We start from the raw sequence: 56961 nt of genomic DNA, 5'->3' as shown, positions 1-56961 counted from the left end.
GCCATGGGCAGCAGCTGCATGCCAGCCTCCAAAAGAAGGATGCGCTCTCCCTGTAACTGAGGCATGATCCTCTGCAGCTGCTGTGCCTGCGACAGAAGCTCCTCACTGGTGAAATAGCTTATGCCGCCTTCCACTGCCTGACCGAGCCGCTGCCGCGCCAGCCCGTTACCCGTACTGGCCACGATGACCTGCATGCCCGACAGGCCCTGCGCCCTCAGCGAGATCAGCGTCGCAATATCAAGCAGATAATTGCCCTGTGAGAACAGGACGACACTCAGCCGGACCGAAGAAGATGCAACAGGATCAAAACGCAGAGGCCGCCGGAAAAGAGACGGCAGCCCGGCTTCAACCTTCCTCAGGGCCAGCGTGTTGGCTGCGGTGACAGACGACTCAGGAACAGTGACGGCCACTCTTCCTTCCTGCTGCATGGTCCAGAGCAGAAAAGGATTATCCACGTGGGCCTGCTTCAGGGCTTCAGGAAGATCAAGCGTCCCGATGAAGGCCTTCATGTCCAGAGCAGTGGACGGGTTGCGCTGCTCGGCAATCCCTGCCCGGATGAAATGGGCATAGCCATTGCGGAACAGGCCCTTTTCCACCGCCTCGGCAATGTCCGGATAATATGTCCGGTAATGCTCCTCATCAAAATACGGGCTGGGGCTGTAACGGGTAGGCTCATCACAGCCCAGATAATGATGCAGTGGACTGGTGAACTGTCCCGCTTCCATCAGTTCAGCGACTTCAGGATACTGTTCAAGATACCAGACGGGATCGAAATACCATGACGTCCGCACCGTCCTCATGTCCGGATTTTCAAGAGACAGATACTGGGAGAAAGCTCCCCGGGACGGATCAAAAGGAATGTCCCGCCTCAGGCACTCACGGATGAACAGCTCGGCATCAAAGAAAAGGTGCGGAGACCTGAAATCAAAATCGCCGACACATAGAAAGTGGTCGTACGCATTGACATGACCGGCATTCCGTATGGCTCTCAGTCCGTAATCGGAATTTTCCTTCAGGTAATATTCCGCAGAGAAAAGCCAGTGTCCTGCACAGCTCTGGCACCCGACATCCACATAATGCTGGAACCCGCTGCGGAAAATGCCCTTGTCCTGCACACTCCGCCGGACATCGGGATATGTCTTCAGGTACCATTCTTCATCAAAATACCGGTTGGGAGACGTACCATCGCCCCCCTCATCCGCCTCCCAGCTTTCAGTCAGCCGGGCATCATCCAGTCCTGATTCTGCCAACTGACGGGCATAGCGACGACGGTACCAAGCAACATCAAACCCGTACCAGAGAGGAGTCTTCGCCCGGTCATTCGTAATCGCCCCGAAAAAAGTCCTGTCTGTACCCATACCGCCCCCACCAGTCCATCAACTATCAAGAAGATATGGTCCCGTTCAATATCAGAAAACGGCTCCCTTAGGGAGCGTAGCAGCTACACTATATTCATTCACTTCACGAAAAGAGGGACACCTCAAGATGACAGGAAGGAACAGTTCTTTTAAAATCCACCAGCACCGGGCAGACGCTCCGTGTTCCTTCGTCCATCTTGTCCCCTGCTACGAGGCAGGATAGGAATAGCCTCATGATACGACTTCTGATTATTGTTCTTTTTCTGGCCTTCGCGGCCATTTTTGCCATGAGCAATCTGGATGACACCACCATCTGGCTGGCCTCATTTGGCTTCTCCATCAAGATGGGCAAGTTCATTGCACTTCTGTCGGTGCCCTCCCTCGTACTGGGCCTGCTTCTGGGCCTGACGGGCGAGTTCCGCCAGCGGCGTCGTGCCCGCAAGGCTGAATCACAACTTCGTGCGTCCCAGAAACAGCTGATCGAACTCCATCAGCGTCTGGACCAGCTCAAGGCGGGCAGCACGGCACCGGCAGCAGAACCGGCTCCAGCCGCCCCGCAGAAGTAAGATGTCCACCATGCCATCCCATCGCACCCGTCTCATCGCTGCGCTGGATACCTCCTCCTACGAGCAGGCGTCCCGCTGGGCCACGGAGCTGGAAGGCCGGGTAGACGCCATCAAGCTCGGGCTTGAATTCACCTATGCCTGTGGACTGGACGCCGTAAAGAAACTGTCTGCCCGGCAGGAGCTGTTCCTTGACCTGAAGCTGCACGACATTCCCAATACGGTCGCTTCCGGCCTGAAGGCCCTGGCTCCCATTCATCCTGCGCTGATGACCATTCATGCCCTTGGTGGCCCTAAGATGATCGCCCGCTCCCGGGCCATGCTGGAGGAAGCCTTCGAGGGGAACGACAGTCGCTCCAGGCTGCTGGCCGTTACCATCCTGACCAGCATGAACGAGCAGAGTCTTGCCGAAGTCGGCATCAATGCCACGCCTCTGGATGAAGTGGTCCGTCTGGGGCGCATGGCCGTCCGTTCCGGCGCAGACGGGCTTGTCTGTTCCGCCCATGAGATCACCGCCCTGCGGGATGCCCTGGGCGATGCACCGGAACTGGTCGTGCCCGGCATCCGTCCTGCGGGCAGCAGCACTGATGACCAGAAACGCATCATGACGCCAGCGCAGGCCGCACGGGCCGGAGCTGACTGGATCGTGGTGGGACGCCCCATCACCCGGGCTGACGATCCTGCGGCTGCGGCACAGGCCATCCAGGATGAATTGCGGACGGCTGTTCCGTGACAGTCAGCGTCAAGATCTGCGGCCTGACCCGCACCGAGGACATGCAGGCCTGCGCTGCGCTGGGCGTACGATGGGTGGGACTGGTCTTCCACCTCGCCTCTCCCCGCTTCGTGAAGCTGGAACAGGCCGCAGACCTCCATGCAGCCATTCCAGTGCCCAATGAGGGGGGACCGCTTCGTGTAGGCCTGTTCGTGAAACCGACTCATGAGCAGATCGCAGAAACATTGCGCCATGTCCCTCTCGACATCCTCCAGCTCTATACAGATGAGGCCACAGCTCTCACATTACAGGCACGGACCGGCCGTCCTGTCTGGCTTGCCCGTGGAATCTCACGGACACATGATCTCCCTGTTTCTGATGCACTGGATGGTTACGTCATTGAAGCTCCAGCCCAGGAGGGCGACACCCGCCCTGGTGGTCTGGGACGTATCTTTGACTGGACTCTGACCAGCGGATGGCAGGCCCCTGCCCCCTGGCTGCTTGCTGGTGGGCTGACACCCGAGAATGTGGCAGATGCCGTACGGACCAGCCAGACCCGTGCCGTTGATGTTTCATCTGGTGTCGAAGAGCGGCCCGGCATCAAATCGGCTCTTCTCATTGAAAAATTTGTAAAAAATTCTCAGAAAGGGGCTTGCACCCATTAGAAATGATGGTATCGTCTCCTCAACGCCCGACGGAGAGATGGCCGAGCGGCTTAAGGCGCACGCTTGGAAAGCGTGTGTACGTTAATAGCGTACCGAGGGTTCGAATCCCTCTCTCTCCGCCAGAATTTATTTTTCTTAGAAAACTGCGATTTTTGGGCATCTAGAATTCCCTCGTATCACGCGTTTGTGTTACACGTTGATCATGGGAAAAGATTCAGTGCCCAATTTTATTATTAAGCGTCGTAATAGATATTATTTTCGGTTGCGAGTTCCTGCCGATGCAATTGATCCGCTTGGCAAGGAAGTTGTTGTCTCTTTACAAACAACGGACAAAAGTCTCGCGCGCGATAGAATGCCCAATGTGCTAGATACATTCCGTAATTGCGTTAAGAATGCCAATCTCATTGATCAAGCAGAATTTATTAATCGCTTACGTGATTCTGTAATGGGAGAGGTTCAGCCAATCCCTGAATATGATGGGCTTAGGAAAAGCATCCAATTCCTTGTATTATTCAGTCTTCCAGAGTTTCGAAACTTATGGGAAGCAAATGCAAAGCAAGCCAGAATGCTCTGCAAGGTACGTTCAATGTTAAATGCGGGCCAGCCAGGGGCATCCGCAAGCCCTTTTACTCTTAAAGATCCCGACGCTATTGCGAGGCTTGTTCAAGAAGGCGATTTACGGGCAAGGCAAGCTTTTGCTGATCACGGGTATGATTTTGACGACTTCCCTCCTACCTCATCACACGAGAAACCTTGGCAGGATTATCTTGAAGAATTCTGGAAAGATAATCCGGGGTATGCAGCCAAAAGTATTACAGGAATGAAAACGACTTTTTCATATCTTGAACGTGTTTGGAAAAAGAAGCCTCTCAATAGGATCAATAAAGGAGATCTTGTTGATGTTGCCAACTTCCTTCGGGATTTTGTCAGCGAAAGATCTAATCAACCATTAAGTTACAAGACCATCCAACGTCAGCTTGGCGAGGTTAAAACATTTTTGCGTTGGGCGATTAGTAAAGCCTATCTTCATGATGATGGATTTGAGCTTGTGAAGCCCCGTAAGCAAACGCTTGATGAGAAAAGATCACGAGATAAACGGCGTTCTTTCACTCTTGAGGAGCTAAAGTATTTCTTTAATTCCAGTACATTTCCAGATCGAGAGACAGGTCCACGTTGGTGGCTTGCTATTGTATTGGCAATGACTGGGGCGCGTGGTGGTGAGATCATAAAAGCACCCATCTGAGCTTGTTATGGTTGGCTCTGTTCCCTGCATAGATTTGAGAGAAGCGGGAACTAAGACGGCGAATGCATCTCGGCTAATTCCAGTCATCGACGAATTAAAAGAGCTTGGTTTTTTAGAATATGCGGCAGAACAAAAAAGAAAGAACTTACCGCTTATTCATGCAGCATCATACAAGGGAGGTATCCGCTCTGAAGGGGCTTTCTTAACTGCGTTAAACCGTACAATCCGCACTGTTTTCCCAGATGACCTAGACTTAATTAGTTACTCATTCCGTCATCATTTTAGGCAAATGCTTTCTGCATCCAATATCGGCTTAGAATTATCCAATAAGGTTTTTTGGGCATCGTGGGGGCGAGACATATGAACGATACGGGAAAGGCTTATCAGAAGCTGAAGCTGCAACTTTTGTGGAAAAAGTTCATTTCCCATTTTCGTTGAAGTTTTTATTGCAATAGAAGCTATGCCCTCATAGAGACTAACTCTATGAGGGGCATAATCTCAGTATCTCACGATAGATATGAGGATAAGTTATTTATCCACAATATCAAATTTGGGGAGACCTTTAAGGATACTCCGTGTTTTTAGAGATACTGTCAGCACCTTTAGGAACAACAAGAGAGGCCATCTTGCGTCTTTTGCTTCGGAGAAGGCCCAGTCGTTGGGATCGTTAGTGATGCCGGAGCGTTTGTCGGTTTTGACCTGCTGGCGATCCATAACCCATTCAAGAGCGGATTTGCCATTGACCTGATATTCATAGGCTTCCAGTGGGATGCCGGTGACTTCGATATGATCATTATAGATCAGATGGGTGTGGTCGGGGATGCGCTTGTCGTCTTCATTGCGGGTTTTGGCAAAGGCCATTTTCTCGACACGGTAAAGCTGTTCATCCGTCAGGCCGGGTCTGGTTTTGATATGCACATGCGCAGCGTCATCCAGTGCGAAATAAGGCTCTGCCGTCTCATATCCTAGATGAAGCTCTACAAGCTCCCGCCCCGCTTTGGAGAAAGCCCAGAAGCCGTCCTCCGTCTTCACACATGGGATGCGAGGCAACTCCTTTGAGAGGCTAGTCGCATAGCGGCTGCGATAATCCGGCGCGTGAAGCAGGCCATAGATGTAATAAAACACATCTTCTTCATCAAACTGCGCCTTGGGCCAGGCTTGGCGAAAATAGGCCATCCCTTCTGGCGTGATGGCAGTTTTCTTTTTGTAACGGGACGCCCCCGTCTCCCCCACACTCCCGAACATATCCCCCTCGGGATGTTTCGTTTTTATGGGTTCATAGTGATAAAGGGGGAAGCATTGCCCATTAAACATAACCTGCAAATCAGGAATTACATTAGAGATAAAAAATGAAGGGTTCGTGTTACCCACACCCGTTACACAAATCACCCTGTTTGCCATCCCAGCCTCTGGGAAGATTTTAGGAAGCTGATAGACCATTTCATTCAGTCTGCGGCCAAAGAAAAGCACTTCCTTCGTGAAAGGTCTGTACATCCCAACACGAACTTCGCCCTCAGAGACAGATAAGGGTTTATCCCGCGCTACATCATTCTGCAGAGCTCTTGTCCAACTCAATGCCATTGTCTCAAAATCAGGGGAGCGTTTTAATTCGTTCAGCCGGGCCTCTTTTTTTGCATTGGGCAGAACCGCATTAAGACGGCTTCGCTCCGCTTCATAAGTCGCAACCTGCCCCTCTACACTCTGCTGAATACGCGCCTGAGAGAAGTTCCAAACCCATGCATCACGTTGTGTCTTCAACCCGTTTGAATAGACACTAAAAATCCCTTCTTCGCCTTTTTTACTGCCCATCGTCATGAAGGCCGAGAAGCTATCATCTCTCTGATTCAGCCAATCGCCATGCTCATCAGGAGCCAGCATCTGCCAGCAGCGGAATGTACCATCTGGATTAGTGTCCTCCCCCGCATCAGGGGCTTTGTCTGGAATCCCGGCAATAGACGCAAAGCGATGAAGCCAATGGAACTTGTCACTGACCGGAGCGTTATCTAAATCCGCCCCGGCTCGGCTATAGATTTCCTGCGCCGTAAGATAATCGCCAATATCGCAAAAATGGATTTGCCCCTTGCCTGTATAACCTTTTTTACGGACTAAAATTGTGATGGCAATAGCTGCGGAACTACCCATGCCAAATATCTGTCCGCCTTCCTTTTTGGCTCGTTCTCCCGCTGTCTTTTGACCACGTAAGCCTCTTAAATGGAAAATCCATATATTAGAAAACTCTTCCTCTAACTTATTCCGCAATCCACCACTCGCAGCCCCTTCTATAAAACCTGCGTTGGTCACAAAACCGATGATGCCTTGTTCCCCAATACGATCAGAAGCCCATCTGATACTGCGAATATAGCTATCATAAAGGGAGTTCTTGTTCGTGGATTTAGAACTTTTAGCGTATGTCTCCTCAATTCGTTGATCGAGATATTCATACTTATCGTTCTGTGCTTGTCCGGCTTTGCTGGCCCCCGCAGAATAAGGCGGATTACCAATAATCACCCGAATAGGGGCACTCTCCTGTGCGAGGATGCGCTCACTATTGCCTTTTAAGTACCCGCCCATACCGTCATGCAGGGTTTTGTCCGTCTTTACATGCTCTGTCAGATTGAACGTGTCTGTCAGGCAGAGGCCCCCAAAGGGTGCCTCCCTCCCCGTGCGGGCGGTGTAGGAGGTAGCGATATTGATGCCTGCAACATAATAAGCCAGCAGGACGAGTTCATTCGCCCAGAGGCCCGGCTTGCCCAGAATGGCGTCTTCTTTCCGAGCAGCTTTATATTTGGCTGCTAGTTTTTCGGTAGGGATAATATATTCACCCTCACTGCCATCAGCATGGCGCTGCTTTAGGTCAATCAGGCGGGCAATGAAGCTGCCTGTACCTGTAAAAGGGTCCGAAACGGATACTTTCTCATCCCCCATGCCGCAACCAAACTGCGTCTGCAACACATGCTCGACCGAGCGGATGATGAAGTCCACCACAGGCACCGGTGTAAAGACGATGCCCAGCTTGTCAGCCTGTTTCTTAAAGGCCTCCCGGAAGAAATCATCATAAAGCTGGATGGTCAGGGCCTGTCGGCTCTCCGGGGTGGCGTCCTTCAGGCGGGCACGGATGCTGTCATAAAAGCTCTCCAGTCCTTGCTGTTCTTTCGTCAGACCGTTGGCGTAAAGTTCCTGCGTGACGGCATTAAGAGCCTGCGTCATGGGGTTGGAACTATGGCCGCCATCTTCCCCAAAAAGAGCATCAAAGACCGGGCCTGTCACGAGGTGCTGGCCCAACATCTCAATAATCTCGCTCTCAGAGACGTTTGGATTAATGGAGGCGTGGATCTCCATCTTCAGGCGGTCAAAGACTTTCCGGGCACGGGCGGATGTCTCCTGCAGGCTGCATTCTTCCTCATGCCCAGCCCCAAGGGGAAGCTGACCATCCAGAAGACGGGTAATGCTGATGATGTGTCGGTCCACAATGCGTTTGACGTCCTTAGACCACCGGGCAAACGGATTGCGATTACCAACCTTCTGGACAATGCGCGCATAAAGTGCATCAGCCAATTTTTCCCGCTGGCCATATTGCATAACAAGCTGCTGGCCTAGATTTTCAGTTTCCTCTTCAGAAGCACGCTCTTCTTTAGCTTTTCCACCTAAGTTTTTATTTACATTGTCGGAAGCTGTTTGAGCTTTACTTTTGGAACGTGGAGGTGCGTTGGCAGATACGCATACGACTTCCATTTTCGTATGGTCTAGTTTTCCTCCAAGATTCACACGGTCCAATTCATCATCTAAAGAGGAATCATGCGCCCTTAGTGCCTGAAGCACCATCCAGACTGTGCGGAATGTTGTTGATCCCTTGGTAAAATATTCATCGGCTGTCCGGCCTTCTGGCACCACAACAGGAATAATAATATAGCCACGTTTCTTACCCGGGGCACGGCGCATCACTCGCCCAACGGACTGAACGACATCCACTTCGCTATTGCTCGGAGCAAGGAACACCACAGCATCCAACGCAGGAACATCCACTCCCTCAGAGAGGCAACGGACGTTAGAGAGGATACGACAAACGTCCTGTTCTTCTCCCGTTTCTTCATCAATAATTGGTGGAGCGTCTTCCTTTAACCAATCTAACCGAGCGGCTTTCTCGGCTGCGTTCATCCCCCCATCGACATGCTGAACCTCACAATAAGCTCCTGTTCCACCGTGTCGTTTACGATACTCATCAACAACTTCAGAAAAGCCCGTTTCGATAACACGAGACGCTATGCTGTTATTTCGTTTTTTTGAAGGATCAATTGTCGAGCAAAATGCCACCGCACGATGCATGGGGCGTATTTCATCTTCGCCACGCATATCTTGTCTAGAAAGGCCCTTCCAAGCCCCAATAATGCGTGAAGCAACATCAAGGGTAATATTGTTATCTTTATTATTTAAAGCGCCGGGAACAGCTTGGGCAACTTCACTTTCTGAGACCCCAAGAACAACAATTTTATAAGGGCACAACCGTTCTTTTTGTACGGCATATGCAAATGAAATCTCAAAGATGATGGGACCATAAATATCCTCATCATCCATAGAATAAAGTGTCGTATCTGCATCTTTTGCTTTTTCTAGAGCTGTCGATGAGAAAATACGCGGGGTTGCTGTCATGAAGAGCGTACGAGCTCTGGCAATTCCATTAGGATCGTGAATGAATTGGAACGCTTTTGTTTCCTCATCCTTATGAGTTGCACCACTTGTGCGATGAGCCTCATCACAAATGACCAAATCAATCGCAGGAAGCCCAAGCTTTTGAGCGTCTCCAATAACTTGGGAGGAATGATATGTAGAGAAAATGACAATCATTTTCTCTTTGCCATCAGCGGACACTCTGACTTTTGAAATCGCTTTATAGAGACTAGAAGCGTCCGTTGTAGCTGGATAATCTAATTCGGTTTCAACACGAGCAAGTTCATCTTTTTTCTTGCCCACCTCACTATCTGAACAAACGGCAAAGCAGGACAGCTCATGGGAGGCCTGCTGTGTCCATTCAGTGAGCGTTTGAGAAACAAGGTACAATGATGGCGCAAGGAAAAGGACAATCTTACCTTCGCCACCAAGCTGTTCAGCAATTCTAAGAGATGTGAAGGTTTTGCCCGTCCCACATGCCATGAGAAGGCGGCCCTTTGCAGGGTTTGAAACAGATCCTTCTTTTAGAGCCTGTACGGTTTTGTAAATGGCCTCAGTCTGTTCCTCACGGGGAAATTTCTTTGGAAGTGCCTTGGTTTGTCCTGATTTAAGATATAGTGACCAGTCAACTGTTGAATTTTCAAGGTTTGTAATGGTTGTAAGATAGATACATGGCTCTACCGTTGCCATTGTCTGCTTGGCATTATCACCCCATTTACCCGTGGTGGCGACAATACGGCGGGATGTAAATTCTAGGCGGTTACTTGCTGTAACAAAGCTATCCAATTCTTTTTTAGAAATTGTATGGTTAGAGCTATAAAATTTAGCCTGAATGGCCTCAAAGCCTGAACCGTCCCGCATCACACCAACAAGATCAACGCCAGTATCACGGCCCGAACAATCAGGGACATATTTTTTAACCCATTCTCCAAAGGTCAAAACCTCGGAAAATAGACGTTTAAATTTAGGTTCATTTTGAAAATAAATCAGGGCGAGTTTTTCAAAACTTGTGCCTTTATCTCTCTGTGAGATTTGGCGACCAGTTGAATCTGTTTCAAAACTTTTTAAAATTTGTTTGAGTGAGTTATCCTGCGTCGCCGTCATAATAAGAGTACCATTATGTTGTTTTGTAAGATGATATTAAAGAAACCCCTTGAAGGCTAGCTGCCTATATGCATTTTAGCAGTTAATCATATGATCAAAAATCAATCATATTCTTGGATTTATGAGAGAGGGCCTTTAATAAAAAACCCTCTTAAAAGGTCTCAATATAACTTGTCTGTGCTAGATGCGATACGCCTCAAAAACGAGGTGTATCGCGTTTATTTAGCTCTTGCGTATGTGTCTATTTTTTTAATTTTAAGAGGCCTTTAATAGTGCTAAAAGTTTGCTTAATTCGCTCTTTATCTCTCTCTGAGAGCTCGATATATTTTCGTAAAAACTGTATAAATTTTCTTGAGATATTCTGAGTGCGTCCTGCTCTTCTTCTAAGATCACTTGTCTCGCGCGACTGTTGTCTTGCTCTTATGTGAATTGCTTCTGATAACACTTCAAAGTCTCTAACAAGATTGTTTCTAACTCGGTCATTTCTTAGTCCTCCGCTACCACTCGCCACTCGCCATTCGTCCCGTAAGATGGCATTTGAGGGTTTGTTTTTACGCAACGGTAGTTGCCGCATGGGAAAAGATGAACTTGCTTTGCCTCATGTCTGGTGTGAGGCTCAGCGACCTCTGAATATTCTTCACCCAAACCTGGGGTATGTTTTGAGCTCCTAGAACTAGACCAATCATCAGACATATTCCTATGAGGAAGGGAAGTAAGAAGCGATATGTCAAAAGCTTTATGATTGGTTTCTGTATTTTTCTTATATCGTTCTCCATTGTATTCAGCTCTTTTGCGAGTATGCCATTCAACCGCTTCCGCAAACTGGCGAGCTGCTTTTTTGTCTGGTTCAGAATAATCGCGTTCTCCTCTTCCTGCTGCCTCTTTAGCCTCTCCATTAAGCTCTGAGAAATTGTATTCTTCACTGTATAACGCTCCCTTTAACCGCCATTTCTGTGTAGCTTCACCGATATCTTGAATGGTGAGATAGTTCCGACCCTGCCGTGTAACTTTTAGGCCTAACTCATGTAGCTGCTGAATTACGTCCGAGCGGTTCTTAAGAAGCCCCTCAAACGCTCTTTGCTTCATTATTCCATCGACAATTTGGGGAATGTTATCCGGAGGTTTCTCTCCCCTCCTGATCATCTCTTGAGCTAATTTCAAAGTATGTTGCGGGAGTTTTAAATCACGCGTCCGGTCCGGGTCGTCTGGATCAGCTAATCCATATTCGGCATTGATCATGCTACGAAAATTATCGAATGCCTTTTGCGTTCCTTTTCCCGGCGGCTTGATATTCAAAGATTTCCCGCTGGCGAGCTCTACCCTAGGAGTAACAAAATGGAGTTCATGGTGCCCAGCATGGGTATAGCGAACCCACAAAATATTATATCTATCCGCTTCTAGTCCGGCAAAAGCGAGTTGCTCGAAGCGATCAATAATATCTTGTTCTATCTCTGGTGTGATATCTTCACCAGGGGCAAAGGAAAGAACCCCAGAAGTATATTTTTTCTTATACTTCAGTGAGTTGATTATATTCCTGGTTATATCTGGATCACCTCTTACCACAACAGGAAGGGCAGATTCACGTCCAGCTCTTTTAGGATTGACCATATAAGCCACCGGCCCTTCACTGCGGCCTTTGCCATGCTTAGAAAAGCCAACAATCATTGCTCACCTATATACATCTGAATCAAAGATTGAATTTCCATAAGAGCGGTCACAACCGCCGAGGTCTCAACTGATGCTTTGTAGGTATTCACCCAACGAGCAATCATATTGAGGTTAGAGTTAATACGACCAAGGGAGGCTATGATTTTCCTTTTGTCTTCTCTGTTCGTAATAGTGGCAACCTTTACCGATTGCCGCACTAACTCAGATGTGGATACCCCAGCCGCAGCTGCTTTTTGTTTGAATTGGGCTTTCTCATCATCCGAAAGCCGAACTCGTAGCGTGTTGGCACGCTTGTTATTTTGATTTGCCATATTCAGATTTTAATGGAGAGCTCTGAGAAGATTATTTGATTTCAGTAAGTTTTTAACCGATGAGCGGAGGCTAAGAGTTTTTATCTAAAACAAGGCTACCCAATGTTGCTACGCACATTGGGCCTTGTTTGTGGGGCTTCGCCCCCCTAAAACCCCCCATTTTTATCGTAGCTTATACTATTTAAACGGCACTGTGCTTGCATGACCGTTGGGATCACTACCAATCCTAGTAAGCCACCATTTTAGATAGCGATGCCCAGTGAATAGAGGGGCAAGCACACGCCCATAGCTATCCAGCTTATAATGAAAAAATCACTCGCTCTATGACTCAAGGAATTTTCAGTGGACAAAATGAGAGGCAAAGGTTATGTACACGGTACACGTTTGTGGTACTTGGACTGTTCTTAGAGGCCAAAGTTTTCTGCGAATATTGAGGTTCTGCGGTTTTGAAAATGGACTTCTAAAAGTCCCTCTCTCTCCGCCACTTTTTCCTCCTTGTAAAATTGGCAATCCTAAGTGAGAAGAATGCCTTTGTTCTTTTCAGCGGGTATTCCTGCACGATGGCTTCTATTTAAGCGTTGAAATTGCCTTATCATCCCCTCAGTCTGGGAGACATATTTCTCCCTTTAGAATCTGAGGAATCTCCCGTTACGGAGACTCCCCATTCACCTTATTATCCTTTTGACTCGTATTCTTTTTGACAACATTCTTATCAATCACGTCTCTCTTAACCCCCTTCCAGATCAATAAGAGCTCTATCAATTCAAAAAATGGACTGTGCTTCTCACGGTGAGACTGCTCCATCACTGTTGAGGAATCCTTGCCCACTGATTCCAAATTGATTGTCATTAATTTTTCCAACTCCGAATCTGCTCCATCAAATTCTTTAATCTGATCCTTGTATCCTTGATAAGATTCAGCCAAGGCCTGCTTTTGTGCATAAAATTCCATTATCGAATGTTGCTGAGATGACTTCTTAGAAGAAAATTGAACTACCCAAAACAAAAATACTAATACAGGTGCTTTCCCAAGCCATGCATTAAGAAGATTAATTTCATTATCACTATGTAATTCTAAAAATAAAAATTGTCCTAACACTATTAAAATAGCTATTCCTGCTGATATATAAAATGCCCAAGAAAAAATTTTTGCAGATACCTTAGCTTCATCTTTACGGGTCTTAAAAGCTCTAGCCAAACTCATTGTTGTAGTTATTTCTAACGCGTCTTTTGCTTGCTGATTGGTATTTTCAGCCTGAGAAGAAATTTCTTTCAATGTCTCGTTTATTTTCTTATTTTCATCTAATATCTCTGCAAGAACCTTTTCCTTCTCCTGCCAATCTCCAAACAACTCCTCACAATCTTTTTTTGTTGTTCGAAAAGAAGATATATCTTCTAAAAGTTTTTCCTGCGATTCAGATAAATACTTACTATTCTCGTCTATCTTTCCAATCGATACCTCATTTTCCTCTATCTTTCTTGAAAGATTATTACTTGAATTCTTCAAATTATCCAATTCATTAGATAACTTACTCACTTCCTTTAGAAGAGATTCAATAACTCCACTCTTCTCACCGCCTGTTAAACTCCATATTTCAACAGAAAACTCTTCCAAAGAGATGTTGTCATCTTCATTTTTCAGTGAAAAATTACCAAATGATGCAAAAACATCTTTAGAAAGAGGACTTTTTTCAAAATTTAATTCAAAAATTAACGAAATTTCATCTTATTTTAAATAATTTCCTTTTCCTTTAAAAGTCTCACCCTCTCCTATTTCATAAATTCCTGATAATTCCTTCCATCCACGCTCTGAATTACTACTAATTGCACGCAATAAAATATTTTTATTATCCCGCAACTCTAAACAAGCAAAAATTTTCTCACCACTATCTTTATTCAGAAAGACGCAATTAAACCGTTCCATAATATCTCTTGTCCACTAGCCTATAAGTACACATACTTTTCAAAGTGTGAACCAAGAATATGCAACTGTAAACATAGCCCTTTTAAATCACGATCAATGCCCAGAGAAACTGGCTGGAGAGAAAATATCCTCCCCAGCCTGAAGAAGAGCCATCTTACGCTTTCGAAAACACCACATCCCGTGCCAGGCGGGATTTGGGCAGTCTGGCATTTGCGTCGCTGTCAGCGTGATAACCGAGAGATACCATGACCAGCGGGGTCAGCCCCTTTTCTTCCAGCCCAAACTCCTCCGAAAGAGCTTCCGGGAGGAAACCTTCGATAGGTGTGGCATCCACGCCAAGCAGTCCCGCCGCCAGAAGCAGGAAGCCCTGCGCTATGTAAACCTGTTTCTGGTTCCAGAACATCACATCGCCAGCATCAAGGTGCTGCTTGACATAACCGGCACGGGCAGCGGCAAAGCCATCACGGGCTGTGCTGTCGACATAACGGCCATCCTGCTGCTCTTTGTCCAGAACCTCTGTCAGGTACGATTCTGGCAGTTCGTTGCGGGCACACAGCACCACAACGTGGGATGCCTGCAGAACCTTCGGCCTGTTATAAGCCAGCGACCCGATATCTGGCGTCGCTTTGGCAACACGCTGTCTGCCCGCCTCATCATCAGCCACGATGAAATGCCAGGGCTGGGCATTGACGGAAGACGGGCTGTAACGCAGGGCCTCCAGAAGCTGATTCACCGTTTCTTCAGGAATGCGCCGTGTGGCATCATAGGCCTTGGTTGCGTAGCGTTTTTTCAGAACATGAAGCAGGTCCATCAGTCTCATCCTTTCATCTGATTTCATGTTCCATATCTATCAAACAATATAGGACCGGTAAAGCGTCCTCTCCTCCATCATCCTGCTGGATACGGAATATTTAAAAGAAAAACCTGTCGTCATGACAGGAAATGTAAAAGCCAGAATGTATCACTAGAAAACATTCGTATATATCTTCGGTGAATTTGATAATCCCTTTCAACAACTTCATGATGATAATGATTATCAAATACGAATACATGAAAAATACATTTTTTTATTGATTTTATGTTTTCACCGCACTATACCCGGCCCCGTTGGACACGTTCCTACAGTCACACTTCTTGAGATGGAGGCCAGAATGGCTGCTAAAGACCCGAAGGTTATTGAATATCTGAACGCTCAGCTGGCCAATGAGCTGACAGCCATCAACCAGTACTTCCTGCACTCCCGCACGCTGAACCACTGGGGCGTCACCAAGCTGGGCAAGAAGGAATATGAAGAGTCCATCGAGGAGATGCGTCACGCCGACTGGCTGATCGAGCGCATCCTCTTCCTCGGTGGCCTGCCGAATCTCCAGCACCTGAACCCGCTCCAGATCGGCGAGAACGTGAAGGAAATCCTGGAATGCGATCTGAAGGTCGAGGCTCTGGCTCTGGAAAAGATCCGCGAAGGCATCGCCTATTGCGAAAGCGTGCGTGACTTCGTGTCCCGTGACCTGCTCTTCCGCATCCTTGCCGACGAAGAGTCCCACGAGGACTTCATCGACACGCAGCTGGACCTCATCAAGCAGATCGGTCTGGAACGCTACATCACTCTGAACTCAGAGAGTGCAGACCAGAACAGCGGTCACTGATAGCTGTAAAAAGCTGTCTCTATGAGAAGAAGCCTTCCTTACAGGGAGGCTTCTTTTTTTTGTACCATGTCATCATTGTCGGCCATCTGGGCAACCACGCTCTGCTCGATGGTTGCCGCCGTACCCGGGCAGGCACAATTCTTCTGCCGGGCCTCTTTCAGCAGGCAGGCCACGCCTTTCACGCAGTTCCCGCATTTCACCCGGCACTGGCGTGCTGAATATATCTCAGAAATCTTCACCACCCCCGCCTGGATGGCAGCGTGTACATCTCTGTCAGACAAGCCGTTGCATGAGCATATAATCATCTGGGTCCCGCCTCCAATCTGGCCTTGCCCTCAGACGCTAATGATAATGACATTCTTTCGCAACTAAAAAATTCTCCCCTTTTCCCCCTCCATACCAGAAAAAATCATTCCTGAAACGAAACAGGAAAAGGAAGAAAAGACTGTCCTGAAATTTTCTATCAGAGATATAATATTTCATGAGAACAGAGAAGAATTCCGCATTCTGCATGAGGCAGAATTCTTTAAAAAGGCACCATGGAACGTAAATTGAAAAAAAATTACTCCCGTGTTATGAAGTGTATCCTTCCTCGTACAGAGCCACACATGGTCTACTATCTTCACGACTTACAATATTGAGACTGCCTCTGTACCGAGTGCACATTCTGAAGACCCGAGCACTCTCGTAGGGTCTGAATAATCATCTGCGAGGGCATGGACAAGCTGACTGTCAGCCTCTCTTCCCTCCCACCGTAAGCGGAGAGACTTTTATGGCAGATGCGCCAGATACGAAACGCAGTTTTGTTGAAAAAATAGGCATACCCGGTGCCCTCTTCTGGGCCTTTGTCGGCCAGCTCCTCTTCATGGTTGGTGACGGTGTCGAGGCCGGCTATCTCGACACATTCATGCTCCATACCGGTCATCCCCAGAGTTTCGTCAACGAGCTTTTCACGTTCTATGGCATTACCGTGATGATTGCCGCCTGGTTTGCCGGGCCGCTCTCGGACCTCATGGGACCCAAGAAGGTCATGTGGATGGGCCTGATTCTCTGGGCCATGCTGGAGGTCGGTTTCCTCGTCTTTGGGCTGACCCTCAATAACAGTACATGGATCCTGACCTTCTACGCCCTGCGGGGATTCGCCTATCCTCTCTTCGCCTATGGCTTTCTGGTCTGGATCGCCGCTGCAACACCGATCTCCATGCTGGGGGCGGCGGCTGGCTGGTTCTGGTTCTCCTTCTCAGCAGGTCTGCCGACTCTTGGCTCCCAGTTCGCCCGCTTCGCCATCCCGGCCATTGGTGAGATCAACACCTTCTGGTGCTCACTGGGGCTGGTTGTCATCGGTGGTCTCATTGCCCTGCTCTTCACGAGGGAGCCTACGGGGACCAGACGCCTGCTTCCTGCCGACGTGCCTGCAAGACAGATTTTTCTGGGGTCCATCAGCATCGTCTGGCGGGAGCCGAAGACGCTCATTGCCGGTATTGTCCGGACCATTGACACCTCCTCGGAATATGCCTTCCTGGCCATCATGCCCGGCTTCTTTGTCGACCATCTCGGCTTCACTCTGGGGCAATGGCTGAACCTGCTATCTCTCATCTTCCTGAGCAACATCATCGTCAATCTCATCTCCGGCATGATCGCCGACAGGATCGGATACCGCTTTGTTGTCGCCGCATTCGGGGGTGTTGGCGGTTTCATCACCATTCCCCTCTTCTACTACGTGCCCCTATGGTATCCGGGCAATTTCGCCGCTGCTGCCGTGGTGGGCATCCTCTATGGTGCGTCCGTTGCTGCCTTCGTCCCGCTGTCAGGCCTGATGCCGCAGATATGCCCCCGGGAGAAAGCGGCTGCCCTCTCCATCCTGGGGCTGGGAGCCGGTGCCTCGACATGGGTTGGTCCCGCCATCGTGTCACTCTGTGGCATGATCTTTGGCGTGGGCATGGCCTATGTCATCTGGGCTTTTGCCATCATCTACCTGCTGTCAGCCGGCATGACGATGATGCTGACAGTCTCTCCGGAAGCCCGCCGCTATACGGCGGAACAGGAGAAAAAATCAGCGGCGTCATGATCCTGCCCTGATACGTCTCACGCCCCGAAAGGCCGTTCCCCTCTGGGAGCGGCCTTTTTCATGACCGGACCGTTTCTCTTCTCATAACGGCCATGCTTTCACAAAGGCCGTGAATCGAGACTGCACCCTTGCAGTTCGGCCTGTAGTGGCGCAATCTCCCGGTGTTACTAAACCCTTATGTACTAAGGAGATCATCATGGCCGTCACAAAGCTTGTTCTGGTCCGTCACGGCGAAAGCCAGTGGAATCAGGAAAACCGTTTCACCGGCTGGTACGACGTGGACCTGTCCGAGAAAGGACGCAACGAAGCCAAGGCTGCCGGCCAGCTGCTGCACAAGGAAGGTTACTCCTTCGACTACGCTTACACCTCCGTTCTGAAACGTGCCATCCATACGCTCTGGAACATTCTTGACGGCGTGGATCAGGCCTGGCTGCCGGTCGAAAAGAACTGGCGTCTGAACGAGCGTCACTACGGTGCCCTTCAGGGTCTCAACAAGGCCGAGACGGCCAAAAAATACGGTGATGAACAGGTCAAGCAGTGGCGTCGCGGGTTTGCCGTCACCCCGCCTGCTCTGGAACGTTCCGACGAACGCTTCCCCGGCCATGACCCCCGTTACGCTTCCCTGAGCGAAAAGGAACTGCCCGTCACGGAGAGCCTCGCCCTGACCATCGAGCGCGTCATTCCTTACTGGGAGAAGGCCATCCTGCCCCGCATCAAGAAGGGCGAGAAGGTCATCATCGCCGCTCACGGCAACTCCCTGCGTGCCCTGGTGAAATATCTGGACAACATGACAGAGGATGAAATCCTTAACCTGAACATCCCGACAGGTGTGCCGCTGGTCTATGAGTTCGATGAGAACTTCAAGCCGGTCAAGCACTACTATCTGGGTGATGCGGACGAAATCGCTGCCAAGGCAGCAGCCGTCGCCAATCAGGGCAAAGCCAAATAAGCTCTGGATGCCATCGGCAGAGGAAGGGCAATTCCTTTCAGGGAGCCGCCCTTCTTATTTATCACTCCTTACGCTGTGCTTAGAAATTCCTCAAAATGGTATGATGGAGTTCCCCCTTGGAGCAGCTGCCTTTTCCTGCTTTCTAATGATGCTAAAATCACGGTTTCCCTGAGACCAAATTAGGCTTTGTCGCGAGCAGTTTTTGTTTGTGCCAGAGAAGCCTCAGGATACAGGCAATTGATAATGTATTCTCTCTCCCGACGACCTGGTTATGTCGGAACTGCCAGAATTTCGATCCGTTGAGTAAAAACCCCGATAGCTAGACTATATAAATCAGCTTTTCTGTAGGAGACGTTTCACAGAAACACCACTCAGTGCTTACCTACTTATAGCCAATACACCGCTTTTTCTGCCCTTAATTGTCGCTACATGTCACATCATGCCACGATCTGGCATTCATTTTTGCCTGTTTACTGCAGGTTCTGTCACCGTCTAGCGTAATACCGTGGCGGAGGGGATTCTGTCACAATGTATATGCAAAACTTATTCACTCGTTGTCATGAATGGCGGAAATCTAGCATTTCTAGCAAATAAACCCTTCGCCACAGTGCATTGTGACACATTGCACTGCATCGATTTGGGGCCTCATTTTTTGTGGAGCCCCCATGCTGACAAATACGGAAATCAAGAACGCCAAAGGAAAAGAAAAGCCCCACAAACTGGCGGACGGCCAAGGGCCTTACCTTCTTGTTCGGCCCAACGAATCGAAACACTAGCATCTCAAATATAGGATTGATGGCAAAGAACGCAAACTCTCGTTTGTAGCATATCCAGAAGTAAGCCTGGTCGAGGCCAGACAGGCCAAGGATGCTGCCCATGTAAAGTTTTGCGGGCAGGTATTGATCCCAGCCCTGACCTAGAAGCAGCGCAAAGCATATACCGTCAATGGTGAGGGGATCTTCCACCAGATCGTAGAACAATGAGTTGGACAGACATTCCTAGCGTGGAGATCAGCAAACACCACTCTGAGGTAATCAGCAGTCTGGAAAGATACGTTTATCCAGCTATCGGCAACGTCTCCCTCAGCGAGATCACGTCTCCGGTGATTCTGGTTATCCTGAAGCGTGTTGAGACTAAGAAGGCCATCGGAGACAGCACACCAGGTCTGCCAGCAGATCAGTGCCATATTCCTCTGTACGGCATTGCCTGCGGTATAGCCCAGACGGCCTCGGCCTTCCCACTAAAAAGGATACTCCAGAAAGTGCCGAAAGGTCGCCAGAAAAATCCATGAGTAATATGGCTTTATCTACGATCTAGAAACAAAACGGATACGCTGAACATCACATCCCGCACGGGTTCCGGTCGGCTTTATCCTCGATAATGAATTAGAAGCCGCCAGAAGACCGCTACGTCATCAACCTGATGCTGGCTCATCTCCCCAAAGATAAAGTGAAAGCAGTCTACAACAGGTCGCTTCATCTAGGCTAAAGAAAGGAAATCGTCCAAGAATGGGCTGACCTCCTTTTTGGAAAAGGTGCTCCAGCCAATGCTATTACGCAGACTCCATCTCGCTCTGCGCCGCCTTCTCGACCTCGGCCAGAAGTGTCTTCTTCGTCCAGCGAAGATGGCCGTTACAGAGCCTGAAACCATTGGGGAATTTTCCCTGCCGAATATACCGTTCAAGGGTTGGCTTGCTTACACCTAGATATTTGGAGACCTCTCCCTTCGACCTAAGTGGTTCGATTTTACTTATCCCTTCTTCCCCGATTTGGTGTTCCCGCTGAGCCGCCATTTTGGCTGTCGAAGCATTAGGGCCTTGAGCCCAACACCCAATACAAAGAACATATTAATAATTTGACCCGTCAGTTCTATAAGCCTCGGGCTCCCCATCAGGACAAAGCAAGCACGGCTCGAGTTCCGGCTCAGTCATCAACATTCCTTCCCAAACCCTTCTCTTTCGCAATCTCTGACCGCCGTGCGGAATAGGATGGTGCCACCATCGGATAGGTGCTTGGAAGACCCCATTTCCCCCGATACTGTTGTGGGGTCATGCCGTAAGTTGACATAAGATGCCGCCTCAGTGTCTTGAGCTTCTTCCCATCTTCTAGGCAGATGATGTAGTCAGGGAATACGGACTTGCGAGGGTGCACGGCTGGAACGGGCTTCTCCTGCTTTGATTTAACCGAGCTTGCCTCAGCGGCAAGGGCATCACGAACAGAACGGACCAAACCAGGTACTGCCTCGGCTGTCACCTCATGATTTGTAAGATACGCTTTGATAATCTGAGCTGTCAGTTTTGTTATTTGGTCGGTCATTCCTTCCTCCACTTCTTCCAGAACACGACCGCCATCTTGCACGGCCAGAATAAAACGGTGCTGATTACTGACCATATGCCACGGGAACAGCTAGGACGATAGATTTTTTCCCTGTAACGGGCAAACAAACCCTACCACAAGATAGAGCCAAACGACGATTATGATTGATAAAGCCACGCCATCCTCTCCTGCACCCATTATTCATTCAGTTCAGCAACCCCGATCAGAGGCCACAAAGTTAAGCAGACCACGGCACTGCTCAGGCCAGGGCGGTATCCGCTACTGGTGCGTAAAAGGGATATCCGCCAGACAATGCCGAGTGCCAGGTATCCGGCGATAAGTAAGAAAGATGATCAGACCCATGATGGCACCTCATTTAATTGATCACATGAAGACAGCTTTTGACTGATCTCAAAAGAAACGTTTTCTTCCAGATTGGGAACCTCGTCCCTAAGCTTGTTTCTGGTATTGATAACACCCCGTTCCTGAGTGACTTTCTCAAGCTCGTCCCGACTGGCAGCGGATCTTACCTCTGGATGGACCCTTGTGCCCATTTCTGAGCCTCTGAATGGATTGCTCCCCCTCCTTGCCGAAATAACAGTCGGATCACGGTACAGGTGGGGTTTACGCCCCTTGAATACGCCACCATCCGTCCCCCAGATATGGGCAATTGGCGTATAGTTGTGCATGGATAATAAAGTCGACCATTGTCGCCATCGTATCTAAATGACCAGCGGCTGCTCTGCATCACCGCTCAGGCGCATGTCAGTAACTGTAATGATGCGCCCCTCTTCTGAAAGGTCGTCCGCGTTAAGGCGATTGCTCTTCCCGATCAGGGTAGGAGAAATATCAACCAACCATTACGAAAACTCCACTACTGTCGGGTCGCCACATCACGACGCTCTCTGTATTGAAGAAGAGGGCTTTTCCCGCTGGACCGTGCATCCCGGAGCGATATGAAAGTCTTGGTAATTTTAGCTTCCGCCTCGAGAGCCGCCTCCAGAAGAAGGACACGAGATCCAGCCCGGCGGCGGCCATGAATTCCTCCTATTCCGGAGGTATTGACTGAATATATGGTGCCGAGGAAACCGGGCGCACCTGAACTGGCAAGAGTAACCGGAGGGTACATGACCCCATATTTTATCGGCGGCATTGTCGTCGCCATCCTGTCATTCATTGTCGGGATTGTCTGGTACGCCAACCGAGCCGGACGTAATTCCACCCGGGTCCGGTCTGAAGCTGAGGCAACCTCGGCGGCCAATGAAGAAGCCGCCTCATCCCGGAGAGCACTCGCTGCCCGAACGAACGGGATCAGGGGAAACAACCAGCTACTCGGAACGCTCGACAAGGGAGAATTCTGATGTGTGACCGATACATCGTCTCATATCTGGCCGCATGTGCTCTGATTGCGGCCTGCATTGCGGGAATGCTGTCTGGCTGCTCACCCGCTCAGGTGTCCGCTACACCTGCCCGCCTCTGGTCCAGTACAGCCATGAGGAACAGGCTGTACTGGCATCGGAACTTAGGGCGCATCCGGAACTGATAGAGGTTCCGGTGTTCCTGACGGACTACGGGAATGAACGAGCGGAGTGCCGGGCGTTGAACACAAATAAAGCCGGGTGATGCCATCCTAAATGGCGATAGCCCGCTGGTACTGGATGACAGTTTTAATGACGGCGTGAACGGAAACTGGATTATTCACACACCGCCCAAGCAAAGAAGAGGGTTTTTCACGGAACTGACGTGCGAGAGGCCGAACGATGATGATTTTGCGAGAGGACTGCTGGCCGGGCCCGTAGGAGTGGCCATATTATAGAAACGGTCCAACATCAATCTGGGTCGCTCTCTGCACCGCACTGCGGTTTGATATCACCATGGTGTGCGGCGGCCCCTTACGAGGTCTTAGATGCTGATCTGCCTAGAAAGGCTAGAGAACGGCGTACAGTGCTTATATTGACATTCACAGATGGTTTGTCAACGAGAAGAGTCCTAATCCGTTCAAAACGCAAGCCCGAACCTTCTTGATCTGATCCCCTGATAATGGCGCGGTATAATACCGCCGTCTACCGCCCATTCCATCCGGGCCTTAAGCATCTCACGGCCACGCTTGAGAGAACTTGCGTTGCTCCTGAAATAGGCCTTTCCAAGCCCCGTCTTATATTCCTTCATGAATATCTCAGGCCGAACGTTAAGAAGGTCGGATAGCTTCTTGGCGGTTTCCAGACTTGGGAGCCGGCTGCCATTACACCATTCCCCGACAGCTGCATTGCTTACATTGGCTAGGGCGGCCAGCTGAAAATTTGTCAGGCCCCGGACACGCAGCACCTGCTGTAATCGTTCCGCCTTGAAACCCTGCGAACCCGTGCATGTCGTCATATAACTATCCTGTCCGCCTCATGCTGACCCCCATGTTTATTTTTTCGTTCTTTTTTGAGGGAGAAATCAACAAAGATGTTGAACAAAATTCCTCGGGGAATAAGGAAATAATTTTGGGGCCTCAGTGGAGGCCTCAAAAAAGAAAAGCCGCTCAACAATGGAGCGGCAACCTACTTTACGGGGGGGGGGGGGGGGAACTGTGGCGGAGGGGATGGGATTCGAACCCACGATACGGGAGTTACCCGTATAACGGTTTAGCAAACCGCCGCCTTCAGCCTCTCGGCCACCCCTCCGCTGTAAACGGTTTTTACACGGCGTTTGCAGGAGTGTTTGTAGGGGGAAATGACGCCTGCGTAAACCCCCCTACAGCACTCTTTTTCATAATTTTCAGGAGGCCAGAAGCTTCTTCAGCAGCTCGTTCACCATGGCAGGATTTGCCTTCCCCTTCATGGCCTTCATCGTCTGACCGACGAAGAAACCGAAGAGCTTGTCCTTCCCGCTCTTGTACTCGGCCACCTTGTCGGCATTGGCAGCCAGAATGTCATTGATGGCCGCCTCGATGGCCCCCGTATCCGTCACCTGACGCAGACCCTTGCGGTCCACGATGACGGAGGCCTTCTCCCCTGTTTCCACCATGTCCTCGAAGACTTCCTTGGCAATCTTCCCGTTGATGGTGGAATCACTGATGAGGGACAGAAGCTCTCGCAGGGCCTCGGCCGATACGGGACTGTCCTCGATGGTCCGCCCCGTACGGTTCAGCGCAGCGAAGAAATCGCCCAGAATCCAGTTCGTGGCCAGACGGGCATCAGCCCCACGGGCAACCGTCTCATAGAAGTCCGCAACGGACTGCTCAGCCGTCAGAACGCCGGATTCATAGCGGGACACGCCATATTCTTTTTCCAGACGGGCACGCTTGTCTTCCGGCAGTTCCGGCAAGGCCGCTTTCAGCTCATCCACCCAGGACTGTTCGATGACCAACGGCAGAAGGTCAGACTCCGGGAAGTAACGGTAATCGTGGGCGTCTTCCTTCGTCCGCAGGGAACGTGTCTCGCTCTTCACATGATCAAAAAGGCGGGTCTCCTGATCGATCTCACCACCGGACTCCCAGATGTCAACCTGACGCTGCGCCTCAACCTCGATGGCCTGCATGACGAAACGCACGGAGTTGACATTCTTGATCTCACAGCGTGTGCGGTACCCCTCTTCCCCCTCACGGCGGACGGAGACATTCACGTCAGCACGCATGGAGCCTTCCTCCATGTTGCCGTCACACGTCCCCAGGTAGCGCAGAATCTGACGCAGCTTACGGATATAGGCCCCGGCCTCTTCCGGTGAGCGGATATCCGGCTCACTGACGATCTCCATGAGCGCAACGCCGGCACGGTTCAGGTCAATGAAAGACCGTGTCGGGTCCTGATCGTGAATGGACTTGCCCGCATCCTGCTCCATATGCATCCGGGTCACGCCAATATGGCGGACCTCGCCATCAGAGAGTTCAATCTCGACCGTTCCCTTGCCGACAATCGGATGCTCGAACTGGCTGATCTGATAGCCCGTGGGCAGGTCAGCATAAAAATAGTTCTTGCGGTCAAAGCGGCTGAAAAGATTGATCTGCGCCCGCAGCCCCAGCCCCGTCCGCACGGCCTGTGCCACGCACTCACGGTTCAGGACAGGCAGCATCCCCGGAAAGCCCGCATCGACCAGACTGACATGCGTGTTCGGCTCCCCGCCATATTCGGCGGACGCCCCGGAGAACAGCTTGGACTGGCTGACGATCTGGGCATGGACCTCCAGCCCGACAATGACTTCCCATTCGCCAGTTTCACCCGTGATACGATATGCGCTCATGCTGACACCCCTGCATGAATGGTGGGACGATGGGTAAAGGAAGCAGCCTTCTCCAGCACGGAACCAGCCGCCAGCAGCGTTTCTTCATCAAAGAAACGGCCGATCAGCTGAAGCCCGAGCGGCACGCCACGGCTGTCCAGACCCGCCGGAACGGACAGGGCCGGAACACCCGCCATGCTGGCCGGTACCGTGAAGACGTCATTCAGATAGACCTGAACAGGGTCCGTCGGCTTTTCATCCCAGGCGAAAGCCCCGGAAGGGGCCGTCGGTGCCAGAATGACATCAACCGTCTCATAAGCCTTCAGGAAGTCACGCTGGAGCAGCGTACGGACCTTCTGGGCACGGAGATAGTAGGCATCGTAATAGCCCGAAGACAGCACGTAGGTGCCCAGCAGGATACGACGCTTCACCTCATCACCGAACCCGGCGGCACGGGTGGCTTCATAGAGTGCATCAAGAGACGCACCCTGCACACGCTCACCAAAACGGACGCCGTCATACCGGGCAAGGTTGGAAGACGCCTCTGCCAGAGCCGCAATGTAATAGGCAGGCAGGCCATACTTCGTATGGGGCAGGGAAATCTCCACCACCTCGGCACCGGCTTCTTTCAGCCAGTCGATCCCCTGCTGCCAGATGGCTTCAATCTCGGCGGGCAGGCCATCAATGCGGTATTCCTTGGGGATACCGACCTTCAGCCCCTTCACGCCACGACCAAGGGCCGCCTCATAATGCGGAACCGGCCGGTCCACGCTGGTGGAATCCTTCGGGTCAAACCCGGCCATGGATTCAAGAAGGATGGCACAGTCCTGAAGCGTGCGGGCCATCGGGCCTGCCTGATCCAGAGAGCTGGCGAAGGCGATCGTCCCGAACCGGGAGCAGCGGCCATAAGTCGGCTTGATCCCCGTGATGCCACAGAACGCTGCGGGCTGACGGATGGAACCGCCCGTATCCGTGCCAGTTGCTCCCAGCACAAGTCCGGCCGCCACAGCCGCCGCTGACCCGCCAGACGACCCGCCCGGAACAAGCTTTGCATCGGAATCACACCGCTTCCACGGATTTTCCACCCCACCAAAAGCGGATGTCAGGTTGGTGGACCCCATGGCAAATTCATCGAGATTCAGCTTGCCCAGCGAGATGGCCCCGTCACGCTTCAGGTTGGCGGTCACCGTGCTTTCATAAGGCGGCACGAAATTGCCCAGAATTTTGCTGGCCGCCGTCGTGCGGACACCTTCCGTCGCAAACAGGTCCTTGATCCCGATGGGCAGCCCGCACAGGCTTCCCCCCTCACCTCTGGCAAGAAGAGCGTCTGCCTCTTTTGCGGCAAGACGGGCCTGCTCCGGCGTGCGGGTGATGAAGCTGTTCAGCCCGTCATCAAGACGCTCGATGGCGTCGATATGGGCATCGACCAGCTCAACGGCCGAGACCTTGCGTGCCCGGAGAGCCTCACGGGCGGAAGCAAGAGTGTAGTCAAAAATGCTGCTCATCATTCCACCACCTTCGGCACGGTATAGAAGGGGCCTTCACGGTCCGGCGCATTGGAGAGCACCTTCTCCCGGCAGTCACCATCCGTCACCTGATCATCCCTCAGGCGTGGCTGGGCCAGACCCGTTCCGATCATGGGCGGAACATCCGTCACGTCGACCTCATTGAGCTGGTCAACCCAGCCGATGATCCCCTGCATCTCTTTCTGATAGGTATGAACCTGCTCATCCGAGAGACCAACCCTCGCCAGTCTGGCCATTTTTGCCACTGTTCTCGCATCAAGCGACATGTATAATCCTGTTTTCAGACATCAGTCACATCAGCCTTTTACGGCCATGAGAGCGATCATACCCCTTTGCCATGACACTATTCAATCCACACGACCTGCGTAATCAGCTTCCCGCCGCACATTCCGTTCTGGGGCTGGACCCCGGCAGCAGGCAGATTGGCGTGGCTCTTTCCGACACTGCTCTCATGCTCGCCTCGCCCCTGACCGTGCTGACCCGTGGCAAGATGAAACAGATGATCCCGGTCTTTCAGGAACTCTGCCAGAAACACGAAATCGGTGCCCTTGTGGTCGGCCTGCCGCTTTCCCTTGACGGCAGCTTCGGCCCGGCGGCCCGGGCGGCCAGCGACTGGGCCAATGACCTCAGTGAACGGCTGGGCCTGCCCGCCTGCCTGTGGGATGAACGCCTCTCCTCCAGTGCCGTGAACCGGTTTCTGGTTCAGGAGGCCGACATGACCCGCAAGAGGCGTGGTGAAGTGGTCGACAAGATGGCGGCGGCCTACATGCTCCAGGGCTGGCTGGACGCCACGGCCTCCTGAACAAAAAAAGGAGGCCGTGCAGGACACGGCCTCCCTTCACTGTCGTCTCATCCGGCTGGAAGATCAGATGGTCTTGCGCCAGTCACCCCAGTCCGTGGAAACCGGGCGGCTGCCGGAATTGGCCGACTGATACATGGCCTGGATCAGGCGGACATCCTGCATCCCTTCCTCCCCCGTGGCTGCCAGCGGCGTGTTGTTCGCAACGCTGATGGCCAGATGGTCAAGCTGGGCCGAGAACTGGTTCAGGGCCGGAATGGTGAACATCGGTGTTGACCATGTATGCGTGTCCCCACTCGTGCAGTGGCTGACGCTGTTGCACCAGTAGCTCGTGGCCGGGTCCATCCGCAGGGAGGCTTCCGTCCCCTGAAGATTGAAGCGGGACATGGCATTCACGTTGAAGGAGGCACTGCCATGTGCCACGGCACCGGAACGGTACCGCATGATCCAGACGATCGTTTCATCAATCTCACGGAACATCGGATCGGATGGCGGCATGATGGTTGCCTGCACCTCGATCGGGTCTTCATCCAGCATGTAGCGTGACCCGTTGATGCCATAGATTCCCAGGTCCATCAGAGCACCGCCGCCAGACAGGGCACGGGTCAGACGCCACTGGTAGGTCGGATCGGTCGGATCGGTATTGTCCCCGTTATCCGTACTGATGATCTGTGGCTTGCCGATGCTGGTGCGGGCCAGGTCCATGGCCTTGTGCGTGACCGGGTCAAAATGGCAGCGATAGCCGATCATCAGCTTCTTGCCCGCCTTCTTGCCCGCAGCAATCATGCGCTGGCATTCTTCCACAGTGACGGCCATCGGCTTTTCACACAGCACGTGCTTGCCAGCCCGGAAGGAACGCTCCGTGAAATCAGCATGGAGCGAGTTCGGCAGGATGATATAGACGGCATCAACCTCCGGGTCCTGCGCAATCTTGTCAAAATTGTCGTAGGTGTAGAGATGCGATTCATCAATCCCGTAATGCTGCCCGATGCGGCGGGCCTTGTTGATGTCACCGCTGACCAGTGCCGTCACCTTGGCATATTCGCACTCTGCAAAGGCCGGAAGGATCTGGTTGACCGCATATTTGCCCAGCCCCACGATGGCATAGCCAAATTTGCGCGGTCCGTCATTCAGCGGGCGCAGAAGGTTCGGATACGGACGCTGCCCCAGACCAGCAGGCGGTGCCGGAAAGCCCAGAGACTGGGCCATGGCCTTGCCAGCCCCACCAGCCAAAATGGAAGCACCCAGTGCCCCGAGAACATGCCGACGGCCTGCATTTACCGGTTTATTAGATGGTGAGTGAGAACTCATAATGAATACATCCTTTTCACTCAATAAGCAGCCCCGCACGATTACAAAGGCTGATGTCGAGCGGAGACCTTGACTGCTCTCCATCCCGTGAAGAAGAGGTTAAGTCGCCATGAAAAGGAATTGCAATCAGCCGGCAGGCAGGAATTCTTTTGTCTGCCAGCGCATAGAATAAATAAAATCTATTTTATAAATAAAATCCTTATTTTTCATGGCATTATGAAGAGAACGCTCCCTGTCCTCTTTCTGGATTGACCATGTATGGATGGGCTGCGTTTTACTCATGCCATCCATTTTTCATGGAATGAGACCATAAAATCATGGCTGCATCCCCGTCTTCTAGGAACGCAGCCACGATCAGGAACGGATCAGCCATTCCAGTTTATATGTCACACCTTGTGAAAGGCGCAGAGCTTGTTGCCATCCGGGTCCCGAAGATAGGCCAGATACAGCTTCATGCCCATGACCGTACGTTCGCCGGGCGGGTTCTCGATGCTCCTGCCTCCTGCGGCGACACCGGCCTCATGCCAGCGGCGCACGGCCTCCGCTGAAGGCAGGGCCAGACCGACCGTCCCGCCATTGGCAGCCGTTGCGGCCTCTCCATTGATGGGCCGTGTGATGATGAATATCTGCCCGTCCTTCTGATACACGACCCGGTCCGGATTGTCCTGCGGACAGAACTGCGCGCCCATGACGTCAAAAAGTGCGTCATAGAATGCTTTCGCTTTCTTCAGATCGTTCGATCCTACGACAATATGGCTCAGAAACATCAGTCTCTTCCTTTCAGCGTACATTCACCGTTCATAGTGAACATGTCCCCTATATCAGGAGACAGGAACACTGTGACCTCCTCCAACGGACACCCGCCTACTCGGTACCCTTGTCCTTGGCCGCATCCATGATGGCTTTTCTGAAATTGCTGGTCCCCAGAGACTGGGACACGGTATCCAGCATGGCCCTGGTATCATCAAATGGACCGGCCTCACTTTTCTGCTCGGAGGCCTCCGTCAGATCATCGACAAGCGTCGTAAAAAACCTGCCGATCGGATTGCCCTTATCGTCTTCACTCATCCGTTTTCTCCTTTTCCCGAATGGAATGCAGCCAGCAGACTCATCTCCTGGGGGCAGAGTGGCATTCTATCAGACAAAATGAGACGTTTTTTTGGTCAGGCCGTACAGCGGGCATTCCCCCCTACAGACCCAAATCACTCAGTCCCGGATGTCCGTCAGGACGCCGCCCCAATGGCCAGTGATATTTACGATCCTGCAACCGAATGGGCACATCATTGATTGAGGCAATACGTACCTTCATCAGGCCATCCTCATCAAATTCCCAGTTCTCATTGCCGTATGACCGGAACCATTGCCCCTGCCTGTCATGCCACTCGTAGGCGAAACGTACGGCGATGCGGTCTCCCGAGCAGGCCCACAGCTCCTTTAACAGGCGATACTCACACTCGGTGGCCCATTTTTCTGTCAGGAAGGCAACAATCTGATCCCGGCCGGAGATGAAACTGTCACGGTTTCTCCACCGGCTGTCCGGCGTATAGGCCAGAGCGACCTGCTCCGGATTGCGACTGTTCCAGGCATCTTCGGCCAGACGCACCTTCCGGGCTGCCGTCTCGACGGAAAATGGCGGAACTGGCAGATGGGCCATGTCATGTTTCCTTCTATGCATACGCAATACACAGTCCAGCATAGCCCCAATTTTCCTCAGAACACATGCGGGGTATGCACATCATGAACATGACTGGTCTCTGCTCTGCTTCATCAGACGATCATACAGAACAACATTCACTGTTACCGCCAGATTCATGCATACCCGTGTCGGTATCATTATCCTGTGATGGCACCGATTGAGTATATCCGGTCCAAGGCTGCCATCCTCTGGCCCGAATACATAAAAAGCCCGCTCCGGATGCTCAAAAGTGAACAATGAGGCTGCATCATCAACCAGCTCAACAGCAATAGATATTGTCCCATCTGGCACCATATCCATCACATTTCCTGTCCCAATCAGGGGAAGATGAAATCATGTTTTCACGGTATCAGCCATCTCATTGCGTAGACGTTTTACCCTATTCTCTCCTATAATAACCAGAATCGTCCCGTGACCGGAAATAACCCTCAATGCTCCACTCACATCGAAATTATTCTGCCATTGTGTAATCAGGTGGCGCACAAGGCTGAGGCATCAACCGGATAATGTAGACTTTCTCCAACCTCAAGGTTGAGACGGTGCGTACCAGCGGCAACGAGAACATCACCACCATCGACAAAGATGAAGATGTCTCACCCATCTCTTACCTAATGAGTATGAGCAGCTTCCTCTCCAGCATCCGACAGGCAGGCCATTGTCGAGGAAAACATCGCTGTCACTACCACTGTGCCCGTCCAGATACTCGAAGGCTAGACACTAACGCAGGGCGTTAGCAAAAGCACGAAGATGCGAGACAGATCGATTAATTGTCATAGACCGCTGCGCCGGGGACTCCACTCTACCTATGGCTTCTACGACACAGTAACGATGCGTTGGGGATGCCCCCCCGTTTTCTTCAGGCATTGGGGGCGGATAAAGCCGGAGGCCGACTGGCCCGACAACCGGTTTAACGATGATGTTTCCCTCCCGCCAGCAATACTTCTATCTAAAAACGACCACCATTGAGCAATAATAGGAGCCTATGCCGAAATAGTAGGTAGCTCATCCTGAACTAACGAACATTCGTATCAAACTGCCCACCGGATTATACGCTGCTACAAAATGCGACTTGCTGGGGTAAGAGAGCCTTAAAAAAATCACCGTATCAGCACTGTGCCAATTTTCATGATGACCCTTATGTAGAAAGGTACAACAAAGCCGCCCTCACGTCAAGCAAAACGTTTCTCATTACAGGCGAAACATTTTATTTTTCAAAGGGATAACAACCAAGGGGAGTGGTGGGCGCAACAGGGATTGAACCTGTGACCCCTACCATGTCAAGGTAGTGCTCTACCGCTGAGCTATGCGCCCCCGCTTGGTGTGAGTCAGTGTTTACCTAGACCTAGAGATTGTGGCAAGCCTCTAATGTGAAAAAAATTCAAAAATTTCCATGCGCCGGGCCTGTCCATTCATCTTCCGCAGTTGAGGTCCATCTTCCCACCTGCCGGAAGAGAACGCCTTTCCTGCTTTCCTCGCCACATTCGGGCCGGAACTACCCCCGGGAGTTTCTCAAAATGGCCGTCCTGCCCATGAATGAGCTGAAACGTATGGAAGACCGTTTCACCGATCAGCTTCTGGAACATGCTCCCGAAAACGGCCTGAGCCTCGTACAGGCACTCTTCCCCCGCAGCTTCTGCGACGTCAACCGGGACTGGAAAGAACTGGATGCCAGCATGTTCTCTCCCCCCCTCATTGAGAAAGACCTTCTTCTCAGCAAGAAAGTCAGTGCTGGATATGGGGTTATCCCCCGCTGCGTCGCACCCGGCAGAAGCATCTACCGCTACTGCCTGCCCGTCGAAGAAGCTGGACACCGCCTCTCCCGCTACTGGGAGCCTTATCACGAAGCTCTTCAGCTGACGGAGAGAATTCTGCACAGACAGTTCGGCTTCACCATCCTGCTGGATATCCACTCCATGCCCCCTCTGGCCCAGACCCGTCCCTGTGACATTGTTCTGGGGAACAGACACGGAAAGACCTGCTCCAGCGAGCTTATCAGTCTGGCTGAAACCCTGTTTTCAGAGAAAGGGTACCATGTCCAGCGCAACACCCCCTATCCCGGAGGCTACATCACGGGACGTTACGGGCGGATGGAACAGAACCGGCAGAGCCTTCAGATAGAAATAAACCGGGCCTGCTACCTGAACATGCAGACCCTGCAACCCAACCGCCATTTCACGAAAATGCAGCAGGACATCACACATATTCTGGCTGAAATGGCCCACTCCTATTCTGTTCCACAGAATGAAACAGAATAGGAACAGTCCTGAAACACCTTACTGGCCGAGCAGGAAAGCCACACCGGCAAGGCGGTTGTTCTGGGCAACCTGCGCCACCGGAACACCCTTGGCATTCCGCACGATGCCTTTCGCATCGATCGAACCAACCACGGTGCCTGTATTGTCATACACGACCCCTGTGCGATCAACTTCTCCGATGATCTTGCCCGTCTGATTGTTCTCGACAGCACCCGCCGGACTTACGGAACCCGAGAAAGGTACCGTAATCTTCTTCAGCCCCGCCTGAGGCGAAGCATCCTGGGCATCAGCAATCCCCACGGACGCACTGCACACGCCCACAGCCATACCGCCCAGCAGAAACATACGGACCAGCCTGGATGATAAAGACATAATGATCTCCTCTTATCTCTCTCCATCAGAACAGACTGAGGGCAATTAAGGAAGCATTTTTATATAACAAGATGTCCATATGACATGGTTTTCCCACTTCATCATGACCAAATACCTCCTCTTCCTATTGCTGAAAGTCTTTCACAACTCCATAATCCAACTCTGGCAGCGTTCTTGAAAGAACACACATCATGCGAAAACGGCAGGGCTCAATATACCCCTGTTTTGAAAAGGATCTTTTCCCTAAACAAGATAGGTAGCTCTTACGGTCCATCCTTCCCACCCCCATTAGGAAAGGAGGAATAAAAACTAAGCCAAGATAAGGTTACGGGGCATAAAGGCACCCAAGTATGTGCCCTTTCTTCTTGATAGCGATGTCATAATACAATATCAAAATAACATGAAGGCGAAGCAATACGAAACTTTGAATCTAATATTCAAACACCCCACGTCGGATGAGATAGCGTGGGCCGATATAGAAGCCATGTTCATTGAACTAGGCGGGGAAATATCGGAACGCGAAGACTCTCGTATCGGCATTTTCCTATTCAATGAAGTAAAGGTATTCCACCGTCCCCTTCCACAGTCCACTACACATAAAAGTGCCATAGACTCAGTAAGAAAATGGCTAGACAGCAACGGAGTAAGGCCATGAAGAACACCATGACCATCAACGGGTACCAGGCTGTCATTGAGTTTGATCCGGACGCTGGCCTGTTTCGTGGCGAGTTCATCGGACTCAATGATGGGGCTGATTTCTATGCCAAAAGCGTAAAAGACCTCCAAAAAGAGGGGGGGGGCTCTCTGCATATCTTCATGAAAATGTGCAAGGAAAAAGGCATTTCCCCTATCCGGCATTATTCCGGCACTTTCCAGGTTCGGCTGTCAGAGAAGGAACATGCCCGCGCCGTCAAAATGGCCGCCGCCCGTGGCATCAGCCTCAATCAACTCATCAGAGACTCCCTGGCAGGAATGGAAACATAACTCCTTTCCCCTTCGCTCACTTACAACGTCCATCGATCCTCCCCTTCCCCCACTAAAAATTTTTTATTACCTAATAAAAGAAATTACCTAATGCGTGTATGGATCCACATTCATCAGCCGGACATCAGTAATCAGGTATGGAGAGAGAACCGTCACAGGCGATCAAGTTAATGTTAGACGGTCTCAGATTGACGAAAGTTCTGTCTGAGGGAAGGGAAAGGCATCCCTGTGCGACTGCCCCTTCATCTCCGTGTTTGTGCTAGATTACTGCCTGAACATTTCTTTCAACATCGCTTCCGCAGTAATCTTCCCTAACCTCTCCATCACCCCAAATGGTAGCACATTTTAATTCTAGTGTACAGCACTATTTTAATCAAAAAAAATACAACTAGATAAATCCGTAAAGTTAACTGCCAACAGAATTCATCACCAGTCATTAAGATACTAACACCCTACTTTCGAGCAATTCTTCCATATCTAGAACCTCAAAATGGATTTTTTCAATCTTCTCACAACTCCACCCAACAACGTGCAAGACTATGTAGCATTACTTAATCATCGCGCGCCGCACTTACCCCCATCAATCGCTGGATCACGATAGGCTGTCCAGCATAAGCTGATACATATTGACAGCATTAATATTAGATTAGATCACAAGCCCCTCGTCCTCATCGCCGGCACAACCGCTATCCTCACCGGCATAGCTCTGGTAGTGGTTAGGATTAAGATAAAACTTGCACCAAATAACACTGTCCCCCCAGTAAGCTCCATAGCGTGATATATGCTGATTTAGCATGGGGAAATGGTCGCCGCTCTCACCCTACTCAGATCCGTGATGCTCCGGTCAGGGCGAAACGCTGCCCACGTTCAGTCTACACAGCAAAACGTCGCCTCGGACGGATAATGAGCTCCCGGAAAAACTGTAAGATAAACAGGACGGCTTAATAGTGGGACAGAAAACCCCACTTTGGTTACATGTCCCATCTGCTCTGGGGCTGCTCTAGGCGTTTCTTTTCTACCTTGAGGGAAAGAATACAGCACAATCCATATTAGCCAGCTGTGTCTCAACATACAGACACGCACAATCGAACAGTAACAAGGTGTCTATATCGAAATGGTTGCTCCCCCAGAACTCAAGCGCGTCCGCATTCAAGAGACTGATCTGGATTAGGCCTTGCGGCAAAATGCGGCCTGCTGGGGGAAAAGTGTTCCCTGAAAACTCTGTGTCAGTTTTGTGTTAATTTTTATGAAAAATCGCACGTCTTTACGGTCATTCATGAACGACAATAAACAGCACACCAACCATCTCTAACAGAAAAAAACAGCACTTTTCTGGGGAGTACATGGTGGATGCGACAGGGATTGAACCTGTGACCCCTGCCGTGTGAAGGCAGTGCTCTACCGCTGAGCTACGCATCCGTCTCTGTGGATGCGCATCTTATACCCCTGTCCCTGCCCCTTTACAAGAGAATGAAGGGCCGACATGCAAATTATTCGAATTGCTCCTCTCAGAAGCCAAACATGTGGTCCAGAGAGAAACCACCGGCACCATTTTCTAGCCCATGATAACCAAACAGACGGCAGGTCAGGTCGCGTATCAGGATGTAGCCTCCCTCTCCCGCCCGTTGCAGCAGATCAGCCTCAAAAATCTGGTGCGGCTTCATAAGATAGGACCCCGAGGGCTGGATGGTTATGACCGTCTGTGCCAGTTCATGCCCGTCTGCGCCATAAAGATAAAGGCAGGTCCGTGACGGCTTCCGTCCTTCACGCAGAGACGTAGGATAGATTAGATAACAGAAGCTGTGCAGGGCCACACCATCGAGCCACTGCCCCAGCTTCAGGAACAGCCGGGTCGTCAGGCCCGGCGGCGGCCCGGCATAGGACTGAGGTTCACTCCGCCATGTCATCATGGTGTTGAAGATATGCCCGCCAAAACTCGTCTCCGCCGCATGATCCGTCTGAAGGTGACGGTAACGCATCAGGGCATGGGGCCAGCCATCCCCCTCCCCACCGTCACGGAAATCATAGATCAGCTCCGCATGTCCCGGCCTGTCCATCAGCTCATGAAGGGCAACAGCCCCCTGATGATTGCGGGGCAGATTCCCCAGAAAATGATGGCCACAGCTCTGGCCCGCCTCGTCAAACAGGTCCAGCCTCATGGGCATGGTCATGATCGTTTCAGACATGGGGTTGGGCTGAACGAGGCTTGTATAGGCCGATGGATCAGGCACCGGGAAAGGCAGCACGAAGCCACGCCCCAGCAGTGGCGACATGCTGCGGATGGCCGGGTCGGGAAGCAGATCGGCACGTTCCACATTCATGTGGGCAATGCGGGTCCGCCCCCGCTGCACGACTTCATAACGGGGCCGTACCAGATGCCTCCCGGACCGCAGTTCAAGCTGGGCAGGCCATTTCAGATCAGGAAACAGCTCTCCCACATCAACAGCAACCGTCTCATACGGTCCGACAGACTGGGGAATGGCCCGATGATCTTCCTCACCCATCGGATTCAGCGTGATCGCCCCGTCAGGAATGGCCGTGCCGTGACTGTTCTGCACCCAGAGACGGACTGTTTCATCTTCATCCGGTGCCGGAAGGGTCGCAAAGCGCATAGAAGGCCACGCATTGGCATCATGCGTCACGGAAAGACTGGGGTCACCATTCCGCCCGAAACTGTCCAGAGCGTATTTTACGACATCATGCCCCCTGGCCCCGATGACATGAATGAACAGCTGCCCCGTAAAATCCGGCAGGCCGAACTCCTTTTTCACGTCACGACTGTCAATCACCACGCCCGCATTGGCATCCTCAACGTCCTGGCACCATTCCGCCAGAACATGACCGGAATCATCAAAGAGCCGCAGCCAGTAACGAAGCTCCGTGGCCCCATAGCTTGACCAGTAATTCGCCGTGACCAGCCTCGTGCTGAACTGTTCCGTCTCCCGGAAGAAAGCAAAATTGGTCGCAAAATTACATTTGTCCAGATAAGGCCGCCGGTATGGCAGGAAATCATCCGGCAGCTTTGCCTCACCCAGCGTATGAAAAGGCTTCCCCCCCAGGACGCCCTCAAGACGGGAGCGTATCTTCGCATCCTCGAAGGACAGGGCCAACACGGCATCCGCTTCAGTCTCTGCCAGATGCACGACAGCCTTTTTCTGCCCGCCCAGCCCATCCGGCTGACCGACCTGCTCGCTGTCATGGGTCAGGATGATGGATGGCCGGATGGCCGGATAAAGTCCACGGACGGTCGGCAGGTAATCATCCGGGTCATATATGGCGAGTGTCCTGCCCCTGAGCGTCTGCTCCAGAGCCTTCATCGCATCGACAGCCAGAGGATGGGACAGGGCCTTGTAAAGGACATTGCCACCCTGCGGACCAAATGTCTTTATATCCAGCATGGGATCATCCTTCCTGACTGAACTGAATGCGATGATGTATTTCATCAGCCGCCCGTGAAGTATCGTCAAGTCTTTCGCAGGGCATAAATGTAACATCCCTTAAAGAAGACTGAACACGTCCTTCTTTTTCAAGTATGGTCACGAACTGTTCCAGCCGGGATGACCGTCCCTTCAGACGGAGAATACAGACGGGCCTGTCCGTCGCCACGGCCTCTGACATCATGGACACACTGTCCTGCGTGACCGCCAGCACGTCAGAACAGGCCAGCACCCCCATATAGGGGTTATCCTCCCCATCTCCTTCCATCACGACGGCTCCCAGAGGAACCAGACGCTCCCGGAAGACAGCAAGAGCCTGATGGGACGTGCGCCGAGAAGGCGTCAGCACACAGCGGGCACCCGTCAGCCGCATGGACCCGGCCAGTTCTTCCGACAGGGCAACGGCTTCAGCCTCTTCCAGCCTGTAACGCCCGTTAGAGCCTCCCAGCAGCACCCCCAGAACCCTGTCCGCCCCCGCACGGATGCGCTCCTTCCACGATCCGGCAGCCTGATCCAGACGGGCCGGAGTAACGTCGTGCATGGCCGTGCGGACTGAAAGCACATTCGGCCCCACAAGCCGGTCATGCTGACTGGCCACGACAAGCGCAAAGGAAGACAGCCTTGCCCGTGGGTGCTGTATCTGCACCACGGGTAAGCCATGCCGTTTCCCCAGAGCCGCCCCGGCAACGGCCCCTTTTCCTCCCACGCTGATGATGAGACGGGTTGCGGAAGAAAGACTGAATGGGGCAAACAGGCCCGGAGAATGCGGCCAGAAGCGGACAGGCAGACGGGAGACCAGTTTTTCCCTGTTGATGACGGCAGGATGAAACGCCCACGAAAAACCCGCCCTTTCTGCCAGTCCCCGCCCCTGCGACCTCATTCCGGCGAAATCTTCGGCTATGATGGCTGCGTGCATTCCTGATCTCCTCCGGGTATGGTCCCGTCCATCACATCAACACCTTCCTTCTGGCAAGAACGACATTCATGACACAAACAGATTTCACGGACCTTGGCCTTTCCGACCAGCTGACTCAGGCTGCCCGGAAAGCAGGCATGGCAAAACCGACCCCCATCCAGCAGCAGGGCATCCCGCCCCTTCTGGCAGGCCGTGACGTCCTTCTGCCCGGACAGACTGGAACAGGAAAAACTGCCGCCTTTGTCCTCCCTGCCCTCCAGAAACTGGCGAGCATCAAGCAGGAAGAGACAGCCGATTCCGTCCCACGGGTCCTGATCCTGGAGCCAACCCGGGACCTCGCCATGCAGACAGCCAGCGTCTGCCGTCAGCTTGGCCGTCAGCTTCCCCTCCGCACACGGGTAATCTGCGGTGGCGTGCCCCGTGAACAGCAGGCCCTCTCCCTGGCACAGGGAGCCGACATCATCGTTGCCACGCATGGGCGGCTGCTGGATTTCGTGGAAAAAGGCGAGCTGTCGCTGGAACATATCGTCTATCTGGTGCTGGATGAGGCAGACCGTCTTCTTGATGAAGAATTCTCCGCCAGCATGACGGCTCTCGTGCCCTATATTGCCGACCGGCCCCAGACCATCTTCTGCTCGGCTACCCTGCCGGAACCTGTCATGGCACTGGCAAAGCGGGTCACAAGAGACCCTGTCCGTGTCGAACCCGGTGAGGAAGAGGTCACGCCACGGCGCATCCGCCAGCAGGCCCTGTTCATCACGGAATCACAGAAGGAACCGCTCCTTCTGACCGTACTGGAACGGTCAAAGATACAGGCTGATGCCAAAACAGGCCGTGCCATCATTTTCACGAAAACGAAGCAGAAGGCGGATTCTGTCGCAAAACTGCTGCGAAAGGACCAGTACAAGGCCATTGCCCTTCACGGCGGCCAGACACAGGGCGACCGGAAGAAAACGCTGGAACGCTATCAGACGCAGGCCGGTTCCATTCTCGTGACAACGGACATTGCCGCCCGTGGGCTGGATATTGATGACATCCAGCTTGTCGTGAACATGGACCTGCCGCAGACGCCGGAACTCTACATCCACCGCATCGGCCGGACGGCCCGGGCAGGAAAGCAGGGCCGGGCCATCACCTTCACCACGCTGGAAGAACGGAGCCGCCTGCGGGAGATTGAAAAGCACATCCAGTACCGCATCCGCATCATCACGGCGGAAACGCTATAGGAAAGGCTTTTCCGGGGAGGCAGGGCTGTTACACCCTGCCTCCCCGGCTTCATCCATGATCAGGCAGAGGCACGATCATAGATCGGGAAGCGGGCGCACAGCTCCTTCACATCCTTGCGGATGCGCTCGAACGTGGCATCGTCATTCTCATCAGCACTCAGCACGGCATCAATCATACGGGCCACCTGACGGAATTCTTCCTCACCAAAGCCACGGGCCGTAGCAGCCGGGCTCCCCAGACGTACGCCGGACGTGACGAACGGCTTTTCAGGGTCGAACGGAACGGCATTCTTGTTGGCGGTGATGCCAGCACGCTCCATCAGGGCTTCGGCCTTCTTGCCGGTCACCTTCTTGGGGCGCAGGTCCACCAGCACGAGGTGGGTGTCCGTCCCACCCGTCACGATGTCAAAGCCACATTTCAGAAGCTCATCGGCCAGCGCACGGGCATTGGCCTGCACACGCTGCTGGTACTCCCTGAACTCACCCTGAAGGGCCTCGCCGAAGGCCACAGCCTTGCCGGCGATGACATGCATCAGCGGGCCACCCTGAAGACCGGGGAACACGGCGGAGTTGATCTTCTTGGCGATGTCCGCATCATTGGTCATGATGATGCCACCACGGGGTCCACGCAGCGTCTTGTGCGTCGTGGAAGTCGTGATGTCGGCATGAGGGACCGGGCTGGGATAGATGCCAGCCGCCACCAGACCGGCGAAATGGGCCATGTCCACCATCAGGTAGGCACCGACCTCATCAGCAATCTTGCGGAAACGGGGGAAGTCGATCACGCGGGGATAGGCGGAGCTGCCAGCCACGATGATGCGGGGCTTATGCTCACGGGCCAGACGTTCCATCTCCTCGTAGTCGAGCAGACCGTCCTCACCACGCACGCCATACTGCACGGCATTGAACCACTTGCCGGAATAGTTCGGAGCAGCACCGTGAGTCAGATGGCCACCAGCGGCGAGGCTCATGCCAAGGATGGTATCGCCGGGCTTTGCCAGGGCCATGAAGGCCGCCTGATTGGCATTGGCACCGGAATGCGGCTGGACGTTGACGAACTCGGCCCCGAAAAGCTTTTTCAGACGCTCGATGGCCAGGTTCTCGACCTTGTCCACGTCGACGCAACCACCGTAATAGCGGCGACCCGGCAAACCCTCGGCATATTTGTTGGTCAGAACAGACCCCTGAGCTTCCATTACGGCGAAGGACGCCATGTTCTCAGAAGCGATTAGCTCGATGCCGTCCTGCTGACGCTCAAGCTCGGCATTCAGGATCGCACTGACTTCATGATCCCGCTCCTTGAGAGAGGCATGAAAAAAAGAGTGCAGACCGGCCTGATTGGTGCTTTTGGACATTGTCATCCATACTCCCCGCAAAAAACTCTCTTCTTTCTATAGGCGCGGGAGCCAAGCGCGTCTATCGTTGCGGGTTAATTACGTTCAAAAAATGCGAGAGTGCCCTGCAATGACCTTGCCCTTCTGGCAGACCAAACAAGTTCCCCCTCCAGAGAGCCAGAATAACGGACTGAAACGCGTGTTCGGCCCCTGGCGTCTGATCGCCATGGGCGTCGGCGTCACCGTCGGGACAGGTCTCTTCTCCCTCACGGGCGTTGCGGCGGGCCAGAATGCAGGGCCTGCGGTGGTCATCTCCTTCCTCATCGCCGCCATCGCCGCCAGCTTCGCCGGTCTCTGCTATGCCGAGCTGGCCGGAATGCTGCCTGCCGGTGGCTCGGCCTACGCCTACGCCTATGCCGGGCTGGGTGAGATCGTCGCATGGATCATCGGCTGGGACCTGATCCTTGAATATACGGTCGGGGCGGCTGCCGTGGCGTCCAGTGCCTCGGGCTACATCGCCTCCCTGCTCAGAGGATGGAACATCATCATTGACCCACGGCTGCTCAGCCCTCCCATGACAACCGTCACCATGCCGGATGGCCACACGGCGCAGGCATGGTGCAACGCACCGGGAATGCTGCTCCTCTTCATCATCACCCTGATGCTGATGCGGGGGACCAATTTTTCCGTGCGTCTCAACTCTCTGGTCGTGCTGGTCAAGATCCTTGTCATTGTCGGCCTCATCATCGTCTGCACACCCTTTGTCGATACCAGCCACTTCCACCCCTTCATGCCCGCCAATACGGGTGAATTCGGGCAGTTTGGTATCAGCGGGATCATGCGGGCTGCCGGCATGGCCTTCTTCGCCTATGTCGGCATCGACATCGTCTCCACGGCAGCGCAGGACACAAAAAATCCCCAACGCAACATGCCCATCGGCATTCTGGGCAGCCTGCTGACCTGTGCCGTCATCTATGTCGTCTTTTCCACCATCCTCGTCGGCGTGGTGGACTATCACGCCCTCGCCCATGACCCCAGCCCTGTCGCCACGGCCATGGACAGGATCAACATGCCCTGGATGGCGGTTCTGGTGAAAACCGGCATCACGTTCGGCTTCATCTCCGTCCTGTTCGGCCTGCTCATCGGGCAGAGCCGGATTGCCATGAACATGGCTGAAGACGGCCTGCTGCCCTCCTTCATCGCCCGCCTCCACACGGGCACCAGCACGCCCTGGACAGCCCACATCATCACCGCCGTGGCAGCGGCCCTGCTGGCCGGATGCGTACCCATCGCCACACTGGGGGAAATGACCTCCATCGGAACACTGCTGGCCTTCGTCATCGTCTGCGCCGGCGTGACGGCCCTGCGCTTCCGGGCACCGGCAGCCGAACGCAGTTTCCGTGTGCCGGGCGGCCCGTTTACGGTCCCCCTGCTGGGCATCATCTCCTGCGGCATCGTCATGGGGTCCATGAGTCCGCTGACATGGGTCCGCCTGCTCATCTGGCTGGCTGTGGGATTCTGCGTCTATTTCGCTTATGGCATCAGGAAAAGCAGAATACGCAACAATTCTACCCGACAGGGTGGAAATTTATAATATTATTCCATAGAAGAAGGATCACTCTGGGTGTGGTGCCCCCTCCGGGCACCGCTTCTGTCTGAACAGCAGCCAGAACAGATCAGAAACGACCGGACATGGAACCTTCTTCACCATGATGTCATCCCTGTGGCGCAAGAAAGCCATCACCTCCTCCGCCCCCAGCCAGACAGGGCTGAAACGCATTTTCGGCACATGGCAGCTCATCGCCATTGGAGTGGGCGTGACCATCGGGGCCGGTCTTTTCTCCCTCACGGGTGTGGCCTCCGGTCTCCATGCCGGTCCGGCCATCCCGCTCGCTTTCCTCATCGCCGCCGTGGCGGCCAGCTTCGCCGGTCTCTGCTATGCTGAACTGGCCGGGATGATCCCTTCCGGTGGCTCGGCCTATTCCTATGCCTATGCCGCTCTGGGAGAGTTCGTGGCCTGGGTCATCGGCTGGGACCTGATCCTTGAATATACCGTCAGCACGGCCGCCGTGGCCTCCAGCTGGTCGGGCTACATGACCTCCTTCCTCAAGGACTGGGGCATCATCATCGACCCACGGCTCCTGCACCCGCCCATGACACCGGTGGAACTGCCGGATGGCCACATGGCTCATGCGTGGTTCAATGCCCCCTGCCTGTTCATCCTCTGGCTCGTCACCATCATGCTGACACGGGGCATGAAAGAGTCCGCCCGGATGAATGGCCTCATCGTGGCCATCAAGGTCTGCGTGCTGGTCGGCCTTGTCGTGGCCTGCCTGCCACACATACAGATGGCCCATTTCCACCCCTTCATTCCCCCCAATGAAGGCCATTACGGGAACTTCGGCTTCAGCGGCGTGATGCGGGCTGCCGGAATGGCGTTTCTGGCCTATATCGGCTTCGACATCGTCTCCACCGCCGCCCATGACACGAAAAACCCTCAGCGTTCGATGCCCTTCGCCATTCTGGGCAGTCAGGTCATCTGTGCGCTTGTCTATGTCATCGTGTCAGCCGTGCTGGTCGGCGTGGTGGACTACCACCATTTCGCCCATGACCCCAGCCCGGTTGCCACCGTCATGGATGTCGTTAACCTGCCGTGGCTCAGCCTGCTCATCAAGGGGGGCATCTGTCTGGGCTATGTCTCCGTCATCTACGGGCTGCTGATGGGCCAGAGCCGCATCCTGCTGAGCATGTCCCAGGACGGACTGCTGTCTGCCTTCTTCCGCCGGATGAATCCCAGGAGTCATACGCCCGTTCCCAGCCACATGCTCAGTTTCCTTGTGAGCGGCCTGCTGGCCTGCTGCCTGCCGATCGACATTCTGGCCAACATGGCCTCCATCGGTACGCTGACGGCCTTTGTCATCGTCTGTGCGGGCGTCATCGCCCTGCGCTTCACCTCGCCGGATGCCCCCCGCACCTTCCGTCTGCCGGGTGGGCCGCTGCTCATTCCCTCCCTGGGCATCATTTCCTGCGGCAGCGTCATGCTCTCCATGAGCATGATCACATGGATGCGCCTGATTCTCTGGTTAGCCATTGGTGCCGTGATCTATTTCGCTTATAGCATACGGCACAGTCATCTCAGGGCGGACAGCTGAACAGCGGCCCCCTTTCCCCCCCGGACGACACCGAAACATCATGGAGCAGAGTGCATGAGACGGCCTTTCTGGCGTACCAAACCGATATCCCGGACAGCAGTCCCCAACATGGGGCTGCGGCGCGTGCTGGGCCCGTGGCAGCTGATTGCCCTTGGGGTTGGTGTCACCGTCGGTGCGGGCCTGTTCTCCATGACGGGTGTTGCCGCCGGTCAGTATGCCGGTCCGGCCGTGACGCTGTCCTTCATGATCGCCGCCATTGCCTGCGCCTTCGCCGGTCTCTGCTATGCCGAGCTGGCGGGCATGATTCCCGAGGCAGGCTCTGCCTATACCTATGCCTATACTTCGATGGGGGAAGGCATTGCGTGGATCATCGGCTGGGACCTCATTCTGGAATATACGGTCAACGCCTCCACGGTGGCCTCCAGCTGGTCCGGCTATTTCGGCACCCTGCTGCATCAGATCGGCATTCCGCTTGACCCCCGCCTGCTGGCCCCCACGGGTGCCTCCATCATGATGCCGGACGGGCAGTTTGTCCGGGCCTGGTTCAATGCACCTGCCGTCTTCATCATCTTCGCCGTGACCGGGCTGCTGATGTACGGCACCAGAGGCTCCAGCAAGATCAACATGGCCATCGTCGCCCTGAAGCTGCTGATCATCGGCAGCGTGACGGCCATCTGCCTGCCGCACATCAAGGCCGCCAACCTCCATCCGTTCATCCCCACCAATACGGGACAGTTCGGGTCCTTCGGTCCCAGTGGCGTGATGCGGGCTGCCGGCCTCATCTTCTTTGCCTATATCGGCTTTGACATCGTCTCCACGGCGGCACAGGACAGCCACAACCCCCAGCGGAACATTCCGCTGAGTGTTCTGGGCAGTCTGGTTCTTGCCGCCATCATCTATGCGATTTTCTCCTTCGTGATCGTTGGCGTGGTCAATTACCGGGCCATGCTGCATGACCCCAACCCGGTGGCCACCGTCCTGCACAGCCTGCATATCCCCTGGTTCTCCGCCCTGATCACGTTCGGCATTGCGCTGGGCTATGTTTCCGTCATCTACGGGCTGCTGATGGGCCAGAGCCGTGTCTGCCTTTCCATGGCCAAAGATGGCCTGCTGCCGCCGCTCTTTGAGAAACTGAACGAACGGAGCCGGACCCCGTGGAGTTCCCACATCATCACGGCCGTGGTTGCCAGCATTATGGCCGCCTGCCTGCCCATCGACATTCTCGGCAAGATGACCTCCATCGGGACATTGCTGGCATTCATCATCGTCTGCTTCGGCGTGATGTTCCTGCGTCTGCGCCAGCCTGATGCCGTACGCCGTTTCCGGACACCGGGCGGGCCGTTCCTCGTGCCGATCCTCGGTGTCCTGTCCTGCGGAGCCGTCATGCTCTCCATGGACCTCATGACATGGATAAGGCTGGCCCTGTGGCTGGTCATCGGCATGGGTGTCTATGCCTGTTACGGGCTGCATCGCAGCCGCCTGAAGCACCAGCATCACTGACCTTTCCTGAAGTGGCAACACCCCGTCAGCCTGCGCCTGACGGGGTGTTTTTTTTAGGTCTAGTCAGATGGCCTCCCAGAAGGCATCATGCCTGCATGATGATGACTTCTTTCCCCCATACCCGCCTGCGCCGCAACCGCCATGACGACGCCACCCGCCGCCTCGTCAGTGAAACCCACCTGCATGTTGACAACCTGATCTGGCCCATTTTCGTCTGCGAAGGCGAGAACCAGCGTCAGAAGGTCGCGGCCATGCCGGGTGTGGAACGTGTCAGCCTGGACCTTTTGGCCGAGCATGTCCGCCCAGCCGTAGAGCTTGGCATCCCTGCCGTGGCCCTCTTCCCCGTCACGCCAATGGATATACGGGACGAAATGGGCACAGAGGCCCTGAATCCTGACAACCTCATGTGCCGGGCCGCCAGGACACTGAAGGCTGCCTACCCTGAACTTGCCCTCGTCGGTGACGTGGCACTCGACCCCTACACCTCTCACGGACATGACGGACTGATCCGGGACGGCCATATCCTGAATGATGAGTCTGTTGACGTCCTCCGCAGGCAGGCCCTCAATCAGGCAAAGGCCGGCATCGACATCATTGCACCTTCCGACATGATGGATGGGCGCATAAAGGCCATCCGGGCCACTCTGGATGAAAATGGCCTCCAGACGACCCGCATCATGGCCTATGCGGCCAAATATGCCTCTGCCTTCTATGGTCCGTTCCGCAATGCTCTGGGGTCGGATGCCCTTCTCGGCGGTGACAAGAAAAGCTACCAGATGGACCCGGCCAACAGTGACGAGGCCCTCCGTGAAGTCGCCATGGACCTCGCCGAAGGGGCTGACATGGTCATGGTCAAGCCGGGAATGCCCTATCTGGACATCATCCGCCGGGTCCGGGACAGCTTTGCCGCCCCGACATTTGCCTATCAGGTGTCCGGCGAATATTCGATGATCATGGCTGCCATTGAGAATGGCTGGCTGGACCGTGAAAAGACCATCATGGAAAGTCTCATGGCTTTCCGTCGTGCGGGATGCCACGGCATCCTGACCTATTTTGCCGTCGAAGCTGCCCGTATCCTGCGTGCCCGCTAAGACACCCTCCGCTGCCCCGCCTCTTTCCCGCAGGAAGCGGGGCAGTCTGGCCTATCAGGCTGGAAAGCAGGCGGAAACACTGGCAGCAGAGTTTCTGTCCCGACAGGGCTATTCATGCCTGGGGCAACGCCTCAGGACGCCTCATGGTGAAATTGATCTTCTCATGGCCAGTGAGGACTGGCTTCTCGCCATTGAAGTCAAACAGCGTGCAACGCTGGCTGATGCCCGTCAGGCCCTCTCTCACAGGCAGGGCCAACGCCTTCTTCAGGCCTTTGCCTTCATCATTGAAACACGGCCGGACTGGCAGCGGCCCAATAACCGGCTGGATGTTCTCGTCATCGACGGAACCGGTAACATCGAGCAGATAGAAGACGCCCTCCGCCTCTCCTGAACGGCAGACAAAAAGAAACCCCATGAGGCTAGGCCTATGGGGCACCTTCTTCCATCAGGATGAGATGATCTCACCCACGATGACGATGGGTATTCCGGCGATGCTTGCTGACAACATGACCATGGAAAGCCACCGTCCGCACGGTAACACCGTGATGGAAACGGCTCACATGCTTTGCAGCAGCCAGACGGAAAGCCGGAGCGTGCCTGCGGCCAAGCACACGGCGCACTGGCGGATGGTAGTATGCGGACGGCGGAGCAATAAGCGCACTGAATGTCAGCTTGCTTGCCTCATGTTCCGTCAGAACCCGATCCGCATGAGCTGCCGGTGCAGATGCCAGCCCTGCAAACCCCAGAAGCCCAAAAAGAACCCCTCCCTTAAGGGATTTCACCATGTCACTACCCCCTCCATTGCCGCACCCTCCCCACAAGCTGGCAGGGATGGAACCTTACACTCTGATAAATGATGGCCAGTTTAACCACGCCACGCGACAGAAAGCAATGTCACAGGCCAGCTGGCAAGGCATTTATTTGATGAAGGCCCATCCCCCGGATATCAGCCAGCGTGTTTCAGCAGGCCTTTTTCTGACAGCAGGCTTTCCAGTTCACCGCTCTGATACATGTCCGTGACAATGTCACAGCCACCGATGAACTCACCCTTCACATAAAGCTGCGGGATTGTCGGCCACTGGGAGAAATCCTTGATGCCCTGGCGCATCTCTGCACTCTCAAGCACGTTCTCCGTCTCGAATTCCACCCCGAGATGGTTGAGAATCTGCACGACACGGGCGGAGAACCCGCACTGCGGGAACTGCTTGTCCCCCTTCATGAAAAGCATGATGGGGTTCCTGTCCACGAGGGACTGGATGGTCTGGAAAACAGCATCACTCATCTGAGCATGTCCTTTCAATCAGTCAGGTGTCCGTGTCTTCACGGCAAGAGCATGAAGCTCCGTACCGACACGGCTCCCGAAGGCTTCATAAACCAGCTTATGCTGCTTTACCCGTGGCACGCCACGGAATCTTTCGCTGACGACCTCACAGGCAAAGTGATCACCGTCACCTGCGAGGTCTTCAACCACAATCTCTGCATCAGGAAAGGCCCCCCGGAGGGTCTTTTCAATCTCTTCTGCCGTCATCATGGTCGAAACCTCCTTCTCTCCGCTCTTTCAGGATATTTCATCCAGATGCACGACCGGAGCATCCTCTTCCTTCCCCATGAAACGGGGGAAGAATGAAGCGTGCTGCCTGCGCAGATGCTGGACAGGCACCGCCATGACATCGCCAAGTTCCAGCACGTCACCACCAGCACGCCCCAGACGGCGTACCGGCACACCAGCCTCCTGCGCCGCCTTCATCACGGCATCAGCCTGTCTGGTTGCCAGAACATACCGGGCCTGATCCTCGGCGAACCAGTAAATATGCTCAGGCAGGGCAGCGGGAGCCACATCCAGCACGCAGCCCACATTGCCTGCCATGGCCATCTCGGCCAGCGCAACAATGAGACCGCCGTCAGACACGTCATGACAGGCCAGAACGGCCCCACCCTGAATCTGCTCACGTACGAAATCACCATTCCGACGCTCGGCAGCGAAATCAACGGCTGGAGGAGCACCCTCCTCACGGCCGAGAATTTCCTTCAGCCACATGGACTGCCCCAGCTCACCCCAGGTCTCACCGACCAGAAGCAGCTCGCCATCCTGCGGCATGGCCAGACCGACAGCCTTCCGGACGTCCTCAAGAACACCCACGCCACCGATCACGGGGGCTGGCTGGATGGCCGTCACCGAACCGTCATCACCACGGGTTTCATTATACAGGGACACATTGCCACTGACGACCGGGAAATCCAGCGCACGGCCAGCATCACCAATGCCTCTCACGGCCTCGACAAACTGCGTCATGATGCGCGGATTTTCCGGGCTGGCAAAGTTGAGGTTATCCGTCATGGCCAGAGGCTTTGCCCCCGTGGCCGTCAAGTTACGCCACACTTCCAGCACGGCCTGGGCACCGCCAACATAAGGATCGGCCTGCCCGTAACGGGGCGTGCAGTCCGTCGTCATGGCGAGGCCACGATCCGTGCCCTCCACCCGGACGATGGCGGCATCTGCACCACCCGGACGCTGGACGGTCTGACCACCAACGCCACTGTCATACTGGTTCCATATCCATGCCCGGGAAGCCCCATTGGCACTGGCCAGAAGACGGAGCAGCCCCTTCTCGATGCCGCATGGATCAGCAGGCGGCACCAGAGCAGGCTGACGCTCATACTCCATGGTCGGACGGTCATAGATCGGGGCTTCATCAGCCAGCGGACCAAGCGGAATATCCGCCTCGACCTTCCCGTTATGCCGTACCGTGATCCGCCCGCTGTCAGTCAGCCTGCCGACAATGGCAAAATCCAGTTCCCACTTCTCGAAAATCCTGCGTGCTTCTTCCGTCCGGTCCGGACGCAGCACCATGAGCATACGCTCCTGACTTTCCGAGAGCATCATCTCGTAAGCCTGCATGTTGGCTTCACGCTGCGGAACGTGGTCCAGGTCCAGGTCAATCCCGACCCCGCCCTTACTGGCCATCTCCACGGCGGACGAAGTCAGGCCGGCGGCCCCCATGTCCTGAATGGAGATCACCGCATCAGTGGCCATCAGTTCGAGGCAGGCTTCCAGAAGCAGCTTCTCGGTGAAGGGGTCGCCCACCTGCACGGTCGGCCGCTTGGAGCTGGACTCTGAATCAAACTCGGCGGAGGACATCGTGGCCCCGTGGATGCCATCACGCCCCGTCTTGGAGCCGACATACACGACCGGATTGCCCACACCTGCCGCAGCAGACAGGAAGATGCGATCCTGCCGGGCCAGCCCGACCGTCATCGCATTGACCAGCGGATTGCAGTTGTAGGAGTGGTGGAAATTCACCTCCCCACCAACCGTCGGCACACCCATGCAGTTGCCGTAACCGCCAATCCCACGGACGACACCATCCACGACACGCTTTGTGTCCTTGTGAGACGGATCACCGAAACGCAGGGCGTTCAGGTTGGCAATGGGGCGGGCACCCATCGTGAACACGTCACGCAGGATACCACCAACACCCGTGGCCGCTCCCTGATAGGGTTCGATAAATGATGGATGATTATGGCTCTCCATCTTGAAGACGGCGGCCAGACCTTCCCCAATGTCGATCACGCCGGCATTCTCGCCCGGGCCATGAATGACCCAGGGAGCCTTGGTCGGCAGTGTCTTGAGATGGAGACGGGATGACTTGTAAGAGCAGTGCTCCGACCACATGACGGAGAAAATGCCAAGCTCCGTCAGGCTCGGCGTCCGCCCCATGATGGTCAGGACGGTCTCGTACTCGTCATCTTTCAGGCCGAAAGAGCGTGCAAGCTCAATATCAACATGTGCTGCTGTCATCAGCCCAATGCCTCCATGATCCCGGTAAAGAGCGGCAGACCATCCGTACCACTCAGAATCTCTTCCGTCAGATTTTCAGGATGCGGCATGAGACCACAGACACGACGGTTCTCGCTCAGAACACCAGCAATGGAACGGGCACTGCCATTCATGTTCACATGCTCGTCGCTGTCCTTCATATGCCCTTCCGCCGTACAGTAGCGGAAGGCCACCCGGCCCTCACCTTCCAGACGGTCCAGCACCTCGGGGGCGGCAGTATAATTGCCATCCCCATGGGCCATGGGCGCACGGAAGACATCCCCATGCGTCCAGCCGGACGTGAAGATGCTGTCCCGGCCTTCCACCTTCAGGTGGCAGTCCTGAGACAGGAAGCGCATGCCCGCATTACGCAGGAGCGCACCCGGCAGCATTTGGGCTTCCGTCAGAATCTGGAAGCCGTTGCAGACACCGAGGACATAGCCGCCCTTTTCGGCAAAACGGCGTACGGCCTTCATGATGGGCGAATGAGCCGCCATGGCCCCGCTGCGGAGATAGTCACCGAAGCTGAAGCCACCGGGGAGAACGATCAGGTCAAACCCATCGACATTATCCTGCTGATGCCAGAGCATCTGTGGTGTCTTGCCGGATACAACCCGGAAGGCCTGAGCCATGTCGCGCTCCCGGTTGGTGCCCGGGAAAACGACAATACCTGCTTTCATTTATTACCTTCTACCCCCTGACTGCAGCGGGATAATAGACTGAATTGTAGAGGAGCATGGATAATTAGCACGCAACGCACGATAAATGCCACGACCGGCAGGCTCGTTCAGAGCATCGTCATGGCCAGCATACCACCCGACAACCAGTGCTCGTAGCTGCGACCCACGAACTTCCTTCGGTACGCAAAAAGCCACTGGCATATGCACACCCTCAACCGTGGAGTAATTGCGCGCCCAGACCTCGCTGTCCATCGTTCCAGCCAGATAGCCGTCACAGGCCAAAAGGCCATTCTCGTGCGTACACATGGAGACCAAAGCACGACCTGACAAAGAAGAAATGCTCTGAGCTTCAGCATGCTGTTCGACATACATGCCGGCCATTCCTGTCGGACAGGCGTAATTGTCATGCAGAGCCTGATAGACAGCGCGCCCAGCAGGCTGACTAGCCACAGCCTCATGCCCAGCCAACCAGCCAACCATAAGAGCACGCACCTGCGCACCCTTAATTCCTGCGGGCAAGCAAAAAGCCGTTGCCGGACGGGATCCCACAAGCGAGCCAAAACTCTGAGACCAGGCGGCACCATCCATCACACCTGCTAGGTAGGAACCGCAGGCCTCACGCTTGGACTCTTTTCGACAGAGATCACCCAACTCCACACCAGAGATGGAAGAAATACGTTGTGCATGAGCCGTCGTGCCCAAGAACATGCAGACCATGCCCAACAGAAAAACCCGCCCTGTCTGTCGAATGAGTTTCATACGATTACCTCCACATAAAAATCTTCAATCACTTCGTTGGCCAGAAGGGCACGTGCCATCTCCTCGCCCTTCTTCCTGGCTGCCTCGGCATTCTCAGCCTTCACGTGCAGGTCCACCACACGGCTGATCCGCACATCGGACGCTCCCTCAAAACCGAGAGAGTGCAGCGCATGTTCCACCGCCTTGCCCTGCGGATCCAGAACACCTTCCTTCAGAGAAACAAAAACCCTGACTTTCATTGTACACCTTCTGCAGATACGTTCTCACTCTGCCCGTTCTCCGGAAGGATGCCAAGACGGCGTGCGACTTCCTGATAGGCTTCGCCCACGCCCCCCATGTCCCGGCGGAACCGGTCCTTGTCCATTTTCTCCCGTGTCCGGCTGTCCCACAGGCGGCAGTTGTCTGGTGAAATCTCATCAGCCAGCACGATCCGCATTTCATCGCCCTGCCAGAGACGGCCAAACTCCAGCTTGAAGTCCACCAGAGTGATGCCGACACCAGTGAACAGCCCACAGAGAAAATCATTAACCCGCAATGCAAGGCTCTGGATTTCTTCCAGCTCCTGCGGATGTGCCCAGCCGAACGTGACGATATGCTCCTCAGAGATCAGCGGGTCATTCAGTTCATCATTCTTGTAGTAATATTCCACAAGAGTGCGGGACAGACGCTCGCCTTCCGGCAGACCGAAACGCTTGGACAGGGACCCTGCCACGACATTGCGGACCACGACCTCCAGAGGGATGATCTCCACTTCCCGCACCAGCTGCTCACGCATGTTCAGGCTGCGGATGAAGTGCGTGGGAATGCCCAGCTCCCCCAGACGCTGCATCAGATATTCGCTGATCCGGTTGTTGAGAACGCCCTTGCCCGTAATGACGCCACTCTTGGCCCCGTTACCGGCTGTCGCATCATCCTTGAAATACTGAACCACCGTTCCCGGTTCCGGTCCTTCATAGATGATCTTGGCTTTTCCCTCATAAATCTGACGACGGCGAGCCATACATTCAATCCTTACTCGATGCACCTATCAGGCCATCCGTGTATCTTACCACAGCCAGATGCCTTTATACGAGCCTGAGATCAGACCGGGGGAAATGCCCCCGGTCATGACCTTCAGCCAAAAACGCGGGCGAAAATCTGGTCCACAGCACGCAGATGACGGGCCGGGTTCAGCGCATCATCCAACACGGCCTTCTCAACCCGCCCGGCGACATCCGGGTCAGCCTCCAGATTTTCACGGAAAGTCCGGCCCTCCGGCGTGCCCAGCTTCGTCCATGTCGCCATGGCGGCACGCTGGACGATACGGTATGCGTCCTCACGGGAAATGCCCGCACGGGCCAGCACCAGCAGCACCTCGCCGGAATGGACCACACCGCCAAGGCCCTCCACATTGGCAATCATCTGGTCCGGATAGACCACCAGATTCTCCATCATGCCGGAGAGACGGGCCAGAGCGAAATCCAGCGTGATCGTGCCATCCGGGCAGATGTTTCGTTCCACGGAGGAATGGCTGATGTCACGCTCGTGCCAGAGAGCCACGTTCTCCAGTGCCGGTGTGACATAGGAGCGGATGAGGCGGGCCAGCCCCGTCAGATTCTCGGACAGGACCGGGTTCCGCTTGTGCGGCATCGCCGAGCTGCCCTTCTGCCCGGCATGGAAGAACTCTTCAGCCTCACGCACTTCGGAACGCTGGAGATGACGCACTTCCGTCGCCAGACGCTCGATCCCGCTGGCAATCACGCCAAGGGCACAGAAATAGGCCGCATGACGGTCACGGGGAATCACCTGCGTGGACACGCTCTCCGCCTTCAGCCCCAGATGGCTGGCCACATATTCCTCCACTTCCGGAGCGATATGGGCATAGGTCCCCACGGCACCGGAAATGGCACAGACGGCGATTTCCTCACGGGCCATTTCAAGCCGACGGCGGTTGCGAGCAAATTCGGCATAGTGACCGGCCAGTTTCTGGCCGAAGCTCATCGGCTCTGCATGAATGCCGTGACTGCGCCCGATGGTGACTGTATGCTTATGCTCATGGGCACGGGTCTTCAGCGCAAGGAGAAGAGTGTCCATGTCCTCCAGGAGAATGTCCGTGGCCTGTGTCAACTGGACGGCAAGGCAGGTATCCAGAACGTCGGAAGAGGTCATGCCCATATGGACAAAACGGCTCTCCGGCCCGACCTTCTCGGCCAGCCATGTCAGGAAGGCAATGACATCATGACGGGTTTCCGCTTCGATCTCGTCGATCCGGGCCACGTCCGCTTCGGAAAATGCCGCCATGGCCGCATCACCCCTGGTACGGATGACCTTCGCCGCCTCTGCCGGAATCTCCCCCCTGCGGGCAAGAGCCTCACAGGCCAGAGCCTCGATCTCGAACCAGATGCGGTAACGGTTGACAGGGGACCAGATGGCCGTCATCCGGGGGCGCGCGTAGCGGGGAACCATGACGTAACTCCTGCAGGAAAAGCAATCCAGCCTTGATTACCCCAAATGGTACCCTTTTGCCCAGAGCTGTTAAGGAGAATGGACCTGCTTTCGCAAGGGCATAAACCAGAAAATCTTTCAGAAACCTTTCAGGTGATGATCATTTCTCCACATTTAGACCCTTTTCCGTCTATATGGTCCAGCGTAACAGTAAATATCAGAGACTGTAATCCATAGTACGGCCATGCCTTTTCTCAACTTCATTCTGCTGATCTTCCTGACCATTCTTCTGAATCTGTCCCTCAGCGGCTATAACGTGATCATCCTCAAGAAGATCGTGGACAGCATAAGACCAACCAGACTGGACGAAGACTTCCACTCTCCTCTGGCCAAGGCGGAACTGCGGAAATACAGACGGCAGGCCCTGATGTTCGGCACGGCTCTGGCGGCTTTCCTGCGGATCGGGCTGACGCTGATTCTCAGCGATCTCCTCATCTTCTCCTACACCAAGATCGTGGCGGGCTTTCTCCTGTTATGGACGAGCTGGTCCCTCTTCCGTGCCCTCACCTCTCCCGACCCTGATGACGAGAGCAGCCATTCCACGAGTCTGGCCGAGGCCATACCGAAAATCATCATTGCGGACCTTGCCCTGGGGCTGGACAACATTCTCGCCATTGCCTGCCTCTCCATCTACCATCACGCCATTCTCATCATCGGGCTGGTCGTCTCCATTCTGGTCATCACCCTTGGCGTCATGCACACCCCGGCCCTGCTGCTGCGCATGCGCTGGCTAGGTTGGTTTGGATTCATCATCATGATAGGCCTCAGCCTTCATCTCTTCTTTCTGGGCTATCATGAAATCGTCTTCCAGCACGCTGCCTGAATTCCTGAAAAGCCCCCGCCGGGCAGGAGCTGCTCTCCTTATGGCTTTCAGTGCTGTCTGTCCGGCCGCAACCGCCTGTGGAGATGCGGACACGTCTCTAGAAGAGGAGCTTGGCCTGACCACACCGGCATCCACCCTGCCATCACCGTCCCGGTTTGATGAATGGAAAGCCCTGACCGCTCCGGATGGAGGCAGCTATCCCGCACAACGCTATGCCGCCTTCCTCCGGCTGCAGCCTGGATGGCCGCTGGAGAAACGGATCAGCAGCCGCTATGAACGTGCCCTTCTGGCCACTCCCGATCCCCAAGCACGCCAGTCACTCTGTCCTCTCTTTCCCATCATACGCAGTGATCTTCTGGCGGCCTGCGCCCCCTTCCTGCCCGCTCCTGCCACGCAGGCCCGACGGCTCTGGCAGGAAACGGACATGGATGCCAGTGAAAGCCGCCTTTTCCTGTCCCGCTTCGCCTCCTTCCTGACCCCAGATGATGAATTGAAACGCTATGGAAGGCTGGAACGTACGGGGCCGCTCGCCGCTGCCCAGCAGCAGCTTCAGAGAACGCCACCTACGCTGAGGCCGCTCCTGGCAGCACGTCTGGCTAACCATTTTGCCACGGCCAGTGCTGATGCAGCCTTCCAGAACAGTGCCTCCACCCGTGACGCCTTCCTGCTCTATTACCGGCTGCGCTATCTCCGGCTTCATGACCGGCTGGATGAGGCCATCCCGCTCTGGCAGCAGCCCCTGCCCGGAAACGCCATTACGGCCCTCTCGCCACCGACCAGCCTGCAATGGCAGGATGAACGGACGGCGTTCGTCCGTGCCCTGCTCCGTACCGGCAGAAGTGACGCAGCTCAGACCGGCCTTGCCCTGCTGGATGCCATCCCGGCAACGGAACAGACGCCGGACAGCCACCTGCTGGCAGGCCATGTCGCCCTCATGCGGCTGCATGACCCTGACAGGGCGGCCTCACATTTCCAGATACTCGCCTCGGCAGCGGACCTGAACCAGCGTGCCACCGGTCTCTACTGGATGGCCCGGACACTGGAAGGCCGTCACCCCGATCAGGCCGCCTCCTTCTACAGGAAAGCTTCCGCTCTCCCCACGACCTTTTACGGGCAGCTGGCTCTGGCGCACCTGAACCACAGCCCCTTTCTCTCCACGAGCCAGCGGGATTCACAGTTTCTGGCGGCCCTGAAGCAGCGGCTGGCGGCCCTTCCGCCCGTGACGGGTGGACAGTCACGCCCCCGGCCCGATCTGATGGATGCCGCCACGCGGCTCCAGAATTCGGGGGATCTGATCAATGCAACCCTCTTCCTGACCTATCTTCAGGGACGTACCCAGAATGACCGGGATGGCCAGATCGCCATTGCCCGACTGGCCCGATCACTTCATCTGCCCAAGGCAGCCA

56 protein-coding genes and 4 tRNA genes (2 of these 60 running past the window's edge) are annotated in these 56961 nt (G+C 54.1%); 23 read left to right on the top strand and 37 right to left on the bottom strand.

What is annotated here, in order from left to right; genetic code table 11:
- A protein-coding gene (locus tag NQF87_RS01840; protein WP_266126712.1) for a glycosyltransferase family protein crosses the window boundary here: on the bottom strand, positions 1-1358 show its start. 1849 nt of this gene lie to the left of the window's left edge; the window shows 1358 of its 3207 coding nt (coding positions 1-1358); its start codon is at positions 1356-1358; its stop codon lies off the left edge, out of view.
- A gap of 233 nt (positions 1359-1591) precedes the next feature.
- On the opposite strand from NQF87_RS01840, the gene NQF87_RS01835 reads away from it, so the two are divergent.
- The 6 genes from NQF87_RS01835 to NQF87_RS01810 all read left to right on the top strand — a co-directional run bounded on the left by NQF87_RS01835 (position 1592) and on the right by NQF87_RS01810 (position 4905).
- Positions 1592-1924: a LapA family protein gene (locus tag NQF87_RS01835; protein WP_266126711.1), complete on the top strand. Its 333-nt coding sequence runs from the start codon at positions 1592-1594 to the stop codon at positions 1922-1924.
- Positions 1925-1934: 10 nt separating this feature from the next.
- Entirely contained in the window at positions 1935-2654 is a 720-nt protein-coding gene (pyrF, locus tag NQF87_RS01830) for an orotidine-5'-phosphate decarboxylase (RefSeq protein WP_266127031.1), read from the top strand.
- Positions 2651-3298 (top strand): phosphoribosylanthranilate isomerase, encoded by a 648-nt coding sequence (locus NQF87_RS01825; protein WP_266126710.1) that lies wholly within the window; start codon positions 2651-2653, stop codon positions 3296-3298. The genes pyrF and NQF87_RS01825 overlap by 4 nt, the downstream gene beginning before the upstream one ends.
- 31 nt (positions 3299-3329) lie before the next feature.
- Positions 3330-3420: transfer RNA gene (locus NQF87_RS01820), tRNA-Ser, on the top strand.
- Between the two features lie 80 nt (positions 3421-3500).
- A complete protein-coding gene (locus tag NQF87_RS01815; RefSeq protein ID WP_266126709.1) occupies positions 3501-4541 on the top strand; it encodes a DUF6538 domain-containing protein in 1041 nt (346 codons plus the stop codon).
- 7 nt (positions 4542-4548) lie between these two features.
- The gene (locus NQF87_RS01810) at positions 4549-4905 is read left to right on the top strand and encodes a site-specific integrase (RefSeq protein WP_266126708.1); all 357 of its coding nucleotides are present in this window, start codon (positions 4549-4551) and stop codon (positions 4903-4905) included.
- 164 nt (positions 4906-5069) lie between these two features.
- On the opposite strand, the gene NQF87_RS01805 is transcribed toward NQF87_RS01810, so the two are convergent.
- The 6 genes from NQF87_RS01805 to nfsB form a co-directional block, all read right to left on the bottom strand.
- The gene (locus NQF87_RS01805) at positions 5070-10310 is read right to left on the bottom strand and encodes a type ISP restriction/modification enzyme (RefSeq protein WP_266126707.1); all 5241 of its coding nucleotides are present in this window, start codon (positions 10308-10310) and stop codon (positions 5070-5072) included.
- 486 nt (positions 10311-10796) lie between these two features.
- Positions 10797-11975, bottom strand: a complete 1179-nt coding sequence (locus NQF87_RS01800) for a relaxase/mobilization nuclease domain-containing protein (protein ID WP_266126706.1) — start codon at positions 11973-11975, stop codon at positions 10797-10799.
- On the bottom strand, positions 11972-12289 hold the full coding sequence (locus NQF87_RS01795) for a plasmid mobilization protein (RefSeq protein ID WP_266126705.1): 318 nt from the start codon (positions 12287-12289) through the stop codon (positions 11972-11974). Before NQF87_RS01795 ends, NQF87_RS01800 begins: the two co-directional genes overlap by 4 nt.
- Before the next feature lie 648 nt (positions 12290-12937).
- The gene (locus tag NQF87_RS01790; protein ID WP_266126704.1) at positions 12938-13903 is read right to left on the bottom strand and encodes a hypothetical protein; all 966 of its coding nucleotides are present in this window, start codon (positions 13901-13903) and stop codon (positions 12938-12940) included.
- 111 nt (positions 13904-14014) lie between these two features.
- The gene (locus tag NQF87_RS01785; RefSeq protein ID WP_266126703.1) at positions 14015-14212 is read right to left on the bottom strand and encodes a hypothetical protein; all 198 of its coding nucleotides are present in this window, start codon (positions 14210-14212) and stop codon (positions 14015-14017) included.
- Positions 14213-14366: 154 nt separating this feature from the next.
- Positions 14367-15050 carry an oxygen-insensitive NAD(P)H nitroreductase gene (nfsB, locus tag NQF87_RS01780; RefSeq protein WP_266126702.1) on the bottom strand — a complete coding sequence of 228 codons (684 nt, stop codon included), beginning with the start codon at positions 15048-15050 and terminating at the stop codon, positions 14367-14369.
- 313 nt (positions 15051-15363) lie between these two features.
- Here nfsB and bfr point away from each other — a divergent pair, with 313 nt between their 5' ends.
- A complete protein-coding gene (bfr, locus tag NQF87_RS01775; RefSeq protein ID WP_266126701.1) occupies positions 15364-15858 on the top strand; it encodes a bacterioferritin in 495 nt (164 codons plus the stop codon).
- A gap of 38 nt (positions 15859-15896) precedes the next feature.
- On the opposite strand, the gene NQF87_RS01770 is transcribed toward bfr, so the two are convergent.
- Positions 15897-16163: a (2Fe-2S)-binding protein gene (locus NQF87_RS01770; RefSeq protein WP_266126700.1), complete on the bottom strand. Its 267-nt coding sequence runs from the start codon at positions 16161-16163 to the stop codon at positions 15897-15899.
- Positions 16164-16630: 467 nt separating this feature from the next.
- On the opposite strand from NQF87_RS01770, the gene NQF87_RS01765 reads away from it, so the two are divergent.
- Both NQF87_RS01765 and gpmA read left to right on the top strand, forming a co-directional pair.
- Entirely contained in the window at positions 16631-17926 is a 1296-nt protein-coding gene (locus tag NQF87_RS01765) for an MFS transporter (RefSeq protein ID WP_266126699.1), read from the top strand.
- 196 nt (positions 17927-18122) lie between these two features.
- Complete coding sequence (gene gpmA / locus NQF87_RS01760; RefSeq protein ID WP_266126698.1) at positions 18123-18875, top strand: 2,3-diphosphoglycerate-dependent phosphoglycerate mutase; 753 nt, start codon at positions 18123-18125, stop codon at positions 18873-18875.
- A gap of 557 nt (positions 18876-19432) precedes the next feature.
- Here gpmA and NQF87_RS01755 read toward each other — a convergent pair.
- Positions 19433-19855, bottom strand: coding sequence for a hypothetical protein (locus NQF87_RS01755; RefSeq protein WP_266126697.1), 423 nt, complete (start codon positions 19853-19855; stop codon positions 19433-19435).
- 23 nt (positions 19856-19878) lie between these two features.
- Here NQF87_RS01755 and NQF87_RS01750 point away from each other — a divergent pair, with 23 nt between their 5' ends.
- The gene (locus NQF87_RS01750) at positions 19879-20166 is read left to right on the top strand and encodes a phage integrase central domain-containing protein (protein WP_266126696.1); all 288 of its coding nucleotides are present in this window, start codon (positions 19879-19881) and stop codon (positions 20164-20166) included.
- Between the two features lie 261 nt (positions 20167-20427).
- Here NQF87_RS01750 and NQF87_RS08820 read toward each other — a convergent pair whose 3' ends face one another.
- A complete protein-coding gene (locus tag NQF87_RS08820; RefSeq protein WP_407651976.1) occupies positions 20428-20667 on the bottom strand; it encodes a helix-turn-helix transcriptional regulator in 240 nt (79 codons plus the stop codon).
- A 130-nt stretch (positions 20668-20797) separates the two neighbouring features.
- On the bottom strand, positions 20798-21190 hold the full coding sequence (locus tag NQF87_RS01745) for a MucR family transcriptional regulator (RefSeq protein WP_266127030.1): 393 nt from the start codon (positions 21188-21190) through the stop codon (positions 20798-20800).
- A 1127-nt stretch (positions 21191-22317) separates the two neighbouring features.
- Between NQF87_RS01745 and NQF87_RS01740 the strand changes: the two genes are divergently transcribed.
- The gene (locus tag NQF87_RS01740) at positions 22318-22551 is read left to right on the top strand and encodes a hypothetical protein (protein WP_266126695.1); all 234 of its coding nucleotides are present in this window, start codon (positions 22318-22320) and stop codon (positions 22549-22551) included.
- A 34-nt stretch (positions 22552-22585) separates the two neighbouring features.
- The gene (locus NQF87_RS01735) at positions 22586-22813 is read left to right on the top strand and encodes a hypothetical protein (RefSeq protein WP_266126694.1); all 228 of its coding nucleotides are present in this window, start codon (positions 22586-22588) and stop codon (positions 22811-22813) included.
- Between the two features lie 375 nt (positions 22814-23188).
- Here the strand turns inward: NQF87_RS01735 and NQF87_RS01730 are convergent, their stop codons facing one another.
- From NQF87_RS01730 to gatC, 5 genes are all read right to left on the bottom strand, one after another.
- Positions 23189-23566 (bottom strand): helix-turn-helix transcriptional regulator, encoded by a 378-nt coding sequence (locus NQF87_RS01730; protein ID WP_266126693.1) that lies wholly within the window; start codon positions 23564-23566, stop codon positions 23189-23191.
- A 200-nt stretch (positions 23567-23766) separates the two neighbouring features.
- Positions 23767-23859 (bottom strand) — tRNA-Ser (locus tag NQF87_RS01725).
- 94 nt (positions 23860-23953) lie between these two features.
- Positions 23954-25414: an Asp-tRNA(Asn)/Glu-tRNA(Gln) amidotransferase subunit GatB gene (gatB, locus tag NQF87_RS01720; RefSeq protein WP_266126692.1), complete on the bottom strand. Its 1461-nt coding sequence runs from the start codon at positions 25412-25414 to the stop codon at positions 23954-23956.
- The gene (gatA, locus tag NQF87_RS01715; protein WP_266127029.1) at positions 25411-26898 is read right to left on the bottom strand and encodes an Asp-tRNA(Asn)/Glu-tRNA(Gln) amidotransferase subunit GatA; all 1488 of its coding nucleotides are present in this window, start codon (positions 26896-26898) and stop codon (positions 25411-25413) included. Before gatA ends, gatB begins: the two co-directional genes overlap by 4 nt.
- Positions 26898-27185, bottom strand: a complete 288-nt coding sequence (gene gatC, locus NQF87_RS01710) for an Asp-tRNA(Asn)/Glu-tRNA(Gln) amidotransferase subunit GatC (RefSeq protein WP_266126691.1) — start codon at positions 27183-27185, stop codon at positions 26898-26900. The genes gatA and gatC overlap by 1 nt, the downstream gene beginning before the upstream one ends.
- A gap of 71 nt (positions 27186-27256) precedes the next feature.
- On the opposite strand from gatC, the gene ruvX reads away from it, so the two are divergent.
- Positions 27257-27721, top strand: coding sequence for a Holliday junction resolvase RuvX (gene ruvX, locus NQF87_RS01705; protein ID WP_266126690.1), 465 nt, complete (start codon positions 27257-27259; stop codon positions 27719-27721).
- A gap of 63 nt (positions 27722-27784) precedes the next feature.
- Here the strand turns inward: ruvX and NQF87_RS01700 are convergent, their stop codons facing one another.
- The 7 genes from NQF87_RS01700 to NQF87_RS01675 form a co-directional block, all read right to left on the bottom strand.
- Entirely contained in the window at positions 27785-29029 is a 1245-nt protein-coding gene (locus NQF87_RS01700; protein WP_266126689.1) for a Gfo/Idh/MocA family protein, read from the bottom strand.
- A gap of 126 nt (positions 29030-29155) precedes the next feature.
- Positions 29156-29311, bottom strand: a complete 156-nt coding sequence (locus tag NQF87_RS01695; protein ID WP_266126688.1) for a hypothetical protein — start codon at positions 29309-29311, stop codon at positions 29156-29158.
- A gap of 104 nt (positions 29312-29415) precedes the next feature.
- Positions 29416-29796, bottom strand: coding sequence for a VOC family protein (locus NQF87_RS01690; protein ID WP_266126687.1), 381 nt, complete (start codon positions 29794-29796; stop codon positions 29416-29418).
- 97 nt (positions 29797-29893) lie between these two features.
- Entirely contained in the window at positions 29894-30097 is a 204-nt protein-coding gene (locus tag NQF87_RS01685; protein WP_266126686.1) for a hypothetical protein, read from the bottom strand.
- 121 nt (positions 30098-30218) lie between these two features.
- Positions 30219-30683: a nuclear transport factor 2 family protein gene (locus NQF87_RS01680; RefSeq protein ID WP_266126685.1), complete on the bottom strand. Its 465-nt coding sequence runs from the start codon at positions 30681-30683 to the stop codon at positions 30219-30221.
- A gap of 81 nt (positions 30684-30764) precedes the next feature.
- Complete coding sequence (locus NQF87_RS08815) at positions 30765-31019, bottom strand: TrmH family RNA methyltransferase (protein ID WP_407651987.1); 255 nt, start codon at positions 31017-31019, stop codon at positions 30765-30767.
- A gap of 942 nt (positions 31020-31961) precedes the next feature.
- Positions 31962-32036: transfer RNA gene (locus tag NQF87_RS01675), tRNA-Val, on the bottom strand.
- Positions 32037-32092: 56 nt separating this feature from the next.
- Between NQF87_RS01675 and NQF87_RS01670 the strand changes: the two genes are divergently transcribed.
- Positions 32093-32980, top strand: coding sequence for an N-formylglutamate amidohydrolase (locus tag NQF87_RS01670; protein ID WP_266126684.1), 888 nt, complete (start codon positions 32093-32095; stop codon positions 32978-32980).
- An 18-nt stretch (positions 32981-32998) separates the two neighbouring features.
- On the opposite strand, the gene NQF87_RS01665 is transcribed toward NQF87_RS01670, so the two are convergent.
- Complete coding sequence (locus tag NQF87_RS01665; RefSeq protein WP_266126683.1) at positions 32999-33352, bottom strand: hypothetical protein; 354 nt, start codon at positions 33350-33352, stop codon at positions 32999-33001.
- 651 nt (positions 33353-34003) lie between these two features.
- Here NQF87_RS01665 and NQF87_RS01660 point away from each other — a divergent pair.
- Positions 34004-34336, top strand: a complete 333-nt coding sequence (locus NQF87_RS01660; protein ID WP_266126682.1) for a type II toxin-antitoxin system HicB family antitoxin — start codon at positions 34004-34006, stop codon at positions 34334-34336.
- A 1344-nt stretch (positions 34337-35680) separates the two neighbouring features.
- On the opposite strand, the gene NQF87_RS01655 is transcribed toward NQF87_RS01660, so the two are convergent.
- The 3 genes from NQF87_RS01655 to NQF87_RS01645 all read right to left on the bottom strand — a co-directional run bounded on the left by NQF87_RS01655 (position 35681) and on the right by NQF87_RS01645 (position 38689).
- A tRNA-Val gene (locus NQF87_RS01655) sits at positions 35681-35755 on the bottom strand.
- Positions 35756-35844: 89 nt separating this feature from the next.
- Entirely contained in the window at positions 35845-37734 is a 1890-nt protein-coding gene (locus tag NQF87_RS01650; RefSeq protein ID WP_266126681.1) for a hypothetical protein, read from the bottom strand.
- A 4-nt stretch (positions 37735-37738) separates the two neighbouring features.
- On the bottom strand, positions 37739-38689 hold the full coding sequence (locus NQF87_RS01645) for a mitochondrial fission ELM1 family protein (protein ID WP_266126680.1): 951 nt from the start codon (positions 38687-38689) through the stop codon (positions 37739-37741).
- A 68-nt stretch (positions 38690-38757) separates the two neighbouring features.
- On the opposite strand from NQF87_RS01645, the gene NQF87_RS01640 reads away from it, so the two are divergent.
- Positions 38758-39915, top strand: a complete 1158-nt coding sequence (locus tag NQF87_RS01640) for a DEAD/DEAH box helicase (RefSeq protein WP_266126679.1) — start codon at positions 38758-38760, stop codon at positions 39913-39915.
- 59 nt (positions 39916-39974) lie between these two features.
- Here the strand turns inward: NQF87_RS01640 and glyA are convergent, their stop codons facing one another.
- The gene (glyA, locus tag NQF87_RS01635; RefSeq protein WP_266126678.1) at positions 39975-41270 is read right to left on the bottom strand and encodes a serine hydroxymethyltransferase; all 1296 of its coding nucleotides are present in this window, start codon (positions 41268-41270) and stop codon (positions 39975-39977) included.
- Positions 41271-41379: 109 nt separating this feature from the next.
- Between glyA and NQF87_RS01630 the strand changes: the two genes are divergently transcribed.
- The 5 genes from NQF87_RS01630 (at position 41380) to NQF87_RS01610 (ending at position 47383) form a co-directional block, all read left to right on the top strand.
- Positions 41380-42843, top strand: coding sequence for an APC family permease (locus NQF87_RS01630; protein WP_266126677.1), 1464 nt, complete (start codon positions 41380-41382; stop codon positions 42841-42843).
- A 115-nt stretch (positions 42844-42958) separates the two neighbouring features.
- Positions 42959-44401: an APC family permease gene (locus NQF87_RS01625; protein WP_266126676.1), complete on the top strand. Its 1443-nt coding sequence runs from the start codon at positions 42959-42961 to the stop codon at positions 44399-44401.
- A gap of 54 nt (positions 44402-44455) precedes the next feature.
- Positions 44456-45901 carry an amino acid permease gene (locus tag NQF87_RS01620; protein ID WP_266126675.1) on the top strand — a complete coding sequence of 482 codons (1446 nt, stop codon included), beginning with the start codon at positions 44456-44458 and terminating at the stop codon, positions 45899-45901.
- Positions 45902-45996: 95 nt separating this feature from the next.
- A complete protein-coding gene (hemB, locus tag NQF87_RS01615) occupies positions 45997-46992 on the top strand; it encodes a porphobilinogen synthase (RefSeq protein WP_266126674.1) in 996 nt (331 codons plus the stop codon).
- On the top strand, positions 46982-47383 hold the full coding sequence (locus NQF87_RS01610; RefSeq protein WP_266126673.1) for a YraN family protein: 402 nt from the start codon (positions 46982-46984) through the stop codon (positions 47381-47383). Before hemB ends, NQF87_RS01610 begins: the two co-directional genes overlap by 11 nt.
- 70 nt (positions 47384-47453) lie before the next feature.
- Here NQF87_RS01610 and NQF87_RS01605 read toward each other — a convergent pair whose 3' ends face one another.
- From NQF87_RS01605 to purB, 9 genes are all read right to left on the bottom strand, one after another.
- The gene (locus tag NQF87_RS01605; protein ID WP_266126672.1) at positions 47454-47777 is read right to left on the bottom strand and encodes a hypothetical protein; all 324 of its coding nucleotides are present in this window, start codon (positions 47775-47777) and stop codon (positions 47454-47456) included.
- 161 nt (positions 47778-47938) lie between these two features.
- Positions 47939-48274 carry a Grx4 family monothiol glutaredoxin gene (gene grxD, locus NQF87_RS01600; RefSeq protein ID WP_266126671.1) on the bottom strand — a complete coding sequence of 112 codons (336 nt, stop codon included), beginning with the start codon at positions 48272-48274 and terminating at the stop codon, positions 47939-47941.
- A gap of 18 nt (positions 48275-48292) precedes the next feature.
- Positions 48293-48520, bottom strand: a complete 228-nt coding sequence (locus tag NQF87_RS01595; RefSeq protein ID WP_266127028.1) for a BolA family transcriptional regulator — start codon at positions 48518-48520, stop codon at positions 48293-48295.
- Positions 48521-48550: 30 nt separating this feature from the next.
- Positions 48551-50791: a phosphoribosylformylglycinamidine synthase subunit PurL gene (gene purL / locus NQF87_RS01590; RefSeq protein ID WP_266126670.1), complete on the bottom strand. Its 2241-nt coding sequence runs from the start codon at positions 50789-50791 to the stop codon at positions 48551-48553.
- On the bottom strand, positions 50791-51489 hold the full coding sequence (gene purQ / locus NQF87_RS01585; protein WP_266126669.1) for a phosphoribosylformylglycinamidine synthase subunit PurQ: 699 nt from the start codon (positions 51487-51489) through the stop codon (positions 50791-50793). The genes purL and purQ overlap by 1 nt, the downstream gene beginning before the upstream one ends.
- A gap of 3 nt (positions 51490-51492) precedes the next feature.
- Positions 51493-52248, bottom strand: coding sequence for a Rap1a/Tai family immunity protein (locus tag NQF87_RS01580; protein WP_266126668.1), 756 nt, complete (start codon positions 52246-52248; stop codon positions 51493-51495).
- The gene (gene purS, locus NQF87_RS01575) at positions 52245-52487 is read right to left on the bottom strand and encodes a phosphoribosylformylglycinamidine synthase subunit PurS (protein WP_266126667.1); all 243 of its coding nucleotides are present in this window, start codon (positions 52485-52487) and stop codon (positions 52245-52247) included. The genes NQF87_RS01580 and purS overlap by 4 nt, the downstream gene beginning before the upstream one ends.
- Complete coding sequence (purC, locus tag NQF87_RS01570; RefSeq protein WP_266126666.1) at positions 52484-53248, bottom strand: phosphoribosylaminoimidazolesuccinocarboxamide synthase; 765 nt, start codon at positions 53246-53248, stop codon at positions 52484-52486. Before purC ends, purS begins: the two co-directional genes overlap by 4 nt.
- A 113-nt stretch (positions 53249-53361) precedes the next feature.
- Positions 53362-54693 (bottom strand): adenylosuccinate lyase, encoded by a 1332-nt coding sequence (purB, locus tag NQF87_RS01565; RefSeq protein ID WP_266126665.1) that lies wholly within the window; start codon positions 54691-54693, stop codon positions 53362-53364.
- A gap of 223 nt (positions 54694-54916) precedes the next feature.
- Between purB and NQF87_RS01560 the strand changes: the two genes are divergently transcribed.
- Entirely contained in the window at positions 54917-55555 is a 639-nt protein-coding gene (locus NQF87_RS01560) for a TerC family protein (RefSeq protein WP_266126664.1), read from the top strand.
- 40 nt (positions 55556-55595) lie between these two features.
- Positions 55596-56961 carry the 5' portion of a lytic transglycosylase domain-containing protein gene (locus tag NQF87_RS01555; protein ID WP_266126663.1) on the top strand. The gene runs 533 nt beyond the window's last position, so 1366 of the gene's 1899 nt are visible here — the first part of the coding sequence; the start codon lies at positions 55596-55598; its stop codon lies beyond the right edge, outside the window.

The sequence above is a fragment of the Bombella dulcis genome (assembly GCF_026385505.1).
In the GTDB taxonomy this organism is placed as follows: Bacteria; Pseudomonadota; Alphaproteobacteria; order Acetobacterales; family Acetobacteraceae; genus Bombella; species Bombella dulcis.
Note: the sequence above shows the minus strand (reverse complement) of the source record. Positions and strands in the feature narration are given on the sequence as shown.

What these genes read in the sequence shown, in the direction of transcription:
- purL (WP_266126670.1), bottom strand. Translation starts at nt 50,791, where the DNA reads ATGACAGCAGCACATGTTGATATTGAGCTTGCACGCTCTTTCGGCCTG.
- NQF87_RS01700 (WP_266126689.1), bottom strand. Translation starts at nt 29,029, where the DNA reads ATGAGTTCTCACTCACCATCTAATAAACCGGTAAATGCAGGCCGTCGG.
- hemB (WP_266126674.1), top strand. Translation starts at nt 45,997, where the DNA reads ATGATGATGACTTCTTTCCCCCATACCCGCCTGCGCCGCAACCGCCAT.
- NQF87_RS01665 (WP_266126683.1), bottom strand. Translation starts at nt 33,352, where the DNA reads ATGTCTTTATCATCCAGGCTGGTCCGTATGTTTCTGCTGGGCGGTATG.
- NQF87_RS01695 (WP_266126688.1), bottom strand. Translation starts at nt 29,311, where the DNA reads ATGAGTAAAACGCAGCCCATCCATACATGGTCAATCCAGAAAGAGGAC.
- NQF87_RS01640 (WP_266126679.1), top strand. Translation starts at nt 38,758, where the DNA reads ATGACACAAACAGATTTCACGGACCTTGGCCTTTCCGACCAGCTGACT.
- NQF87_RS01605 (WP_266126672.1), bottom strand. Translation starts at nt 47,777, where the DNA reads ATGGTGAAATCCCTTAAGGGAGGGGTTCTTTTTGGGCTTCTGGGGTTT.
- pyrF (WP_266127031.1), top strand. Translation starts at nt 1,935, where the DNA reads ATGCCATCCCATCGCACCCGTCTCATCGCTGCGCTGGATACCTCCTCC.
- purS (WP_266126667.1), bottom strand. Translation starts at nt 52,487, where the DNA reads ATGAAAGTCAGGGTTTTTGTTTCTCTGAAGGAAGGTGTTCTGGATCCG.
- gatC (WP_266126691.1), bottom strand. Translation starts at nt 27,185, where the DNA reads ATGTCGCTTGATGCGAGAACAGTGGCAAAAATGGCCAGACTGGCGAGG.
- NQF87_RS01580 (WP_266126668.1), bottom strand. Translation starts at nt 52,248, where the DNA reads ATGAAACTCATTCGACAGACAGGGCGGGTTTTTCTGTTGGGCATGGTC.
- NQF87_RS01560 (WP_266126664.1), top strand. Translation starts at nt 54,917, where the DNA reads ATGCCTTTTCTCAACTTCATTCTGCTGATCTTCCTGACCATTCTTCTG.
- bfr (WP_266126701.1), top strand. Translation starts at nt 15,364, where the DNA reads ATGGCTGCTAAAGACCCGAAGGTTATTGAATATCTGAACGCTCAGCTG.
- gatB (WP_266126692.1), bottom strand. Translation starts at nt 25,414, where the DNA reads ATGAGCGCATATCGTATCACGGGTGAAACTGGCGAATGGGAAGTCATT.
- NQF87_RS01625 (WP_266126676.1), top strand. Translation starts at nt 42,959, where the DNA reads ATGATGTCATCCCTGTGGCGCAAGAAAGCCATCACCTCCTCCGCCCCC.
- NQF87_RS01735 (WP_266126694.1), top strand. Translation starts at nt 22,586, where the DNA reads ATGTGCTCTGATTGCGGCCTGCATTGCGGGAATGCTGTCTGGCTGCTC.
- NQF87_RS01690 (WP_266126687.1), bottom strand. Translation starts at nt 29,796, where the DNA reads ATGTTTCTGAGCCATATTGTCGTAGGATCGAACGATCTGAAGAAAGCG.
- NQF87_RS01765 (WP_266126699.1), top strand. Translation starts at nt 16,631, where the DNA reads ATGGCAGATGCGCCAGATACGAAACGCAGTTTTGTTGAAAAAATAGGC.
- gatA (WP_266127029.1), bottom strand. Translation starts at nt 26,898, where the DNA reads ATGAGCAGCATTTTTGACTACACTCTTGCTTCCGCCCGTGAGGCTCTC.
- NQF87_RS01745 (WP_266127030.1), bottom strand. Translation starts at nt 21,190, where the DNA reads ATGACCGACCAAATAACAAAACTGACAGCTCAGATTATCAAAGCGTAT.
- NQF87_RS01595 (WP_266127028.1), bottom strand. Translation starts at nt 48,520, where the DNA reads ATGACGGCAGAAGAGATTGAAAAGACCCTCCGGGGGGCCTTTCCTGAT.
- NQF87_RS01650 (WP_266126681.1), bottom strand. Translation starts at nt 37,734, where the DNA reads ATGCTGGATATAAAGACATTTGGTCCGCAGGGTGGCAATGTCCTTTAC.
- NQF87_RS01785 (WP_266126703.1), bottom strand. Translation starts at nt 14,212, where the DNA reads ATGGAACGGTTTAATTGCGTCTTTCTGAATAAAGATAGTGGTGAGAAA.
- NQF87_RS01770 (WP_266126700.1), bottom strand. Translation starts at nt 16,163, where the DNA reads ATGATTATATGCTCATGCAACGGCTTGTCTGACAGAGATGTACACGCT.
- NQF87_RS01795 (WP_266126705.1), bottom strand. Translation starts at nt 12,289, where the DNA reads ATGGCAAATCAAAATAACAAGCGTGCCAACACGCTACGAGTTCGGCTT.
- purQ (WP_266126669.1), bottom strand. Translation starts at nt 51,489, where the DNA reads ATGAAAGCAGGTATTGTCGTTTTCCCGGGCACCAACCGGGAGCGCGAC.
- NQF87_RS01645 (WP_266126680.1), bottom strand. Translation starts at nt 38,689, where the DNA reads ATGCACGCAGCCATCATAGCCGAAGATTTCGCCGGAATGAGGTCGCAG.
- purB (WP_266126665.1), bottom strand. Translation starts at nt 54,693, where the DNA reads ATGGTTCCCCGCTACGCGCGCCCCCGGATGACGGCCATCTGGTCCCCT.
- NQF87_RS01630 (WP_266126677.1), top strand. Translation starts at nt 41,380, where the DNA reads ATGACCTTGCCCTTCTGGCAGACCAAACAAGTTCCCCCTCCAGAGAGC.
- NQF87_RS01685 (WP_266126686.1), bottom strand. Translation starts at nt 30,097, where the DNA reads ATGAGTGAAGACGATAAGGGCAATCCGATCGGCAGGTTTTTTACGACG.
- NQF87_RS01620 (WP_266126675.1), top strand. Translation starts at nt 44,456, where the DNA reads ATGAGACGGCCTTTCTGGCGTACCAAACCGATATCCCGGACAGCAGTC.
- NQF87_RS01660 (WP_266126682.1), top strand. Translation starts at nt 34,004, where the DNA reads ATGAAGAACACCATGACCATCAACGGGTACCAGGCTGTCATTGAGTTT.
- NQF87_RS08820 (WP_407651976.1), bottom strand. Translation starts at nt 20,667, where the DNA reads ATGGCGGCTCAGCGGGAACACCAAATCGGGGAAGAAGGGATAAGTAAA.
- NQF87_RS01805 (WP_266126707.1), bottom strand. Translation starts at nt 10,310, where the DNA reads ATGACGGCGACGCAGGATAACTCACTCAAACAAATTTTAAAAAGTTTT.
- nfsB (WP_266126702.1), bottom strand. Translation starts at nt 15,050, where the DNA reads ATGAAATCAGATGAAAGGATGAGACTGATGGACCTGCTTCATGTTCTG.
- NQF87_RS01680 (WP_266126685.1), bottom strand. Translation starts at nt 30,683, where the DNA reads ATGGCCCATCTGCCAGTTCCGCCATTTTCCGTCGAGACGGCAGCCCGG.
- purC (WP_266126666.1), bottom strand. Translation starts at nt 53,248, where the DNA reads ATGGCTCGCCGTCGTCAGATTTATGAGGGAAAAGCCAAGATCATCTAT.
- NQF87_RS08815 (WP_407651987.1), bottom strand. Translation starts at nt 31,019, where the DNA reads ATGGTGCCAGATGGGACAATATCTATTGCTGTTGAGCTGGTTGATGAT.
- NQF87_RS01815 (WP_266126709.1), top strand. Translation starts at nt 3,501, where the DNA reads ATGGGAAAAGATTCAGTGCCCAATTTTATTATTAAGCGTCGTAATAGA.
- gpmA (WP_266126698.1), top strand. Translation starts at nt 18,123, where the DNA reads ATGGCCGTCACAAAGCTTGTTCTGGTCCGTCACGGCGAAAGCCAGTGG.
- NQF87_RS01810 (WP_266126708.1), top strand. Translation starts at nt 4,549, where the DNA reads ATGGTTGGCTCTGTTCCCTGCATAGATTTGAGAGAAGCGGGAACTAAG.
- grxD (WP_266126671.1), bottom strand. Translation starts at nt 48,274, where the DNA reads ATGAGTGATGCTGTTTTCCAGACCATCCAGTCCCTCGTGGACAGGAAC.
- NQF87_RS01730 (WP_266126693.1), bottom strand. Translation starts at nt 23,566, where the DNA reads ATGACGACATGCACGGGTTCGCAGGGTTTCAAGGCGGAACGATTACAG.
- NQF87_RS01800 (WP_266126706.1), bottom strand. Translation starts at nt 11,975, where the DNA reads ATGATTGTTGGCTTTTCTAAGCATGGCAAAGGCCGCAGTGAAGGGCCG.
- NQF87_RS01740 (WP_266126695.1), top strand. Translation starts at nt 22,318, where the DNA reads ATGACCCCATATTTTATCGGCGGCATTGTCGTCGCCATCCTGTCATTC.
- NQF87_RS01835 (WP_266126711.1), top strand. Translation starts at nt 1,592, where the DNA reads ATGATACGACTTCTGATTATTGTTCTTTTTCTGGCCTTCGCGGCCATT.
- ruvX (WP_266126690.1), top strand. Translation starts at nt 27,257, where the DNA reads ATGACACTATTCAATCCACACGACCTGCGTAATCAGCTTCCCGCCGCA.
- glyA (WP_266126678.1), bottom strand. Translation starts at nt 41,270, where the DNA reads ATGTCCAAAAGCACCAATCAGGCCGGTCTGCACTCTTTTTTTCATGCC.